Origin of the sequence: Aeromonas sp. MR16 (genome assembly GCF_022549315.1) — a bacterium.
Taxonomy (GTDB): domain Bacteria; phylum Pseudomonadota; class Gammaproteobacteria; order Enterobacterales; family Aeromonadaceae; genus Aeromonas; species Aeromonas aquatica.
This window is the reverse complement of the sequence record NZ_JAKZFK010000015.1, coordinates 1-57,671: the sequence shown is the minus strand read 5'-3', so window position 1 is coordinate 57,671 and position 57,671 is coordinate 1. Positions and strand designations below refer to the sequence as shown.

At 62.0% G+C, this 57,671-nt stretch carries 46 protein-coding genes, 1 tRNA gene and 1 pseudogene (1 of these 48 running past the window's edge); 21 read left to right on the top strand and 27 right to left on the bottom strand.

The window, feature by feature from the left end:
- A protein-coding gene (gene asnA, locus MM194_RS12630; RefSeq protein ID WP_241343737.1) for an aspartate--ammonia ligase crosses the window boundary here: on the top strand, positions 1–763 show its 3' portion. It extends 230 nt beyond the left edge of the window; 763 of the gene's 993 nt are visible here — the last part of the coding sequence; the start codon falls outside the window, past its left edge; it ends in the stop codon at positions 761–763.
- Positions 764–971: 208 nt separating this feature from the next.
- Here the strand turns inward: asnA and MM194_RS12625 are convergent, their stop codons facing one another.
- The 4 genes from MM194_RS12625 to rluD all read right to left on the bottom strand — a co-directional run bounded on the left by MM194_RS12625 (position 972) and on the right by rluD (position 6,438).
- Entirely contained in the window at positions 972–1,796 is an 825-nt protein-coding gene (locus MM194_RS12625) for an MBL fold metallo-hydrolase (RefSeq protein WP_241343736.1), read from the bottom strand.
- A gap of 60 nt (positions 1,797–1,856) precedes the next feature.
- Complete coding sequence (clpB, locus tag MM194_RS12620) at positions 1,857–4,433, bottom strand: ATP-dependent chaperone ClpB (protein ID WP_241343735.1); 2,577 nt, start codon at positions 4,431–4,433, stop codon at positions 1,857–1,859.
- A gap of 197 nt (positions 4,434–4,630) precedes the next feature.
- A complete protein-coding gene (pgeF, locus tag MM194_RS12615) occupies positions 4,631–5,368 on the bottom strand; it encodes a peptidoglycan editing factor PgeF (RefSeq protein ID WP_241343734.1) in 738 nt (245 codons plus the stop codon).
- Between the two features lie 89 nt (positions 5,369–5,457).
- Positions 5,458–6,438: a 23S rRNA pseudouridine(1911/1915/1917) synthase RluD gene (gene rluD / locus MM194_RS12610; RefSeq protein ID WP_033131237.1), complete on the bottom strand. Its 981-nt coding sequence runs from the start codon at positions 6,436–6,438 to the stop codon at positions 5,458–5,460.
- Between the two features lie 116 nt (positions 6,439–6,554).
- Here rluD and MM194_RS12605 point away from each other — a divergent pair, with 116 nt between their 5' ends.
- Positions 6,555–7,310, top strand: a complete 756-nt coding sequence (locus MM194_RS12605) for an outer membrane protein assembly factor BamD (protein ID WP_033131264.1) — start codon at positions 6,555–6,557, stop codon at positions 7,308–7,310.
- Between the two features lie 250 nt (positions 7,311–7,560).
- Here the strand turns inward: MM194_RS12605 and MM194_RS12600 are convergent, their stop codons facing one another.
- The 6 genes from MM194_RS12600 to yqhD form a co-directional block, all read right to left on the bottom strand.
- On the bottom strand, positions 7,561–8,889 hold the full coding sequence (locus tag MM194_RS12600) for a CoA-disulfide reductase (RefSeq protein WP_241343733.1): 1,329 nt from the start codon (positions 8,887–8,889) through the stop codon (positions 7,561–7,563).
- Positions 8,890–8,971: 82 nt separating this feature from the next.
- Positions 8,972–10,372: an L-cystine transporter gene (locus tag MM194_RS12595; RefSeq protein WP_033131235.1), complete on the bottom strand. Its 1,401-nt coding sequence runs from the start codon at positions 10,370–10,372 to the stop codon at positions 8,972–8,974.
- A 155-nt stretch (positions 10,373–10,527) separates the two neighbouring features.
- Positions 10,528–11,820 (bottom strand): L-serine ammonia-lyase, iron-sulfur-dependent, subunit alpha, encoded by a 1,293-nt coding sequence (locus tag MM194_RS12590; protein WP_033131234.1) that lies wholly within the window; start codon positions 11,818–11,820, stop codon positions 10,528–10,530.
- Between the two features lie 344 nt (positions 11,821–12,164).
- Positions 12,165–13,649, bottom strand: coding sequence for a Re/Si-specific NAD(P)(+) transhydrogenase subunit beta (pntB, locus tag MM194_RS12585; protein WP_241343732.1), 1,485 nt, complete (start codon positions 13,647–13,649; stop codon positions 12,165–12,167).
- A gap of 11 nt (positions 13,650–13,660) precedes the next feature.
- Positions 13,661–15,187: a Re/Si-specific NAD(P)(+) transhydrogenase subunit alpha gene (locus tag MM194_RS12580; protein ID WP_241343731.1), complete on the bottom strand. Its 1,527-nt coding sequence runs from the start codon at positions 15,185–15,187 to the stop codon at positions 13,661–13,663.
- Positions 15,188–15,693: 506 nt separating this feature from the next.
- On the bottom strand, positions 15,694–16,857 hold the full coding sequence (gene yqhD / locus MM194_RS12575; protein ID WP_241343730.1) for an alcohol dehydrogenase: 1,164 nt from the start codon (positions 16,855–16,857) through the stop codon (positions 15,694–15,696).
- Between the two features lie 144 nt (positions 16,858–17,001).
- Here yqhD and MM194_RS12570 point away from each other — a divergent pair, with 144 nt between their 5' ends.
- The 3 genes from MM194_RS12570 to MM194_RS12560 are packed head-to-tail and all read left to right on the top strand — an operon-like array spanning position 17,002 to position 18,888.
- Positions 17,002–17,904: an AraC family transcriptional regulator gene (locus MM194_RS12570; RefSeq protein ID WP_033132138.1), complete on the top strand. Its 903-nt coding sequence runs from the start codon at positions 17,002–17,004 to the stop codon at positions 17,902–17,904.
- 16 nt (positions 17,905–17,920) lie between these two features.
- Entirely contained in the window at positions 17,921–18,448 is a 528-nt protein-coding gene (locus MM194_RS12565) for a lipocalin family protein (RefSeq protein ID WP_033132139.1), read from the top strand.
- Positions 18,445–18,888, top strand: a complete 444-nt coding sequence (locus MM194_RS12560) for a GNAT family N-acetyltransferase (protein ID WP_033132140.1) — start codon at positions 18,445–18,447, stop codon at positions 18,886–18,888. Before MM194_RS12565 ends, MM194_RS12560 begins: the two co-directional genes overlap by 4 nt.
- Before the next feature lie 127 nt (positions 18,889–19,015).
- Here MM194_RS12560 and MM194_RS12555 read toward each other — a convergent pair whose 3' ends face one another.
- Positions 19,016–20,905, bottom strand: coding sequence for a methyl-accepting chemotaxis protein (locus tag MM194_RS12555; protein WP_241343729.1), 1,890 nt, complete (start codon positions 20,903–20,905; stop codon positions 19,016–19,018).
- A 255-nt stretch (positions 20,906–21,160) separates the two neighbouring features.
- On the opposite strand from MM194_RS12555, the gene MM194_RS12550 reads away from it, so the two are divergent.
- Positions 21,161–21,685 carry a class IV adenylate cyclase gene (locus MM194_RS12550; protein WP_241343728.1) on the top strand — a complete coding sequence of 175 codons (525 nt, stop codon included), beginning with the start codon at positions 21,161–21,163 and terminating at the stop codon, positions 21,683–21,685.
- A 48-nt stretch (positions 21,686–21,733) separates the two neighbouring features.
- Here the strand turns inward: MM194_RS12550 and MM194_RS12545 are convergent, their stop codons facing one another.
- Together MM194_RS12545 and MM194_RS12540 are read right to left on the bottom strand one after the other, a co-directional pair.
- Positions 21,734–23,104 (bottom strand): phosphatidylserine decarboxylase family protein, encoded by a 1,371-nt coding sequence (locus tag MM194_RS12545; RefSeq protein WP_241343727.1) that lies wholly within the window; start codon positions 23,102–23,104, stop codon positions 21,734–21,736.
- 219 nt (positions 23,105–23,323) lie between these two features.
- Positions 23,324–23,400, bottom strand: a tRNA-Trp gene (locus tag MM194_RS12540).
- Positions 23,401–23,601: 201 nt separating this feature from the next.
- Between MM194_RS12540 and MM194_RS12535 the strand changes: the two genes are divergently transcribed.
- From MM194_RS12535 to MM194_RS12520, 4 genes are all read left to right on the top strand, one after another.
- Positions 23,602–24,144: a hypothetical protein gene (locus MM194_RS12535; RefSeq protein WP_241343726.1), complete on the top strand. Its 543-nt coding sequence runs from the start codon at positions 23,602–23,604 to the stop codon at positions 24,142–24,144.
- 274 nt (positions 24,145–24,418) lie between these two features.
- Complete coding sequence (gene pyrB, locus MM194_RS12530) at positions 24,419–25,339, top strand: aspartate carbamoyltransferase (protein ID WP_241343725.1); 921 nt, start codon at positions 24,419–24,421, stop codon at positions 25,337–25,339.
- A 16-nt stretch (positions 25,340–25,355) separates the two neighbouring features.
- Positions 25,356–25,820, top strand: a complete 465-nt coding sequence (pyrI, locus tag MM194_RS12525) for an aspartate carbamoyltransferase regulatory subunit (RefSeq protein ID WP_241343724.1) — start codon at positions 25,356–25,358, stop codon at positions 25,818–25,820.
- A 201-nt stretch (positions 25,821–26,021) separates the two neighbouring features.
- Positions 26,022–26,513: an ArgR family transcriptional regulator gene (locus MM194_RS12520; protein WP_033128966.1), complete on the top strand. Its 492-nt coding sequence runs from the start codon at positions 26,022–26,024 to the stop codon at positions 26,511–26,513.
- A gap of 168 nt (positions 26,514–26,681) precedes the next feature.
- On the opposite strand, the gene MM194_RS12515 is transcribed toward MM194_RS12520, so the two are convergent.
- The 4 genes from MM194_RS12515 to arcA form a co-directional block, all read right to left on the bottom strand.
- Positions 26,682–28,088, bottom strand: a complete 1,407-nt coding sequence (locus MM194_RS12515) for a YfcC family protein (protein WP_241343723.1) — start codon at positions 28,086–28,088, stop codon at positions 26,682–26,684.
- Positions 28,089–28,207: 119 nt separating this feature from the next.
- On the bottom strand, positions 28,208–29,212 hold the full coding sequence (argF, locus tag MM194_RS12510) for an ornithine carbamoyltransferase (RefSeq protein WP_241343722.1): 1,005 nt from the start codon (positions 29,210–29,212) through the stop codon (positions 28,208–28,210).
- A gap of 71 nt (positions 29,213–29,283) precedes the next feature.
- The gene (gene arcC / locus MM194_RS12505) at positions 29,284–30,210 is read right to left on the bottom strand and encodes a carbamate kinase (RefSeq protein ID WP_033128969.1); all 927 of its coding nucleotides are present in this window, start codon (positions 30,208–30,210) and stop codon (positions 29,284–29,286) included.
- Positions 30,211–30,272: 62 nt separating this feature from the next.
- Positions 30,273–31,493, bottom strand: a complete 1,221-nt coding sequence (gene arcA / locus MM194_RS12500) for an arginine deiminase (RefSeq protein ID WP_033128970.1) — start codon at positions 31,491–31,493, stop codon at positions 30,273–30,275.
- A gap of 747 nt (positions 31,494–32,240) precedes the next feature.
- Between arcA and MM194_RS12495 the strand changes: the two genes are divergently transcribed.
- A complete protein-coding gene (locus tag MM194_RS12495; RefSeq protein WP_193354243.1) occupies positions 32,241–32,417 on the top strand; it encodes a hypothetical protein in 177 nt (58 codons plus the stop codon).
- Between the two features lie 864 nt (positions 32,418–33,281).
- Here the strand turns inward: MM194_RS12495 and MM194_RS12490 are convergent.
- The 6 genes from MM194_RS12490 to MM194_RS12465 all read right to left on the bottom strand — a co-directional run bounded on the left by MM194_RS12490 (position 33,282) and on the right by MM194_RS12465 (position 43,593).
- Positions 33,282–35,015 (bottom strand): methyl-accepting chemotaxis protein, encoded by a 1,734-nt coding sequence (locus MM194_RS12490; RefSeq protein WP_033128971.1) that lies wholly within the window; start codon positions 35,013–35,015, stop codon positions 33,282–33,284.
- 58 nt (positions 35,016–35,073) lie between these two features.
- A complete protein-coding gene (mglC, locus tag MM194_RS12485; protein ID WP_033128972.1) occupies positions 35,074–36,084 on the bottom strand; it encodes a galactose/methyl galactoside ABC transporter permease MglC in 1,011 nt (336 codons plus the stop codon).
- 15 nt (positions 36,085–36,099) lie between these two features.
- The gene (gene mglA / locus MM194_RS12480) at positions 36,100–37,620 is read right to left on the bottom strand and encodes a galactose/methyl galactoside ABC transporter ATP-binding protein MglA (protein ID WP_033128973.1); all 1,521 of its coding nucleotides are present in this window, start codon (positions 37,618–37,620) and stop codon (positions 36,100–36,102) included.
- 54 nt (positions 37,621–37,674) lie between these two features.
- A complete protein-coding gene (gene mglB / locus MM194_RS12475; protein ID WP_033128974.1) occupies positions 37,675–38,661 on the bottom strand; it encodes a galactose/glucose ABC transporter substrate-binding protein MglB in 987 nt (328 codons plus the stop codon).
- Between the two features lie 224 nt (positions 38,662–38,885).
- A complete protein-coding gene (locus tag MM194_RS12470; protein WP_241343721.1) occupies positions 38,886–41,927 on the bottom strand; it encodes a beta-galactosidase in 3,042 nt (1,013 codons plus the stop codon).
- Between the two features lie 661 nt (positions 41,928–42,588).
- Entirely contained in the window at positions 42,589–43,593 is a 1,005-nt protein-coding gene (locus MM194_RS12465) for a substrate-binding domain-containing protein (RefSeq protein WP_033128976.1), read from the bottom strand.
- 215 nt (positions 43,594–43,808) lie between these two features.
- On the opposite strand from MM194_RS12465, the gene galE reads away from it, so the two are divergent.
- The 6 genes from galE to bacA all read left to right on the top strand — a co-directional run bounded on the left by galE (position 43,809) and on the right by bacA (position 50,438).
- Entirely contained in the window at positions 43,809–44,822 is a 1,014-nt protein-coding gene (galE, locus tag MM194_RS12460; RefSeq protein WP_241343720.1) for a UDP-glucose 4-epimerase GalE, read from the top strand.
- Positions 44,823–45,053: 231 nt separating this feature from the next.
- Entirely contained in the window at positions 45,054–46,112 is a 1,059-nt protein-coding gene (locus MM194_RS12455; RefSeq protein ID WP_241343719.1) for a UDP-glucose--hexose-1-phosphate uridylyltransferase, read from the top strand.
- Positions 46,109–47,257 (top strand): galactokinase, encoded by a 1,149-nt coding sequence (gene galK, locus MM194_RS12450; RefSeq protein WP_033128979.1) that lies wholly within the window; start codon positions 46,109–46,111, stop codon positions 47,255–47,257. Before MM194_RS12455 ends, galK begins: the two co-directional genes overlap by 4 nt.
- Before the next feature lie 11 nt (positions 47,258–47,268).
- Entirely contained in the window at positions 47,269–48,240 is a 972-nt protein-coding gene (galM, locus tag MM194_RS12445; protein ID WP_033129047.1) for a galactose-1-epimerase, read from the top strand.
- A gap of 96 nt (positions 48,241–48,336) precedes the next feature.
- A complete protein-coding gene (locus MM194_RS12440; RefSeq protein WP_241343754.1) occupies positions 48,337–49,332 on the top strand; it encodes an aldo/keto reductase in 996 nt (331 codons plus the stop codon).
- A 290-nt stretch (positions 49,333–49,622) separates the two neighbouring features.
- Positions 49,623–50,438 carry an undecaprenyl-diphosphate phosphatase gene (gene bacA, locus MM194_RS12435; protein ID WP_033128980.1) on the top strand — a complete coding sequence of 272 codons (816 nt, stop codon included), beginning with the start codon at positions 49,623–49,625 and terminating at the stop codon, positions 50,436–50,438.
- Between the two features lie 64 nt (positions 50,439–50,502).
- On the opposite strand, the gene MM194_RS12430 is transcribed toward bacA, so the two are convergent.
- The 3 genes from MM194_RS12430 to MM194_RS12420 form a co-directional block, all read right to left on the bottom strand.
- Positions 50,503–51,159: a ChrR family anti-sigma-E factor gene (locus MM194_RS12430; protein ID WP_241343718.1), complete on the bottom strand. Its 657-nt coding sequence runs from the start codon at positions 51,157–51,159 to the stop codon at positions 50,503–50,505.
- A complete protein-coding gene (locus tag MM194_RS12425; RefSeq protein ID WP_033128982.1) occupies positions 51,152–51,721 on the bottom strand; it encodes a sigma-70 family RNA polymerase sigma factor in 570 nt (189 codons plus the stop codon). Before MM194_RS12425 ends, MM194_RS12430 begins: the two co-directional genes overlap by 8 nt.
- Positions 51,722–51,844: 123 nt before the next feature.
- Complete coding sequence (locus MM194_RS12420; RefSeq protein WP_033128983.1) at positions 51,845–52,411, bottom strand: LON peptidase substrate-binding domain-containing protein; 567 nt, start codon at positions 52,409–52,411, stop codon at positions 51,845–51,847.
- A 315-nt stretch (positions 52,412–52,726) separates the two neighbouring features.
- Between MM194_RS12420 and argS the strand changes: the two genes are divergently transcribed.
- The 4 genes from argS (at position 52,727) to hslU (ending at position 57,420) form a co-directional block, all read left to right on the top strand.
- The gene (gene argS, locus MM194_RS12415) at positions 52,727–54,472 is read left to right on the top strand and encodes an arginine--tRNA ligase (protein WP_033128984.1); all 1,746 of its coding nucleotides are present in this window, start codon (positions 52,727–52,729) and stop codon (positions 54,470–54,472) included.
- A 3-nt stretch (positions 54,473–54,475) separates the two neighbouring features.
- On the top strand, positions 54,476–55,291 hold the full coding sequence (locus MM194_RS12410; protein WP_033128985.1) for an SPOR domain-containing protein: 816 nt from the start codon (positions 54,476–54,478) through the stop codon (positions 55,289–55,291).
- Positions 55,292–55,480: 189 nt separating this feature from the next.
- Positions 55,481–56,029: an ATP-dependent protease subunit HslV gene (gene hslV / locus MM194_RS12405; protein WP_033128986.1), complete on the top strand. Its 549-nt coding sequence runs from the start codon at positions 55,481–55,483 to the stop codon at positions 56,027–56,029.
- A 62-nt stretch (positions 56,030–56,091) separates the two neighbouring features.
- Entirely contained in the window at positions 56,092–57,420 is a 1,329-nt protein-coding gene (gene hslU, locus MM194_RS12400) for an HslU--HslV peptidase ATPase subunit (protein WP_241343717.1), read from the top strand.
- Between the two features lie 53 nt (positions 57,421–57,473).
- Here the strand turns inward: hslU and MM194_RS12395 are convergent.
- Positions 57,474–57,671, bottom strand: a pseudogene (locus tag MM194_RS12395) (IS1595 family transposase); the annotation flags it as partial.

Here is a 57,671-nt window from a genome sequence, read left to right as displayed (position 1 = left end):
GCGCCAGACCCTGGGCCGCTTCGGCTTCGGGCCCGGCGAGGGCATCTACACCCACATGAAGGCCCTGCGCCCGGACGAAGACCGCCTGACCCCCATCCACTCCGTCTACGTGGACCAGTGGGACTGGGAGAAGGTGATGCCGAGCGAGCGCCGGGATCTGGCCTACCTGCAAGACACGGTGCGCGGCATCTGGACCGCCATCAAGGCCACCGAGCGCGCTGTCTGTGCAGAGCACGAGCTGACGCCCTTCCTGCCGGCGGAGATCCAGTTCCTGCACAGCGAAGCGCTGCTGAGCCGTTACCCGGATCTGGATGCCAAGGGCCGTGAGCGCGCCATCGCCAAGGAGCTGGGGGCCGTGTTCCTCATCGGTATCGGCGGCGACCTGTCCCACGGTGAGCGCCACGACGTGCGTGCCCCCGACTATGACGACTGGAGCAGCCAGAGCGAATTGGGGCTGGCCGGTTTGAACGGCGACATCTTGGTATGGAACCCGGTGCTGCAGGATTGCTTCGAACTCTCCTCCATGGGGATCCGGGTGGACGCCGAGGCCCTGCGTCGCCAGCTCGCCACCACGGGAGATGAAGATCGTCTGCAGTACGACTGGCACCAGGCGCTGCTGGCAGGCGAGATGCCCCAGACCATCGGCGGCGGCATCGGCCAATCCCGCCTCGCCATGCTGCTGCTGCAAAAGGAGCACATTGGTCAGGTGCAGGTCGGCGTCTGGCCGGCAGAGATGAAGGCTGCCATTCCGGGCATGCTGTAAGCAGATTGATGGCATCCGGCAACCCATGCCGGATGCCATCAAGTGTGTGGCGGTGCGGACTGAAAGAGCGCGGTCCGGACAGGCTGTAAGGAGAGGGTCATCCTGGATGCCCCGCTGCGAAACCGGGGCTTGCCCCTGCGACCCGCTCAACCCACGCAAGGTCGCATTGAATACATTCCTCTCGGCAATCCTCGGATTGCCGCTTTTTTTATGGCCGGAACACATGTTCAAAGCCCGCCCCGATCTGGGTCTGCCCCGGCAGCCCGGCCTTTCGCTTGCCGGTGCAGTGACAAGCAAACAGCTTGTCCACTGCCTCTTCCTGCAGATAGACACCCAGCGCAACTGCCCGTTGCGGGCCGGAAAACTTCAGGTGCAAGCCACCTATGACGGCATGCACCCGCTCGTCGCCACACACCTCCTTGGCCCACTGGACGATGTTTTCGACCCCGGAGTGGCCGCAGCCGATGAAGACAATAAGACCCTGCTCGCTCTTGTAGGCCAGCGCCGAGTCGTCGCTGATAAGATCCTTCTCCACTCGACCACCTCGCAATATGTAGCCAAGCAGGGAAGGAGCCGCCTTGTCGCGCCGCGCGATGCTCCCGAGAAACACCAGACGCTTGGACAGCCATATAGGCTCGGCCGAACAGTGAGGGATCAGCCCTCTCGTCGCCAGTTGTCGCGGATCCAGGTCGCCCGAGAGGCGGTAGAGGTTGTAGCGTCGGGGCAGCAACGGCAGGAAATAGCCCCGCTCATTGAACACATCCGGACAGGCGATCAACGGGATGGGATCGGGATATAGGGGCAGGGAGCCGATGCCGCCCACATGGTCGTAATGACCGTGGGACAGCACCACATGGGTGAGGGAGCCGAGATCGACCCCCATCACCTCGGCATTGTGGCGCAGCGCCCGGCCCCGGCCGCTGTCGAACAGCACCCTGAGGCCATCGCACTCCAACAACAACGACAGTCCCTTTTCAGGCAGGCAGCCGGGTAGATGAACATCATCATCCACCAAGACGGAAAACGTCAGCATCTCAATCACCCTGAAAACAAAACGCAGGCACAAGGCCTGCGTTTTTCATCGATGACACCATCATGGCTGGCTCATGGTGAGCCCGTTGCTGTCGGCACCCAGCAGCAACTTCTTGCCCGGGATGACCCGACCGCTGAGCAGCGCCTGGGCCAGCGGGTTCTCCACCTTCTGCTGGATCGCCCGCTTGAGGGGTCGCGCCCCGTAGACGGGATCGAAACCGGCGTGGACCAGCTTGGTCAGCAGCTCCTCGCTCACCTCCACCTCGAAGCCCTGAGACTCCAGACGGCCCATCAGGCTCTTGAGCTGGATCCGGGCGATGGACTTGATGTGATCCTCGTCCAGCGGGTGGAACACCACAGTCTCGTCGATCCGGTTGATGAACTCCGGGCGGAAGCTGCGGGTCAGCAGCTCCATCAGCAGGGCCTTCATCTCCTCATAGTCCTTCTCGGCGTAGTGCTCCTGGATCAGATCCGAGCCGAGGTTGGAGGTCATGATCACCACGGTATTGCGGAAATCGACGGTGCGGCCCTGACCATCGGTCAGACGACCGTCGTCCAGCACCTGCAACAATATGTTGAACACATCCGGGTGCGCCTTCTCCACCTCGTCCAGCAGGATCACCGAGTAGGGGCGACGGCGTACCGCCTCGGTGAGATAACCCCCCTCCTCGTAGCCCACGTATCCCGGAGGTGCCCCCACCAGCCGCGCCACGCTGTGCTTCTCCATGAACTCGGACATGTCGATGCGCACCATGGCATCCTGGGTATCGAACAGGAACTCCGCCAGCGCCTTGCACAGCTCTGTCTTGCCCACCCCGGTCGGGCCGAGGAACAGGAAGGAGCCGATGGGGCGATTCGGATCGGACAGTCCGGCCCGGGAGCGACGGATGGCGTTGGAGACGGCGTCCACCGCCTCTTCCTGGCCGATCACCCGGCTGTGCAGTTGCTCTTCCATCCGCAGCAGCTTGTCCCGCTCCCCTTCCAGCATCCGCGCCACCGGAATCCCGGTCCAGCGCGCCAGGACGTCTGCGATCTCCACGTCGGTGACTCGGTTGCGCAGCAGGCTGGTCTCCTGCATCTCGGCCTGGGTGGCGAGATCCAGCTGTTTCTCCAGCTCTGGGATGCGGCCATATTGCAGCTCGGACATGCGGCCGAGATCCCCGGCCCGGCGGGCCACCTCGAGATCCTGACGGGCCTGCTCCAGCGCAGCCTTGATGTGCTGGGTACCGGCAAGGGCGGCCTTCTCGGCCTTCCACACCTCTTCCAGCTCGTTGTATTCCCGCTCCTTCTCGGTCAGCTCCTGATTGAGCAGATCGAGGCGCTTACGGCTGGCGTCATCGTCCTCTTTGAGCAGCGCCTGCTGCTCGAGTTTCAGCTGTATGATGCGCCGCTCCAGCCGATCCAGAGATTCGGGTTTGGAGTCGATCTGCAGCCGTATGCTGGCCGCCGCCTCGTCGATGAGATCGATGGCCTTGTCCGGCAGCTGGCGATCCGCGATATAGCGGTGGGACAGCTGGGCCGCCGCGACTATGGCGGGGTCTGTGATCTGCACATGGTGGTGCAGCTCGTAGCGTTCTTTAAGGCCGCGCAGTATGGCGATGGTGTCCTCCACCGAGGGCTCCTCCACCAGCACCTTCTGGAAGCGGCGCTCGAGGGCGGCGTCTTTCTCCACGTACTGGCGATATTCGTCGAGGGTGGTGGCACCGACGCAGTGCAGCTCACCGCGCGCCAGGGCCGGTTTGAGCATGTTGCCCGCGTCCATGGCCCCCTCGCCCTTGCCGGCACCGACCATGGTGTGCAGCTCGTCCACGAAGAGGATGACGTTGCCCTCCTCCTTGGCGAGATCGCTCAGCACCGCCTTGAGCCGCTCCTCGAACTCGCCGCGATACTTGGCACCGGCCACCAGGGCCCCCATGTCGAGGGACAACACCCGCTTGTTCTTGAGCCCTTCCGGCACTTCGCCGTTGATGATGCGCTGGGCCAGTCCCTCGACGATGGCAGTCTTGCCCACGCCGGGGGCACCGATCAGCACGGGGTTGTTCTTGGTACGGCGTTGCAGCACCTGGATGGTGCGGCGGATCTCTTCATCCCGCCCGATGACGGGGTCGAGCTTGCCGAGTTCGGCCCGCTCGGTGAGATCGATGGTGTATTTCTCCAGCGCCTGGCGGTTCTCCTCGGCGTTGGCGTCATCCACCTTCTTGCCGCCACGCACCTTGTCGATGGCGGCGTCGAGTTTTTCCTTGGTCAGGCCATGGCGGCGCAGCAGCTCGCCGAGGTTGCCCTTCTCATCGAGAGCCGCCAGCACGAACAGCTCGGACGAGATGAACTGATCCTTGCGCTGCTGGGCCAGCTTGTCGCAGACGTTGAGCAGCCGGCCGAGGCCGTTGGAGAGCTGTACATCCCCCTCCACGCCGCTCACCTTGGGCAAGCGATCGAGCTCCTCGCCGAGGCGCGAGCGCAGGGCGTTGATGTCCATCCCGCACAGGGTCAGCAACGGACGAATGGAGCCGCCGTCCTGATTGAGCAGGGCGGTCATCAGATGGACGGGTTCGATAAACTGGTGATCACGGCCCAGTGCCAACGACTGGGCATCGGAAATTGCGACCTGGAACTTGCTGGTCAGGCGATCTAAACGCATCGCACTCCCCCCTTGAAACGAGGCCGCCGAAGCGGCAACAACAGAACTGTCTGACAAGGAAGATGAGGTCTGGGGCCTGAATTTCAAGGGGAAGGGCTGTTTATTTTTCCCTCAACAGCGGTGCCAAAATAGCGCCTCCCTGCATAACAGGTCGGCGCAGGCGAAAGCCCTCGCGGTATCGGCGAGTGCCTCGCGGCTTATTCCACCAACCAAATCAGGGAGGCCATGCGGCCGGTCTGGCCGTCACGGCGATAGGAGTAAAACCGCTCGCCATCGCTATGGGTGCAGTGCTCGCCGCCATAGACGGCGCTCACCCCGGCGCGGGCCAGCCGCAGCCGGGCCAGCCGGTAGATGTCCGCCAGCCATTTGCCCTCGTTGGGGGAAGGCTTGAAGGCGGCAGCGGCCTCGGCCTGCTCGGCCATGAAGGCGTCGCGCACCTCACCCCCGACTTCGAAGGCCTCTGGGCCTATGGCAGGGCCGAGCCAGGCGAGCATGTCGGCAGGGTCGCCCCCCATGGCGGCAAGGCTGGCCTCCAGCACCCCGGCCTGCAGTCCGCGCCAACCGGCGTGGGCGGCGGCCACCCGGGTGCCTGCCCTGTCACAGAACAACACCGGCAGGCAGTCGGCGGTCATCACTATGCAGGCTAGCCCGGCCTCCTGGGCGCAGGCGGCATCCGCCTCCGGCACCCCGTCGTATTCGTTGCTGACCGGGTGGACGGCGGTGCCGTGCACCTGATTGAGCCAGTTGAGCCGACCCGGGATCCCGGCCGCCTGTTGCAACAGGGCGCGGTTCGCCTTGACCCTGCTCGCCTCATCGCCCACGTGGGCACCCAGATTCAGACCACGAAAGACCCCCTCGCTGACGCCCCCGTCCCGGGTGGTCGACAGCGCCCGCACACGAGCCGATGCGGGCCAGTCGGGTTCGATCCAGTTCATCTGCGACTCCTTCATATCACTGATAAAAAAACGGGGCGCCTCATCAGAGGGCGCCCCGTTTGGCATGCTATCTGGGAGGGCAAGCCTCATCAACCCCAGACCAGATCGTCCGGGTTGGCAAGCGTATCCGCGCGCAGCACTTCCATCAGATCCAGCATGTCCTGCGGGGTGGATGAGTGCCACTCCATGACTTCCCCAGTGATGGGGTGGGCCAGCTTCAACATGGTCGCGTGCAGCGCCTGGCGATTGAATTCGCGCAGGGCCTGGGTCAGCTCCGGGGTCGCATTGCGCAGCAGCCGCAGACGACCACCGTAGGCGGGATCCCCTACCAGCGGGTGCTTGATGTGGGACATGTGTACCCGGATCTGGTGGGTACGACCGGTCTCGAGGCGCAGCCGCAACCGGGTGTGGCCACGGAACTTCTCGTGTACCCGGTAGTGGGTCACGGACGGACGACCGTTGGGCACCACAGCCATGTGAGTACGCTGGGTCGGATGACGGCCGATGGGGGCGTCAACCGTGCCGCCGGCGGTCATGTGACCGATGGCGATGGCCTCGTACTCACGGGTGATCTGGCGCGCCTGCAGCGCCTCCACCAGATGGGTCTGGGCCGGTACCGTCTTGGCCACCACCATCAAACCCGTGGTGTCCTTATCCAGACGGTGCACTATGCCGGCACGGGGCACCTCGGCAATGCCGGGGTAGCGGTGCAGCAGCGCGTTGAGGATGGTGCCGTCCGGTGTGCCGGCGCCCGGGTGAACCACCAGGCCGGCCGGCTTGTCGATCACCAGAATGTGTTCATCTTCATAGACGATGTTGAGTTCGATGTTCTGGGCATCCCAGCGGGTGTCATCTTCCAACTCGACATCGACATGTACCTGTTGTCCAGCCAGCACTTTTTCGCGCGGGGTATTGGCAACCTGACCGTCCAGGGTCACTCTGTCCTGTAAAATCCACTCCTTGATGCGGGTTCTGGAGTAGTCTGGAAACAATTCGGCCAGGGCCTGGTCGAGCCGTTGCCCGAATTGGTGATCCTGAAATTCGCCTGTCAGTTCAATATGCTGGCTCATGTATGGTCTCTTGAGCGGGGGTATCAATTCGAAATAATCCGGGTATTCTAGCTTTTCTTTTAGCCAAGCATAACGGATACTTTGCCAATTTCGTGGAAATGGACCGGATGTTGTTGATGGGAAAGAAGTCTCACCTGCTGATGTCGCTCGCCTTGATCGCTACCCTGATCACTGGTTGTTCCAGCACCAAACCCAAGGTTCCCGACGAACCGCCGGAAGTTCTGTACCAACAAGCCCGTCTCAAACTGGATACTGGTAACTACCTGAACGCCATCGAATTGCTGGAAGCGCTGGACTCGCGTTACCCCTTCGGTGCCTACTCGAGTCAGGTTCAACTCGATCTGATTTACGCCTACTACAAGCAGGATGATACCGCTCAGGCCATCGCCAATATCGACCGGTTCATTCGCCTCAATCCGGCCCACAAGAACATAGATTACGTGTTCTACATGCGTGGCCTGACCAACATGGCGGCAGATTACAACTTCTTCCAGGACTTCCTGGGGATCAACAGAGACGACAAGGACCCTTCCTACGCTCGTCAGGCGTTCCAGGACTTCAAGACCCTGTTGCAGAACTATCCCAACAGCGTCTATGCCGCCGATGCCCGTGCCCGCATGGTAGGTCTGAAGACCCGTCTCGCCCGCTACGATCTGAGCGTTGCCGAGTACTACGTCAAGCGTGATGCGCTGATCGCCGCTGCCAACCGCGCCAAGCTGGTGGTCGAGACCTATCCCGACACGCCCGAGACCGAGAAGGCACTGGAGATCATGGTGAACGCCTACGATACCCTGAAGATGCCGACCCTGGCCCGCCACGCCCGCGAAGTGCTGGCCAAGAACTACCCGGACAATCGCCTCGGCCGCGGCTGAGTGTAGCATCCGTTCGATGAAAAACCGGAGCCAATGGCTCCGGTTTTTTTATGGAAAGATCCCGTCAAGCTCCTGAACGTTCATCCCATTTAACGGCACGATCCCCAACTTTTGACCCATTCTCCATCCGGAATGAGACGGCGCAGAGATCTGTGCCGTCGTGGCGCTCAGGCTACTTGGCGACGTTACCCGCCACGTTGAGCACGTCCCAGGTGCGGGTGGAGAGAGACGGGGCACTATCAGGATTCCCTTATTTTGCGACGTTGCCCACTACATTCAGCACGTCCCAGGTGCGGGAGAAGGGCGGTGCGTAGGCGAAGTCCAGCATGCCGAGCTGATCCGTGGTGACCCCCATGGTGATGGCAACCGCCAGGGCATCGATGCGGTGTACCGCCCCCTTGCGCCCCAGGATCTGGCCGCCGAGCAGCCGCTTGCTGCCCGCCTCATACACCAGCTTGACGTGGATGTCGGACTGGCCGGGACAGTAGTTGGTGTGACACTTGTCCTTGATGACGACGGTGCGATAGTCGATGCCCAGCGCCTGCGCCTCCCGCTCACTGAGGCCGGTACGGCCCGCCTCCAGCCCCAGCACTTTGAGGGCCGCCGAGCCCAGGGTGCCCGGGAATTCCAGTTCAGCCCCGGCCAGGTTTTCCCCCACCATGCGCCCCAGCTTGTTGGCGATGGTGGCGAGCGGCACATAGACCTGCTGCAGCTTCACGCTGTGCCAGACGCTGGCACAATCCCCGGCGGCCCAGACGTTCGGCAAGGAGCTGCGGCCCTGACGGTCCACCTCGATGGCGCCGTTGGCCAGCCGCGCTATGCCGGTGTCGGCCAGAAACTCGGTATTGGGTTTGACGCCGGTGCAGACCACCACGATGTCGGCCTCGTACTCGCCTTGGTCGGTGCGCACGCCGCTCACCCGCCCCTCCCCCAGCAGTGCCTCGACCCGCTCGCCGAGGTGCAGGCTGACCCCTCGCTCCCGCAGTTCGGTCTCGATATGTTGGGTGATCTCGCCATCGAAGGCATCGGGGATGACCCGCTCGGCCAGCTCGATGAGACGCACTTCCTTGCCCTGATGCACCAGGGCCTCCACCACCTCCAGTCCGATGAAGCCGGAGCCGATGACCACCGCCTTTCGCTTGCTGCCATCCTGCACCGCGGCCTTGAGCGCCAGCCCGTCGGCCATGCGGCGCAGGCCGAACACCCCTTCCTGCCGCAGGCCGGGAATGGGGGGCATGGTCTCGCGGGCACCGGTGGCGATCATCAGCCGATCGTAGCGATCGGTAAAGGTATCGCCATCGTGCTCAACAGTGAGGGTCTGGGCTCCGGCATCCAGGCTCAGCACCCTGTGGCCGGTCTTGACCTCGATGCCCTTGGTGGCGAACTGCTCGACGCTGAACTCGGCCATGAAGCCCGGCTCCTGAAAGTCGTCGCCGACGAAATAGGGCAGACCACAGGCACCGAAGGAGATCACCTCCGAGGCCTCATACACCACTATCTCGGCGTCCTTCGCCAGACGACGGGCCTTGGCAGCCGCACTCATGCCGGCGGCTTCGCCACCGATGATCACAATACGCATTGTTTGACTCCTGTAACGACAGGGGAGGCAGCGCCTCCCCTTTACTATTTCAATGAGTTGAAGATGGGGTTCCGCGCACGGATCAGACCACGGCTTCCTCACCGTCCAGACTGACCTCGGCATCGCCGTTGAACACCGTCATGTCGGTCTGGCCCATCAACCGGCTGGTGACAGTGCCGGCGGTGATGGAGCCGGAGACGTTGAGGGCGGTGCGGCCCATGTCGATGAGGGGCTCGATGGAGATGAGCAGCCCCGCCAGCGCCACCGGGAAGTCCAGTGCCGACAGCACGATCAGCGCCGCGAAGGTGGCACCGCCACCGACCCCGGCCACCCCGAAGGAGCTGACGGTGATAAGGGCGATGAGCGTCATGATGAAGCCGGGATCCATGGGATTGACCCCCACGGTCGGGGCTATCATCACCGCCAGCATGGCCGGGTAGATGCCGGCGCAGCCGTTCTGGCCAATGGTGGCACCGAAGGAGGCGGCGAAGTTGGCGATGCCGTCAGGGATGCCGAGCGCCTTGGTCTGGGTCTGCACGTTCATCGGGATCGAGCCCGCGCTGGTGCGCGAGGTGAAGGCAAAGGCCAGCACCGGCATGATCTTCTTCAGGAAGCGCCAGGGGTTGAGACCTACCAGGCTCACCAGCAGCAGGTGCACGGCAAACATGATGGCGATGGCGCCGTAGGAGGCCAGCACGAAGTTCAGCAGGTTGAGGATGTCCGCATAGTTGGAACCGGAGACCACCTTGGCCATCAGCGCCAGCACGCCGTAGGGGGTGAGTCGCAGCACCAGGGTCACCATCCGCATCACTATGACGTGGGCGACCTGCATGAAGTTCGCGAAGCTCGTGAAGATCTCCGGTTTCTTGCGGGCGATGCCGGTGGCCGACAGGCCGATGAAGATGGAGAAGATCACCACGGCGATGGTGGAGGTCTTGCGCGCCCCCGTCATGTCGAGGAAGGGGTTGGCCGGGATGAACTCCAGCACCATCTTGGCAAAGGACATGCTCTCGACGCTGTGCAGGCTGTGATCCAGATCCGCACCACGGGCGATTTCGGCGGCGCCGACGGTGAGCCCCTCGGCGGTCAGGCCGAACAGGTTGGACATCAGTATGCCCGCCCCGGCCGCGATCATGGTGGTGAAGATCAACACCCCTATGGTCATGGCGCTGATCTTGCCGAGCGCCGTGCCGCCATTGAGCTTGAGGATGGCCCCTATGATGGAGACCATGATCAGCGGAATGATGATCATCTGCAGCAGCTTCACATAGCCGCTGCCGACGATGTCCAGGTAGTCGTTGGTCTTGACCAGCACCTCGGCGCCGGCGCCGTAGATCAGCTGCAGGGCCGCCCCGAACAGGATACCCAGCCCCAGCCCCGAGAAGACCCGACGGGTGAAGCTGACGTGTTTTTGCTGCAGCCGATAGAGAAACAGCAACAACATGGCCAGGATAGCCAGATTACCGATAACGCTAAGTGTCATGACGATATTCCCCAAAATAACCGGGACGGGCCCGCGATAATGGGACGAGTGACGGGTAAGCACACTCTTCCCTGAAAGGTGCCGCTCTGTGGCGGTCTGCCCCCCGGTTCAGCCGAGGCGACAAAAAACAGGGGTGGCCAGCGCCACCCCTTGCATCACTCGGCCTTGCCCTGTTGCTTGGCCCGCATGATGTTGATGATTTCGATATCGGTGTCCAGCATCCCCCGCTTGGAGAGGCGGCCCAGGTTGGCGATGGTCTGGTCTACGTCGTCGGAGACGATGCCCTCGCTCTGGGGCACGTGCAGGTTGTTGATCGCCATCAGCGACGACTTGACCGCCGCCGAAGTGGAGGTCGACACCTTCATGGAGCAGGCGCTGCCCGCCCCGTCGCAGATGATACCGGAAACATCGCCGATCATGTTGTTGATGCAGTGACTGATCTGCTCAAACTGGCCCCCCAGCAGCCAGGTGATGGCGGCACCCGAACCCATGGCGGCGGTGCTGGCGGCGCACAGGGCCGACAGCTTGTTCTGGTACATCTTGATGTAGATGGCGACCAGATGGCTCATCACCAGCGCCCGGGTCAGCTGCTCCTCGTCGGCCTTGAGGAAGCGGGCGGCGGCGACCACCGGCATGGTGGCGGCGATGCCCTGATTGCCGGAGCCGGAGTTGGACATGGCGGGCAGCATGGCACCGTCCATGCGAGCATCGGACGCGGCCGACGACAGGCGCATGGCCAGGGTCATCAGGTCGTCGGACAGCAACTTGCGCTCCACCTGCTCGGTCAGGATCTTGCCGATGCGCAGGCCATAGCCCTGCAGGCCTTCATCCGCCAGCGCCTGGTTCATGCTGGCCGCCTCCTGGATGAACGCGATCTCCGTCAGCGGCACCTCCAGGGCGAAGGCCACTATCTCGCGCAGGCTCATGGCGGGCTTGTCGGATTTGGCGGGCTGGATCTGCACGCCGGGGGCGCTGGCCTGCTCCATCAGCACCTCGCCGTCCTTCTCCAGTAGCACGATGCGGGTGTGATCGGTGCAGATCACCACCCGGGCGCTGTGGCCATCCGCCTCCGCCAGCACCTCGGCGTAGAGCACGTCCGGCACGTCCTTCACATCCACCTTGATGAGCGGCAGCAGCGCCTTGGCAGCCTCCACCTGGGCCTGGTTGAGGTGCTTGAGCACCTCCAGTCCGCCCTCCGGGTTGCCCCCCGTGATGCCGACGGCGGCCGCCACCGGCAGCCCTATCATGCCGGTGCCGGGCACGCCGACTCCCATGCCGTTCTTGAACAGGTTGCCGCTGACCCAGACGCTCACGCGGGTCGGATCCTGTCCCAGCAGCTTGCGGCAGTTGGCCGCCGCCAGGGCGACCGACATCGGCTCGGTGCAGCCAAGGGCCGGCACCACTTCACGCTTGAGCAGGGTTATGAAATCGGTCCATTGTGCTTTCATCTGTGGGTTCTCATGTTCACTGTACCGCGGCATACATCTGCCAGTATCGGATCGAATTTGACGGTGATCTGGGACGCCGGGGCACCCCTTTCATTTTCATGTAACTTTAGTTGATCATAAGAACTAATTAATCAAATAAAATTGAACCTGTTCACCTTTTGTCGTCATTATGCCTTCCAGCAGGGGCAACGTCACCGGATTGCGATCCCGATCACGGCCAGACGCCGGGGGCCGGGCCCGCCAACGGGGATCTATGCCTTTCCCATCAATGCCTTGGCTTGATTCCTGAAAAACAGGCAATAAAAAAGGAGGCCGAAGCCTCCTCTTGTCAGATCCTCTGCCGCTTACAGCGCCTTGAGGATCGCCTCGACGCTGGCCTTGGCATCGCCAAACAGCATCTGGGTGTTCTCCTTGAAGAACAGCGGGTTCTGCACACCGGCGTAGCCAGTGTTCATAGAGCGCTTGAAGCCGATGACGTTCTGCGCCTTCCACACTTCCAGCACCGGCATGCCGGCGATGGGGCTGCCCGGATCTTCCATGGCGGCCGGGTTGACGGTGTCGTTGGCACCGATCACCAGCACCACGTCGGTGTCGTTGAAGTCCTCGTTGATCTCGTCCATTTCCAGCACGATATCGTAGGGGACCTTGGCTTCCGCCAGCAGCACGTTCATGTGACCAGGCAGACGACCGGCCACCGGGTGGATGCCGAAGCGCACCTTGACGCCGCGCTCGCGCAGCTTGTGGGTGATCTCGGCCACCGGATACTGCGCCTGTGCCACCGCCATGCCGTAGCCCGGGGTGATGATGACGGAGTGGGCATTTTTCAGCATGTCAGCCACGTCTTCGGCGTTGGTCTCGCGGTACTCGCCCATCTCCTGGTCAGCCGTGGAGGCCACACCGTCGGAGCCGAAACCACCGGCGATCACCGAGATGAAGGAGCGGTTCATCGCCTTGCACATGATGTAAGACAGGATCGCACCGGAGGAGCCCACCAGGGCACCGACCACGATCAGCAGGTCGTTGGAGAGCATGAAGCCCGCCGCCGCCGCCGCCCAACCGGAGTAGGAGTTCAGCATGGAGACCACCACCGGCATGTCCGCGCCGCCGATGGAGGCAACCAGATGCCAGCCGAACGCGAAGGCGATCAGGGTCATCAGCAACAGTGCGAAGGTGGAGCCACCGGCGTTGACGAAGTGGATCATCAGCGCAAGGGAGACCACCACGGCCAGCAGGTTCAGCTTGTGGCGATGGGGCAGTTGCAGCGGCTTGGAAGAAATCAGGCCACGCAGCTTGCCGAACGCGACGATGGAGCCGGTGAAGGTCACGGCACCGATGAAGACGCCGAGGAACACTTCCACCAGGTGGATGTTCAGCATGGCACCGGTCAGGTGCTCGACCTGGACCACGCTGGCCGCCTGCTCGAACGCCGCCCTGGCCGCGGCCAGGGTCGCATCCAGGTTGGAACCGACGGAGACCACGACTTCGGCCGGGGCGGACGGGTGCAGATCGATGAAGCTGTTGAAGCCCACCAGCACCGCCGCCATGCCCACGAAGCTGTGCAGCACGGCCACCAGCTCGGGCATCTCTGTCATCTCGACCTTGAGTGCCAGCCGCACGCCGATGGCGCCGCCGATGACCATGGCCAGGATGATCCAGTGCACACCACTGGTTTCCGGATTGAACACGGTCGCGAGCAGCGCGATGGCCATCCCCGCGATACCGAACAGGTTGCCATGTTTGGCCGTTTCTTGCTTCGACAGTCCCGCGAGACTGAGGATGAAGAGCACGGCGGCAACGATATAGGATGCTGTTACCAGTCCTTGAGACACGTTAAACCCCCTTAATCCTTACGGAACATCTTCAGCATGCGCTGAGTGACGGTGAAGCCACCGAAGATGTTGATACTGGCAATCAGCACGGCGATAAAGGCCAACACGGTGACCAGGGTCGACCCTTGCCCTATCTGCAGCAGCGCACCGACCACGATAATGCCGGAGATGGCATTGGTGACCGACATCAGCGGCGTGTGCAGGGAGTGAGACACGTTCCACACCACGTAGTAACCGACCACACAAGACAGAATGAAGACGGTGAAGTGGGACAGGAACTCGGCAGGTGCAACCGCCGCCACCCAACCGAAGGCGGCGATGCCGAGGGCACCGAACACGAACTTCTTGTTGGAGGGCTTGGCATCGATCTTCTTCACGGCGGCAGGCTTGGCAGCCGGCTTCTGCGGCGCGGCGGAGACGGCGATGGGGGGTGGCGGGAAGGTCACGTCACCGGCCTGGATCACCGTCATATTGCGCTGGACTACGTCCTCGAAGTCGATGGCGACCTGGCCGTCCTTCTCCTTGCACATCAGCTTCATCAGGTTGACCAGGTTGGTACCGTAGAGCTGGGAGGATTGGGCGGGCAGGCGGCCAGGCAGGTCGGTGTAACCGATCACCTTGACGCCGTTGGGAGTCACGAACAGCTCGGTCGGCACAGTGTATTCACAGTTGCCGCCGGTGGCCGCCGCCAGATCCACGATCACCGAACCCGGCTTCATGCTGTCGACCATCTCCTTGGTGATGAGCTTGGGAGCGGGACGGCCCGGGATCAGGGCGGTGGTGATGATGATGTCCACTTCCTTGGCCTGCTGGGCAAACAGCTCCATCTCGGCCGCGATGAACTCATCGGACATGACCTTGGCATAACCATCGCTGGAGGCGCCATCTTCATTGCCGAAGTCCAGCTTGAGGAATTCCCCCCCCATGGACTCGATCTGCTCGGCGACTTCCAGACGGGTGTCGAAGGCACGCACTATAGCGCCGAGGGAACCGGCGGTCCCGATGGCGGCCAGACCGGCCACACCGGCACCGATCACCAGTACCTTGGCAGGGGGAACCTTGCCGGCGGCGGTGATCTGACCGGTGAAGAAGCGACCGAACTGGTGGGCGGCTTCGACCACGGCGCGATAGCCACCGATGTTCGCCATGGAGGAGAGGGCGTCGAGAGACTGGGCACGGGAGATCCGCGGCACCATGTCCATCGCCATCACATTGATGTTGCGCTCGGACAGTTTCTTGACCAGCTCGGGATTCTGGGCGGGCCAGATGAAGCTCACCAGAGTAGCACCATCCTTAATTTGTGCGATCTCGGCATCGGTCGGCGCATTGACCTTGAAGATAAGGTCGGCTTGCCAGACGCTCGGCACCACGTTGGCACCGGCGGCCTCGAAGGCGGCATCATCAAAGCTGGCCAACAAGCCGGCACCGGCCTCGATGGCGACCTCGAAGCCGAGCTTTCTCAGCTGCTCGACGGTGGCCGGGGTCGCTGCGACCCGGGTCTCACCGGCGAGACTCTCTCTCGGTATTCCAATCTGCATGACTATTCCCTGATGGTTAATAAACAATCATTACCCAGTCTCTCATGTCTGAGCCGACAAGGCATGACCAAAGTGCAGGTCACGGGCCCTTTGTTATGAAAATCAGCAGGCTTTACCTCAACCTCCTGTCATGGCCAGGCCCCCGCTTTTCAGGCGTGAAGGTGATTAGTATCAAATTTTGGAGTTTTATTACAACCACGCCCCCCGCACCACGAGTACAGAATTCAGCCCATCTTGGCCCATGGTTTAAAAAAACAAACTAAATTAACGACTTATACCAGCAAAACACGCTGAAAAAAGTGATCCAACCAGTCAAAAAAAATGTTTTGCCGGCCCTCTATCTTAGCGTTTTTTGTTCTTACGAAATCTGCCGTTGGCACATCGGATGAGATGAAAAGGGGAAAAGTAACTGTTTTTTAACGAACGGGGGGCCAGGTCCCCACCCAGCGGCAGGTCAGGCCCCCCTCATTCACACCCGGCTGGCGCCGGGCGTCGTCTCTCGCGCCTTACCAGGCCGCCTCATAAATATGCTTGCTCTGCACCAGGTCGATGTCGCCGTGCTCACCCAGGGCAGTCATGCCGTGCTCCGCCAGCTTGGCCAGCAGGATGTCTATCCGGGGATCGGCCATGCCGTAGTCCCGCAGCCGGGTCTTGATGCCCATCCGCTCGAAGAAGTCGCGGGTGGCGGCGATGGCGCCGTCGATGCGATCGTCCTCGCTGCCGCTGCGCAAGTCCCACACCCGCTCGGCGTATTGCAGCAGCTTGGCGCGCTTCTGCTCACGCTTGGCTTGCAGCAGCGCCGGCAGCACCACCGCCAGGGTCTGGGCATGGTCGAGACCGTGCAGGGCGGTGAGCTCGTGGCCCAGCATGTGGGTCGCCCAGTCTTGCGGCACACCGGCACCGATCAGGCCGTTCAGCGCCAGGGTGGCGCTCCACATGATGTTGGCGCGCACGTCGTAATTCTCCGGCTCCACCAGCGCCTTGGGGCCCTCTTCGGCCAGAGTCAGCAGCAGGCCCTCGGCAAAGCGATCCTGCACCTTGGCGTTGACCGGGTAGGTGAGGTACTGCTCCAGGGTGTGGATGAAGGCATCCACCACCCCGTTCGCCACCTGACGAGCCGGCAGGGTATAAGTGAGCACGGGATCCAGCACGGCGAAGCGCGGCATCACGAAGGGGGAGAAGAAGTGCTGCTTGTCGCCGCTGCTCTTGCGGGTGATGACGGCGCCCATGTTCATCTCGGAGCCGGTGGCCGGCAGGGTCAGCACGGCGCCCAGCGGAATGGCGGAGGCCACCTCGCCACCGACGGTTTCGAGGATGTGCCAGGGGTCTTTGGCCAGATCGTAGTGGGCGGCGGCGGCAATGAACTTGGTGCCATCCAGCACGGAGCCACCGCCGACGGCGAGCAGGAAGTCGACCTTCTCGGCGCGGGCCAGCTCGACCGCCCCCATCAGGGTCTCGTAGGTGGGGTTCGGCTCGATGCCGCCGAATTCGAACAGGCTCATGCCCGCCAGCTCGCTGCGGATCTGGGCCAGCAGGCCGCTGCGCACCACGCTGCCACCACCATAGGTGATCAGGATGCGGGCGTCGCTGGGAAGCTGTTCACGCAGCTGGGCCACCTGGCCCTTGCCAAACAGCACCTTGGTCGGGGTATGGAGAGTAAAGTTGTTCATCGACATTGCCTTCTTCTGATAGTCCGGCGGCCTGGCCGCAAAATGTTGATTGCATTTTTCTACAGACAACCTCTACCATCAAGGCAATATTCTGCAGATTGCTTGCCTATTTCTACAAATTATTGAATTTCACCCGGAGCGCACATGTCAAACCGCTACGCCGATCTCGCCGCCAGACTGACCCGCCACGTGCGCGAGCCCGGCATCACCCCCTCCCCGGTGGAGCAGGTGAGCCTCATCTACACCACAGAGCCCCACGGCCGCCTGCCGGTACTCTATCAGCCGCGGATGATAGTGATATTGCAGGGCCACAAGGTGGGCTACCTGGCGGATCGGGTGTTTCGCTACGATCCCAGCCACTACCTGCTGATGACGCTGCCGCTGCCGTGCGAGTGCGAGTGCTTCGCCTCCCCCGAGCAGCCCCTCATCGGCTTCACCCTCGAGATCAACGTCGCCACCCTGCAGGAGCTGCTGCTGGAGCTGGGGGACAGCCTGCCTGCCCCGCCGCCCCAGAAGAGCGGGGTACACTCCGTGCCCCTCTCGGAGGAGATGTTCTGCGCCGCCGAGCGGCTCATCGATCTGATGGACAAGCCCCAGCACGCCCGGGTACTGGGGCCGCAGACGGTGCGGGAGATGCTGTTCTATGCCCTGCACGAGGGGGGTGGCCCCGCGCTGCAGGCGCTGGCCAACCGCCACAACCACATGGGGCAGATTGCCCGGGTGCTGCGCCTCATCGAGCAGCGCTACGCCGATACCCTGACCATGGAAGAGCTGGCGCGGGAGGTGAACATGAGCGTCTCCGCCTTCCATCACCACTTCAAGGCGGTCACCGCCACCTCGCCGCTGCAGTACATCAAGTCGTTTCGGCTGCACAAGGCACGTATGATGATGCTGCACGATGGCATCAAGGCCGGCACGGCGGCGGCGCGGGTCGGCTACGAGAGCGGCTCCCAGTTCAGCCGGGAGTACAAGCGCTTCTTCGGCAGCACCCCCACCGATCAGGCCTCCCGCTTCCGGGATGGTCAGCTCAGCATCATGGAAGGCTAAAAGAGAGGATTCACCCATGCGTTCACTGCTTTGCCTGCTCACAGCCCTGCTGCTGACGGCCTGCACCGGCCTCGCCGACGGCATCCGCCCCGTCACCGGCTTCCAGCTCGACCGCTACCTCGGCACCTGGTACGAGGTAGCGCGTCTCGACCACAGCTTCGAGCGGGGGCTGGAGCGGGTGAGCGCCACCTACAGCCTGCGTGACGACGGCGGCGTCAAGGTGCTCAACCACGGCCTTCAACGCGATGGCCGCTGGCGCGAGGCCGAAGGCAAGGCCTACTTCGTGGGCAAGCCGGACGAGGCGCGGCTCAAGGTGAGCTTCTTTGGCCCCTTCTACGGCGGCTACAACGTCATCGATCTGGACCCCGACTACCAGCTCTCCCTGGTGACCAGCTACAACCACGACTATCTGTGGATCCTCTCCCGCTCCCCCCAGCCGCCCAAGGCCAAGGTGGATGCGCTGATCGCCAAGGCCCGGGGGCTGGGCTTTGCCACCGACCAGCTTATCTGGGTCAGCCAGGCTCCGGCCGGGAACACACCTTGAAGATCTTCCAGGCCACCCCGCCGGACATTCCCCGGGTCGCCCCCCTGTTCGTGCAATATCGGCAGTTTTATCACCTGCCTGCCGAGCCCGAGGCGGCCGAGGCCTTCCTGCAAGAGCGCTGCACCGGCGGGGAGTCCGTGCTCTTCGTGGCCCAGAGCGAGACGGGAGAGGTGCTGGGATTTGCCCACCTCTACCCCCTGTTCTGCTCCCTCGCCCTCAGGCGCAGCTGGCTGCTGCATGACCTGTTTGTGGCACCGAGTGCGCGCCAGCAAGGGGTCGCCCAGGCCTTGCTCGAACGGGCCGATCGGCTCGGATACGACACGGGCGCCGCCTTCCTGATGCTGAGCACCGCCACCGACAATCAGCGGGCCCAGGCCCTCTACGAGCGCCACGGCTATCGCCGGGATCTCGAGTTCTACAGCTATATCAAGCCGCTCTGAGGCCCTTTCACCTCCCGCAGGGGCCAGTGGCGGGGCATTATTCATACGGCGCATGGGCTTGCCCTATGCATTCATGGGATAAATAAAGGCGGCCTGAGCCGCCTTTTTCACGCCTGATCCCCTCGGGCTAGAGCCGGAAGCGCCCGATCTCCTGCTCCAGTCGCTCGGTCAGCGCCTTGAGCGCCACGGCCTGACTCGCCTCCTCCCGCGCCTGCTCCGCCAGCGTCTGGGAGACGTGGCGGATGTTCTCGGTGTTGCGGCTGATCTCGCCGGTGACCGAGGTCTGCTCCTCCGCCGCCGCCGCTATCTGGGTCGCCATGTCGCTGATGGCACCGATGGCCTCGTTGATCTGGCCGAGGCTCAGGTTCGCCGCCTGGGCATCCTCCACGCTGGTGCCCGCCAGCTGGCGGCTGCTCTCCATGCCGTTGACGGCGCGTCTGGTGGTCTGCTGCAGGGTCTCGATCATCTGCTGGATCTCGGCGGTAGAGTCGTGGGTGCGGCGCGACAGCACCCGCACCTCGTCCGCCACCACCGCGAAGCCGCGCCCCTGCTCCCCGGCCCGGGCCGCCTCGATGGCGGCGTTGAGCGCCAACAGGTTGGTCTGCTCGGCGATGCCGCTGATGGTGGCCAGGATGCCGCTGATCTTCTGGGCATGGGTGTCCAGCTCGTGGATGGTCTGGCTGGCATCGGCCACCTCATCGGCGAGACCCGTGATGCTGCGCTGACTCTGGCCGACCTGGGACTGACCGGCGACAGCCAGCCTGACCGCCTCCCCCGAGGTGGTGGCGGCAAACTCGGCGTTGCCGGCGATCTCCTGGGTGGCAGAGGCCATCTCGGTCACCGCGGTCGCCACCATGACGATCTCGTCCTGCTGCTGGCGCACTCTCTGGCTGCGGGCCTCAGCACCCTGCGCCTGGACCCGGGACTGGGCCGCCAGCTCGCCGGTCACGTCCCGCAGGCGGCTGACGATGCCGTGCAGCCTGGCCACGAACTGATTGAAACTCTGGGCCAGCTGGCCCACCTCGTCCCGGCTGCGGGTGGCGATCTGCACCGTGAGATCCCCCTCGCCGTGGGCGATATTGGCCAGCGCCTTCGACACCCGGCCAAGATCGGCGAACAGGTAGTTGAAGGTGGCGATGAGCAGGGCGCTGAACAGCAACAGCAGCACCAGGGTCAGCCCCACCAGCTGCCACAGCAGGCTGGCGAAGGGCGCCTCCAGCACGTCCTTGTACATCACCATGGCCAGCAACCAGTCGGTATCGGGCACCTGCTGCACCGACAGCAGCACCTCACGTCCCTCTATGGTGGCGGCATGCAGTTCCCCATCCCGACTCCAGCCGTCCAGGCTCGCACCCGAGAGGCCGGGATCCAGCTCGGCAACCTGCTTGAGGGCCAGCTCCTTCTGCGGGTGGCCGACGATGAGGCCGGAGCGGTCGAGCAGCATGGCGTAGCCCTCCCCCTGCACCTTCATGGCCAGCACCTCGTCGATGAGGGCGTCCAGGGAGAGATCCGCACCGGCGGTGCCGATCACCTGGCCCTGGTGCATCACCGGCTCCGCCAGGGTCACCACCAGTTGCTGCATGGTCACGCTGACGTAGGGGGCGGTGACGATCAGCTTGCCCGCCTTGACGGCATTCTGATACCAGGGACGCTGGCGCGGATCGTAGTTGGCGGTGTTGAGGGAGGGATCGTGACGGGTCATCACCCCCTCGGTTGAGCCAAAATAGGTGAGGCCGAAGCCGCCCGAGGTGCGGGTCTGCAACAGGTGTGGCACCAGGGTCGCCTCGGGATTGTCGGCGATGACGGCGGCCAGGGCATCGACCGCGTGTTTGCGATCCGCCATCCAGTTGCCGATGGCCACCGAGTTGGCGTGACCATAGTTGAGCGCCTCGCTCTGGATGGCCGCCAGGGTACGGGACTTGAGGGTGTGGAAGGCGACCACGCCGAGCAGGGCCGCCATCAGCAGCACTACCCCCAGGCTGGTCGCCAGCAGCTTGCCGCGCAACGAGAGTGTCATGACTACAGATCCTTGTGGTGACAGGAGGCTAGTTAGAGTCCCCATACTGACCAAGGCTATCGGCGCCATAGCCCCCTGACTTTAGTGAATCCGATTAATTTCATGTTCCCTGACAACAGGACGTGCTGCCAGTCACGAAAACGACGGAAACCTCGACTGCCACCACCATCGCAAGCCACCTCCACAGGCCGCATCCGTGATAGCTTGGGGACCGTCATCGTCATCGTCATCGTCATCGTCATCAAGGAGACTCCCATGCCCCGAAATATCGAGATCAAGGCCAGGATAGCGCGGGTCGATGCCCTGATCCCCAGGGTGGCCGCCATCGCCGATCAGGGTCCCGTCGAGATAGCCCAGGATGACACCTTCTTTCGCTGCGAGTCAGGCCGCCTCAAGCTGCGCACCCTGTCCCCCTCCGCCGGCCAGCTCATCTTCTACCGCCGTGCCGATCGGCAAGGCCCCAAGGAGAGCTTCTATCAGGTCACCCCGACGAGCGAGCCGGACAGCCTGCGGGAGACCCTCAGCCTGGCCTGTGGCCAGATAGGCCTGGTGCAGAAGACCCGCACCCTGTTTCTGGTCGGCAGAACCCGGGTTCACCTCGATCGGGTGCAGGGGCTGGGCTACTTCCTCGAGCTGGAGGTGGTGCTGGAGGATGAGGAACCGCTCGAGGCGGGGATACAGGAGGCCCATGACATCATGGCGCGCCTCGGGGTGGCGCCATCCCAGCTGATCGAAGGCGCCTATCTGGACCTGCTGGCCCAACAACAGAACGCGCGGTGAAACGAAGAGGCCGCCCTTGGGCGGCCTCTGTCTATGTCTGGCGGGTCTCTACTTCACCCTGGCCAGAGCGGTGTTGACCCGCAAGTTGGTGGCCTCCAGGCTCGGGGTCTGGCCATAGAAGTCGAACGCCAGCTCCACCCCCTTGCGGAACAGCAGGCAGTGGGTGGAGCCGCCGAAGTGGAACATGCCGAGCTGATCCCCCTTCTTAACCCTGTCCCCCGCCTTCACCGTGATGTCGCAGCTCGACACCTCCGCCATGCCCACCGGCACCACGCACATCAGGCCTATCTTGGGGTTGTCCGCCTCGATGAAGATCAGCGCCCGGGTCGCCACCGAGGTGAGGAAGGGTTGGGAGTTGTTGGGGGCGCTGGGATCGGCGCCGTCGGCGTCGAGGAAGCCCTCGTACTGGTTCTCCAGGTAGTAGGTGCCATTGACCACCCTGACCTTGCGGATGGTACCGCTCACCGGGCTGTGCCAGCGGTGGTAGCTCAGGGCGCTGAGGAAGGCCTGGTAGACGGTGCCCCCCTCAAACTGGGAGGCGGTCTCGTCAAAGTCGAGCATGTTGTCGAGGGAATAAGGCTGACCCTTGAGCCAGAAGCGATCGCTGCGGCTCACCCCTGTCTTGACCTGCAGTGGCGCCGACTCGCAGGCGTTGACGATGACGCCGTCGTTCCCCTGCGCCGACACCGGCCGCACGCCGGGGCGGAAAGTGCGGGTGAAGAAGGCATCCCAGCAGCCAAATCCATAGTGGGGATCCGCCGGATCGCACTGGAAGATGGTCTCGAAACTGGTCGGCGTCGGATTGCTCCCCTCCCCCAGCGCCGCGCGGGCCACCTGCACCATCTCGGCCTGGGCCAGCTTGCCGAGCCAGGGCACGATCAGGGTCTCTGCATCCAGCCGGCTGACCGGCTCGGTCAGCACATAGCGGGAGGCCGGGCTTTGCAGGAACAGCGCCCAATGGCCGAGGATCTTCTTGAATTGCTGGTTGATCAAGGCGTTGGCAAAGAACAGGTAGCCGGAGCGGGTCGCCATGGGCCAGTCGAGCAGGGCATTGATGGGGAAGCCGATCAGGCCGGAAGGGGCGTGGGTGGGGATATCCTGATAGGCCTCGGGGGCCGTGGTCATGATGCCGTTGAGCAGCATCAGGAACTCGTCGAAGCTCTTCACCTCGATCTGACCGAGCGGCGTCAGGTGCTCGTGACGCCAGGCCTCCTCGAACATGGCGTCGGCCTGGGCGTGCAGGGCCGGATCGGCGTTGACCAGATCCCGGAGCTGGGCGATGGGCGGCACCAGTGGCCGCGGCTGTTGGGCGACGTATTTCTGCAGCCGCGCGATCCAGCGCCGGATATGGGCTTGGTCCTGCGGCACCCAGCCACCGGGGCGGGACTTGTTCAATCGGGTTTCAACGGCCTTGTTCATGACTCATCTCCTCGCATTGTCTCCACGCCCAGAATCCACGGCTTGAGCATCCATGCTGACGAACCGCCATGCGCGCCCTAGGCAGCGCGTGGCACAGCTCATGTGGTGTAGCACAGCGACGCGGACGGCACGACTGCCAGAAACGACAGGGCAGAAAGCGGCAATAGCGGAAAGGCAGAAATGCGAAAGGCCAGCTCCATGAGCTGGCCTTTCTGAAAATGGCAGGGGCGGCAGGACTCGAACCCGCAACCATCGGTTTTGGAGACCGCTGTTCTACCAATTGGAACTACGCCCCTGCAACAAACGAGGCGAATTATACAAAGCCGGGATCAAAGGTAAAGGCTTTTTTCTCAGTTTCGATGCGATCGAACAAATGGCGAGCAACTCGCGCCAATTTGCCCATCCTGGCCGGGTAACTCGCTGTATTTACAGCCTTGCCCGGGTAGGAAAGGCGCCCGAATGGGGGTAGGGTGGATGTTGGCAAGAGGAGGATGCTCATGCTCAATTACCGCTTACTTCAACAACTTGCGCCGCTCAACTTCAGGGATGAGCGCAAAACCGAGTCTCTGCCCGATTATCTCGACCGGGTCGTCCCGCTGGTGCCTTTCATTCCCCAGAACGTACTGACCCAGTGGATTTACCGCCATTGGCGCGGTTTTGAGTCCAACTGGAGCTTTATCGATCTCGCCCGCCACCGCTTCGAGTGCGAATCCTGGAGCACGGAGCAGGTCGTGACCCACATCGGCTCCCGCCACATGGAGGTGATCGAGCGCTGGGGCGAGATGTTGCGCCACAATCGCTACGTGCGCCGCTCCTGGCTCGGCGAGGACATGCTGAGCCGGGGCACCTGGTCCGAGCCCATCATAGTGCTCGCCCCCGCCGTGGACGCCTGCTACCCGGACGGGCGGCCACTGCCACAACCCTATTGCCTGCTGGAAGGGCACCACAGACTCGGCTATCTGCGCAGCATGGCCCAGGATGGGCTGCCGTTGCAGGATCGGCACCCGCTGTGGGTTTGTCGGCCCATTCGCGACAGGTAAACGTTTTTTTGCCGAAAAAGTGCCTCTGAAATAAATTTTTGACAATTCAAAAAGCGACTCTATAATCTGTCCGGTTTTGAAAAAGGTCGGGACAAGACGATGCAGTTTTTGAACAAGAAAACAGCCTTGCAGACGGGTGGAGCGCACCAGAGCGGCCCCGTTGTTTCCGGTTCCCGACCCACAGATCCCCAGTTATTTTTAAAAAGAGCCCCTGTTTCAGGGGCTTTTTTTTGTGCCCGAAAAACCCTTATCAACGCCACAGGGAATGCAGACGATGACCAATCCACTCTATAACAAACACGTCATCTCCATCTCGGATCTGACCCGGTCCGACATGGAACTGGTGGTCGCCACCGCTCAGCGGTTGAAGGCCGAACCCGACACCCGCCTGCTGAAAGACAAGCTGGTCGCCAGCTGCTTCTTCGAGGCCTCCACCCGTACCCGCCTGTCGTTCGAGACCGCGGTGCAACGCCTTGGCGGCAACATCATCGGCTTCGCCGACGGCGGCAACACCAGCGCCAAGAAGGGCGAGACCCTGGCCGACTCCATCAAGATCATCGGCTCCTACGCGGATGCCGTGGTGATGCGCCACCCGAAAGAGGGCGCCGCCCGCCTCGCCTCCGAGTTCTCCCGGGTGCCTGTCATCAACGGCGGTGACGGCTCCAACCAGCATCCGACCCAGACCCTGCTCGACCTCTTCTCCATCCACGAGACCCAGGGCAAGCTGGACGGCCTCAACGTCGCCTTCGTCGGCGACCTCAAGTACGGCCGCACCGTGCACTCCCTGGCCCAGGCCCTGAGCCTGTTCAACTGCCGCTTCTTCTTCATCTCCCCGGAAGCCCTGGCGATGCCGGACTACCTGTGCGAGGAGCTGGAAGAGAAGGGCATCCAGTTCAGCGTGCACGAGACCATGGAAGAGGTGATGCCGGAGCTCGACATCCTCTACATGACCCGGGTTCAGAAAGAGCGCTTCGACGAGACAGAGTACAAGCACATGGCCGCCAAGTTCGTGCTGGAGCTGGCGACCCTGGGAGGGGCCAAGCCCAGCATGAAAATCCTGCATCCCCTGCCCCGCGTCGACGAGATCGAGGTGGCGGTCGACAAGACCCCCCACGCCTACTACTTCCAGCAGGCGGAGAACGGGGTCTATGCACGCCAGGCGCTGCTGGCACTGGTACTGAACGAAAACGTCTAAGGGAAAGGGGAACATCATGTCCGACAAGAACCAACTGCAAGTCGAAGCCATCCGTCACGGCTCCGTCATCGACCACGTCCCCGCCGGCCAGGGCATCAAGATCCTCAAGCTGTTCCAGCTGATCGAGACCCAGGAGCGCATCACCGTCGGCTTCAACCTGAAATCCGGCGCGCTGGGCAAGAAGGATCTCATCAAGATCGAGAACACCCGCCTGACCGAGCAGCAGGCCAACCAGCTGGCGCTGTTTGCCCCGACCGCGACCGTCAACATCATCGAAGACTTCGCCGTGGTGAAGAAGCACCAGCTGAAGCTGCCGGAGTTCATCGCCGGGGTGTTCCACTGCCCGAACTCCAACTGCATCTCCCACAACGAGCCGGTGGACAGCTACTTCCGGGTGCGCGAAGTGAAGGGCGCTGTGCGCATGAAGTGCAAATACTGCGAGAAGTCCTTCACCCAGGACATCGTCAGCGAACGTTACTGATATTCGATTGGGCCCGACAGGGCCCAATTTTGACCCCTGTCACATCACTTATTCCTCCTTTGGTTATAATTTGCCATCTCATAACGGCTATACATCGCTCATCACCTGCCTCACGCCTCACCATTAGAATTTTTTACTGTCAAAGACATGAGTGGCAGATTTAAGAGCGATAGCCATCGGTTATCATCAAAGGACATTTCCGTGGTCAAGACCCTCAGTCGCCCCGTTGAACAAGAATCGGACCTGGCCCAGCTCGATGCCTGCCGCCAGATCATCGGTCAGCACTGTTACAGCACCCAGGAAGAGATCCGCCGCGAGCTGACGGTGCGGGGTTTTGCCGACATCAGCCAGTCCACCATCTCCCGCCTGCTTCGCCGCCTCGGCGTGGCCAAGGCCCAGAATGCCAACGGCAAGAAGGTCTACACCCTGGTGGACGATCAGCTGGAGCCCGCCGGCAGCACCCGCTCCGTACACGACATGGTGCGCGGCGTGGTCCATAACCAGCAGATGGTGCTGGTGCACACCACCCCGGGCGCCGCGACCGTAGTGGCCCGCCTGCTGGATCGCAACGCCGATCCCGAGATCCTGGGAGCCGTGGCCGGCAACGACGTGGTGCTGGTCGCCCCCCGCCACATCAGCCGCACCCGTCAGGCCCACGCCGCCGTGGTGCGCACCCTGGCGCAGGCGCGCTGAGCTTTTCTCCCGCAATGCAAGAGGCGACCCCGGGGTCGCCTTTTTGTTGTCCTGCATTTCGTTGCCGCTCTTCACCCAACCTCCTCGTCTTCCGGCGACTCAACGCTCTCAGGGTTATCCAATAAAAACGGGAGCCAGTGGCTCCCGTTGCATCACAAGGGTAAGGGTTTAGGACAGCAGGGCCCCCAGGCTCAGGCAGACCACGATCAGCAGGGTCAGGATGCCGAGCAGCGGCGCCACCCACTTCAGCCAGCGCACATAGGGCACCTTGGCGATGGCCAGGCCACCCATGACCACGGCGGAGGTCGGGGTCACCAGGTTCACCAGGCCGGAGGCGGATTGGTAGGCGGTGACCACCAGCTCGCGACCCACGTTGGCGAAGTCGGCGAGCGGCGCCATGATCGGCATGGTCAGCACCGCCAGACCGGAGGAAGAGGGCACAAGGAAGGAGAGCACCACTTCCAGCACGAACATCACGTTGATGAACACCACGGTGGAGAGGCCGGTCACTATGCCTTCCGCACTGTTCAAGATGGTGTGGGTGATCATGCCGTTGTCCATCACCACCACTATACCGCGGGCGATACCTATGATCAGGGCCACACCGAGCAGGTCACGGGCACCGTCGATGAAGTTGGAGGTCAGCTCCTCCTCGCTCATGCGAGAAATCACACCGACTATGATGGCAGCAGCCAGGAAGACACCGGAGATCTGTGCCATCCACCAGCCGAGCACGGCCACACCGTAGATCATCACGGCGAAGGCGGCGACGAAGATACCCAGCACTATCTTGCGAGTCAGAGTGAACTCCAGCATCTGGTCACTCTTGTTGCCGAGGAAGTGGGCACGGTTCTCGTCCCACTTGTCGGCCACCAGAGACTTGCTGGGATCGTTGCGTACCATCTTGGCGTAGCGCATCACATAGGCTACGCACAGCAGCCAGCCGGCCACCAGCATGGCAACCCGCAGCCAGATGCCGTCGGTGAAGGAGATGCCGGCGGCGTTGGCGGCGATCACGGTGGCGAACGGGTTGATGGTGGAGCCCAGAGTACCGATACCGGCGCCGAGCAGCACGGTCGCGGCGGCGACCACGGGGTCGAAGCGGGCGGCCATCATCACCGGCACCAGCAGGGTGTAGAACGGCAGCGACTCTTCGGCCATGCCATAGATGGTGCCCCCTGCGGCGAACAGCGCCATCAGGATCGGGATCATCCACTCCTCGCGGCCACGCAGCCGATCGGTGACGCGCTCGATACCGGCATCGATGGCGCCGGTCTTGGTCACTATGCCAAGGAAGCCACCGATGATCAGGATGAAGAGGGAGACGTCGATGGCGCCTGCCTCATAGGTGTCGTGGTTGTAGAGACCATCGATGGGTGCCAGCAGCACGTCGACTATGCCTTGGGGATTGGCCTCTACCAGCTTGTAGGTGCCTGCCACCGGCACTTCTTTGCCGAGGGCTTCATTCATTACCATGTCGTATTTGCCGGCCGGCACTATCCAGCTCAGGGCGGCCACCAGGGCGATCAGCACAAACAATATCGTGTAGGCTGACGGGAACTTGAATTTGGTCATGGTCCAGCTTCCTTCTGTGGTGCGGTATCCATGTATCTGCGGGTCGTAGGGTTAGAGGTGTTATGCCGCCGTCACATGGTCGAAAAGCCGGGGGTCACCCCCCGGCACCACCGGCGACCTTAGTCGCCCAGCGTAGCAACCATCACTGCCTTGATGGTGTGCATCCGGTTTTCGGCCTCGTCGAAGACAATGCTGTGCTCGGATTCGAACACGTCCTCAGTCACTTCCAGACCCTTCATGCCATATTTCTCGGCCACTTCCTTGCCCATGGTGGTCTCATCGTTGTGGAACGCCGGCAGGCAGTGCATGAATTTCACATCCGGGTTCTTGGTGGCGTTGATGACGTCCATGTTGATCTGATAGGGAGTCATCAGTTTCACCCGTTGATCCCAGGCTTCTTTCGCTTCACCCATGGAAACCCAGACGTCGGTGTAGAGGAAGTCAGTCCCCAGCACACCCTCTTTCACATCTTCGGTCAGGGTGATGCGGGCGCCGGTCTCTTCGGCGATCAGGCGGCACTGGGCGACCAGCTCTTCTTCCGGCCAGAAGGCCTTGGGCGCAACCAGACGGATGTCCATGCCCATCTTGGCGGCACCGACCATCAGGGAGTTGCCCATGTTGTTGCGAGCATCACCCAGGTAGGCGAACTTGATTTGATCCAGACGCTTGCCCTTGCCGTGCTCCAGCATGGTCATGAAGTCGGCCAGGATCTGGGTCGGGTGGAACTCGTTGGTCAGGCCGTTCCAGACCGGGACACCGGCGTGGGCACCCAGCTCTTCGACGATCTCCTGGCCATAGCCACGGTATTCGATGCCGTCATACATGCGGCCCAGTACACGAGCGGTGTCCTTCATGGACTCCTTGTGACCGATCTGGGAACCGCTTGGGCCAAGGTAGGAAACCTGGGCGCCCTGGTCGAAGGCCGCCACTTCAAAGGCACAACGGGTGCGGGTGGAGGTCTTCTCGAAGATCAGGGCAATGTTCTTGCCGGTGAGGTGCTTGCGCTCATAGCCACCGTATTTGGCTTTCTTCAGGTCGATGGCAAGGTCGATCATGAATTGGATTTCGCGTGGGGTGAAGTCCAGCAGTTTCAGGAAGTTACGGTTACGCAGATTAAAGGCCATGATGAGTTCTCTCTATTAATTTGTTCAAACCAAATTGGGCAGTGTTGTTAACTACGCAGTTATTCAACGACTCAGACATTCACGGTATGGGTGGCAACGATATTGGTGCCGGCTTCGCCTCTGAGGATGGCCAGACCATCTTCCAGGGAACCGATCCCGACCATGCCGCCGGTTGCCTTGACGAATTCGCAGGAGGCTTCGACCTTGGGCCCCATGGAGCCGGCATCGAACTTGACGCCAGCCAGTTCGGCCGGGCTGGTGACCCGCAGCGGGTGCTGGGTCGGCTTGCCCCAATCCAGGTAGACGGCATCGGCATCGGTCAGGATCAACAGGGCATCGGCCTTGATCTGTCTGGCCAGGTAGGCGGCGGACATGTCCTTGTCGATGACGGCTTCGATGCCGGTCAGGCACTGGCCATCCCAAGTCACAGGAATGCCACCACCACCGGTACAGATGATGAGGTGTCCCTGGGCGATCAGGGTTTCGATGGCATCGCCTTCGACGATGCGCTGGGGCAGCGGGGACGGCACCACGCGGCGGAAGAACTTGCCATCAGCCTTGACCACCCAGTGCTTCTCTTCGGCCAGGATGCGGGCTTCCGCTTCCTCATAGACGGGGCCGATAAACTTGGTCGGATTGGCGAAGGCCGGATCCTTGGGGTCGACCTGCACCTGGGTCAGCAGCGCTGTGACGTTGCGGCTCGGCATCAGGTTTTTCAGCTCCTGGATCAGCATGTAGCCGATCATGCCCTGGGACTCCGCGCCCAGCACATCCAGGGGATAGGGGGAAACCTTGGTGTAGGCGCTGTTTTGCAGGGCCAGCAGGCCGACTTGCGGGCCGTTGCCGTGCACCAGCACCACGTTGTACTCCTCGGCGATCCGGGCGATGGTCTTGGCGGCAGTGGCGATGTTCTTGCGCTGGATGTCGGCTTCGAGGGGTTCGCCACGACGGAGCAGGGCATTGCCACCCAGGGCGACGACGACAGTTGGTTTTTTCATGAGTGTTACTCTCGAGTCTTGGTGTGTGTGGCGCCAGCCTCTGCCGGCGCCACGCCGTCTTGTCAGATGCCGTCACGTTCCATCGGGCAGCTCATGCAGCGGGCGCCGCCGCGACCACGTCCCAGCTCTTCACCCGGGATGGGCAGCACTGTGATGCCGGCCTTGTCGTACTTCTCGTTGGTGTAGGTGTTGCGCTCGTAACCCACTACCACGCCGGGGCGTACTGTCAGCACGTTGTTGGCGTCGTTCCACTGCTCGCGCTCGGCCTCGAAGCTGTCACCACCTGTGGTGATGAGCTTGAGCTGATCCACACCCAGCGCCTTCTCGATGGCGGTCACGAAGTAACCCTCTTCCTTGATGTTCATGCCGCTGGCACCACCCGGGGTCAGGCTCCAGCAGTTCACATCCTTGCGGATGACTTCCGGATAGACGGAGAAGGTGTCTATGTCCATGTGGGTCATGACGGTGTCGAGGTGCATGCAGCTGCGATGTTTCGGCAGTTGCATGGCGATGACCTGCTTGGCCTGGCCGTGTTTGAACAGGCTGCGCGCCAGGTGCTCGACCCCTTGGGGGGTGGTGCGCTCGGACATGCCGATGAGCACGGCACCGCGACCGATGACCAGCACATCACCGCCTTCGATGGTGGAGTTGTCGTAGTCACGATCCTCGTCACCGAAGTACTTGATGAAGTCCTGACCGGCGAACTGCGGGTGCCAGCGGTAGATGGCCTTCACATGGTTGGTCTCGCGGCGACGGGCGGCCTTGGCCATGGGGTTGATGGAGACGCCACCGTAGACCCAGCAGGAGGTGTCACGAGTAAAGAGGTGGTTGGGCAGCGGCTCGATGATGAAGTCGGTCGGAGCGTGCATGCCGACCACCATGTTGACGCCACTGTAGGGCATCTCGGAGTAGGTCAGACCGCCGGAGAGGATGCGGGCCAGCTCGCGGTGCGGCATATCCGCCAGGAAACAGCGCACATCATTGGCAAGAGAAGAGCCGAGGCGATAATCGGAGACCTGATGTTGCAGCAGCCAGGCTTTGGCTTCCGGCACATCCAGGGTTTCGGCCAGCAGGTTGGTCAGCAGGAAGACTTCGACATTCTGATCGCGCAGCACTTGAGCGAATTTGTCATGCTCCTGACCGGCGCGTTCAACCGACAAGACGTCATCGAACAGCAGGTCCTGGCAGTTGGAAGGCGTCAGACGCTTCAGGCTGAGGTTGGGGCGGTGCAACATGACACGGCGCAATTGGCCAACTTCAGAACCTACATAAAATTTGCTCATGATTATATTCCGTCTAGCAGTGGTCCCTGCGAGTGATTGAATAGATTCCTTCTATTCATGCTCGTGGCTAAGGCGGGATATTCTTTATGTAGGGTACTCAGCTTGTGTTCTATCCTGCCCTTGCCTTTCGTGACAGAGGTTAGGCCTGCGAATCACCTAAAACTTAGACATTGATCACATTCACTCAGAACTGAATAAAACCAGGAGTTAATTTTTGATGGAGCTTACATAAATGATATTTCCTCATTAAACACCACAGCATGAACATTCATAAAACCACCTTTTTATTTCAATTTGAGACCGATTTCATTCACAAAAAATATCTACAAAGGGATAATCACAATATTGAATTACCAATAAAATCATAAAGATAAAAAACAAGATCAGTTGAATTGAATTTTATATGCAGATGTATGAATTTATCCCCGATAGAGTCTCCTCAACTCGCCACATAAATAGTCATAATGAGTGCCCGGCCTGAATAATCTGTTTTTTGTCCCAGATCATGGCACCCGGGCCAGGCCGCACCAACAGGCCCTCGGATGACAGGGCTCATCTCATGTCTCTTATATGGATATGCATTCTGAACGCATCCTGTCGGTGATTTTTTCAGCAAGGTCATCCCGCCCTGTTTTTAAACTTTTTTCATTAGTTGAATTTATTTCACTCCCTTGCGTAGCGCGGCGGCTCGGCTTAACTCAAAACGTGATCCATGTCACACCGAGTCCTATCACCAAGGAGATAACCATGAAGGTAAAATCGCTGTTTCTGCTCGTCGCCCTGGTTTTGCCCGCCACTCCCACGTTGGTCAGTGCCCAGGGAGCCCCCGCCATGCCGCTGGTGGTGTGCCATGTTGGCCAGGCCTCCCAGATGCAGGTTCCCGAATATGTGTGCCAATGGCAGGGTGGCAGCCAGCACTACTAATGGTGAAGCTCAAGGGAGGCAGCTCCTCTTGGCTTGCCTCTCTCCTCATTATCAAACAGCTAGCCCGGCATCCTGGCGCTCAACCCGAACCACCTCGGTGAGCAGGCAATAAATCGCAGGCGATGATCTGGCGCTCTCCCCCTCTGATGACGCAGCCAGTCGGTTGCCCCCCCACCAACGATGGCGGGTATTTCGCTAGCCCACCTCCAACCGTATGGAACAGGTCCTTATGGCGGCCTCAGGGATGATGGTGCGCACTCATACGCCACCCCTGATCCGGTGAACGTCGCCAGCCCTTGTTAACTTTCTGAACCTCAGTTAAACGGCGTGTAAGACATTCGCCATTCATGGCGTAAGCCAAGCACCTGTAAATCTCTCGCCATAGTCGGAAGACAAGATCGAAAAACCTGCGCAATTAAAATACAAGATAATGATTTATAACAATAAAATGTCATTATCATTTCTCGGGAAACCAGTTATATAAAAACGTTTTTCCAGGTGCCATTGTCGTCCCCGCCGAAATCCTTATAGTTACTCCTGCACGGACGCAGTAGAAGTCGGTCAGGAAGACAGGCTGCCAGGGTTGGGCAAATGGACTCACCACAGGATGTGGTAAAGGACACCTCCCAGGACGGAGAAAGTGCGACGGGAATGGATGACTCGTCAGGCCAAGATGGCTAAAGGACACCCCAAAGGATTGGGAAGGGGAAACCTAAAGGAAGAGGTATAGTCAGGGATTGCAGGGAGCAACTTCGTTCAAGGACATGAGCGATAAGACTATCGGGGGCGACGCAAGTCGCCCCCATCTTTTTTGGCCGCGTGTTACGTCGGCCACTCTGTCAGACACAACGATATCAGCCGCCACTACTCCAGCCGGAAGTGCCCCACTATCTCCCTCAGCCTTTCATAGGTGTGCTGCATCGAGGTTGAGCTGTCTGCCGTCCGCTCCCCATTGCCCTTGAGCTGGGTGATCACCTCGGCAATCGCGCTCATGTTGCGGTTGATCTCCTCGGCGACGGCGCTCTGCTCCTCGGCCGCCGTGGCGATGTGGCTGATGAGGTCGTTGATCTCCACCACCTCCCCCGCCATCAGATCCAGGGACGCATTCACCTTGTTGGTATTCTCCGCCGCGTCCTGGCAGCTCTGCCGGGTGTTGCCCATGGCGACCACCACGGTCTGGGTGCCCCGCTGCAACCGGATCAGCATGGTCTGGATCTCGGCGGTGCTCTGCTGGGTGCGTCCTGCCAGAGAGCGCACCTCATCGGCTACCACGGCAAAGCCTCTCCCCTGTTCCCCAGCTCGGGCGGCCTCGATCGCCGCGTTCAGTGCCAGCAGATTGGTCTGCTCGGCGATGCTGCCGATGACCCCGAGAATGGAGCCTATCTGCTGCACGTCCTGCTGCATGGCGGCGATGGAGTTTGCCGTGGTCTCCACCTCGGCCACCAGTGCGGTCACGCTGGCCATGGCCTGATCGACCACTAGCCGCGACTGGCTGGCCAACTGCTGACTCTGGCCGGTCAGCTCGGCCGTGCTGGCCGCACTCTCCGATACCGATACGGCGGTGCGGCTCATCTCGTTGATGGCGGTGACCACCTGCTCCGTCTCACGCACATGCTCTGCCAGCAACCCCTGCGCCGAACCGGTTTGCCTGGCCAGACCCGAGATCCCCTCATTGAGCTGCCCGCTGGCCTCCCTCACCTCCCCCATCATCTCCTGCAGCCGCTCGATGAAACGGTTGATGCCGGTCGAGATCTGGCCGAGATCGTCCTTGCTGGTCACCGTCAGGCGGCGGGTCAGATCGCCGCTGCCCTGTGACAGCTCCTGCACCAGATCCCGCAAGGAGAGAATGGGTCTATAGGCCAGGTTGAGCGCCACCATGGAGATCAGCAGCACCAGCGCCGCCACCCCGAGCAGGGCCAGGGTGATCTTGCCGTTGAGCGCCTGGGTCATGGCCTGGATATGGTCGAGATCCACGTAACCGGTCAGGGTCCACTGGCTGCCCCGGATATCCAGCTGGTTGGGGCGAGTCTCGCTCTCTCCCTTGGGCTTGCTGCTATAAAGCACCTTGCCCTGGCTGTCGCTCAGGGAGAAGTAGCGCCCCTCTCCACTCACCCTCTCAAGCAACTGCTTGAATTCGCTCATGTCGAGATAGTAAAGGTAGGCGGAATCGGCCCCCCGCGGCACCAGGATAGAGATGACTGGCTTGCCATCCTGCTGCTCCAGCGAGCTGACGGTGATCTGGTTGTTGGCGGCCGGGATCAGTTTGCGCAGTGCCTCGACCCTGGCCGCATCGTCGATGACCCCGTTCACGTCGAACGCCATGTCGCCGATCAGCTTGACGATGTTCTGAAAGCCGGTCTCTTGCAGCGCCTTCTTGACGCTGGTCACCCCGAGGTTGAGGTTGGCGGCCAGCAGCACTTTCTGATTGATGTCCCCAGCCAGCTTCTCTTTGACCAGGGTGATCTGCTCGTTGATGTTCTGGGTGGCCTGGGTGCGGATGTAACCGCTGATGAAGTGATTCACGCTGAGCCAGGCGGTGCCGATGGTGACCAGGATGGCGAGCAGCAAGAGGACGTTGATCTTGACTTTGAATGGCATGGATTGGGTCCCTCCAAATAGAGAGGGCCGGAATGTTTCCGGCCCTCTCTGGTAACGCTTACTTCTTCTTGGCGTACTTCATGGAGTCCAGTGCGACCGCCAAAATGATGATGCCGCCCTTGATGATGAACTGCCAGTAAGGGCTAACGCCGATGTAGGTCAGACCGTAGTTGATCAGGGTGAAGATGAGCACCCCCGTGATGACACCGGCCACCGTGCCCACACCACCGGCGAAGGAGACGCCGCCGACCACGCAGGCCGCGATGGCATCGAGCTCATACATGAAGCCGAGGTTGTTGGTGGCACTGCCGACCCGGCCTGCCTCCAGCATGCCGCCGAAGGCGTAGAAGACACCGGCCAGGGCGTAGATGATCACCAGGTTGACGGCGACGTTGACGCCGGACACTTTGGCCGCCTCGGGGTTGCCACCGATAGCGAAGATGTTCTTGCCAAAGCGGGTCTTGTTCCACAGCACCCAGACAAACACGCTGGCGATGGCCGCATAGAAGGTCAGATAGGATAGTTTAAAGCCCCCTATCCGGATAAATCCCTGCGCGAAGCTGGAGAAACGGGGATCGAAGCCGGCCACCGGAGAGGCACCCACGGAGTCGAAGTACAGCGAGTTGATGCCGTAAACGATGATCATGGTCCCCAGGGTGGTGATAAAGGGAGTCACGTTCAGGTAGGCCACGATCAGACCATTGACCAGACCGATCAGGGCACCCACGGCACACACCAGCAGGATCACCACCGGAATGGGCACTTCACCCAAGCTGGGGAACACCTTGTTGACGTTGGTCAGGGCCTGCAGCATGGTGGCGGCGATCAGCGCCGCCAGACCGACCTGACGACCGGCCGAGAGATCCGTACCCTGGGTGATGATGATGCCCGCCACCCCGAGGGCGATGATGACCCGCACCGAGGACTGGGTCAGGATGTTGCTGAAGTTGGTGAGGCTGAGGAAGGAGGGCTCCTTGATCACGATGATCATGAGCAACACCAGCAACACCACGTAGATGCCGTTCTCTTTGAGCGCCTGCATCAGATTGAAATTTTTAGCCGACTCCATAAATGTCTTCCTGTCTTATAGGTACAGAGATGCCAGGCGCAGGATCTCGCTCTGGTCAGTTTCTTTGGTGTTGACGATCCCCGCGACCCGGCCATTGCTCATGACCAGGATGCGATCCGTGATCCCGAGCAGCTCAGGCATCTCGGAGGAGATGATGATGATGCCCTTGTCTTTCTTCGCCAGCTCCAGAATGAGCTGATAGATCTCGAACTTGGCGCCTACGTCGATGCCGCGGGTGGGTTCGTCCAGCATCAGTATCTCCGGCTGGGTCAGCAGCCAGCGGCCTATGATGACCTTCTGCTGGTTGCCACCGGACAGGGAGCCGATCTGTGTCTGCTGGGTCGGGGTCTTGACCCGCATGGAGTCGATGACCCACTGGGTATCGCTCTTCATCTTGTTGTTGCTGAGCAGCCCCATGGAGCTCTTGTAGCTGTCCATGTTGGCGATCAGGGAGTTGAAGGCGATGTCGAGACGGGAGTAGATGCCGGTGGAACGGCGCTCCTCGGTCACCAGTGCGAAGCCGTTCTGGATCGCCTCGTGGGCGTTGCGATTGGCCACCACCTTGCCATGCAGCTTGATGACGCCCTCGTTATGATCGCGGATACCGAACAGGGTCTCGACGATGTCGGTACGCTTGGCCCCCACCAACCCGGCGATGCCGAGGATCTCCCCCTTGTGCAGGTCGAAGGTCACATCCTTGATGGAGGGCTGATTCTTGGCCGTCAGATGCTCGACTTCGAGGATGACTTCTTTGGGCTGGTTGGTTTTCTCCGGGAAGCGCTGGGTCAACTCGCGACCGACCATCATGCCGATGATCTGATCCATGGTCATGCCCTTGAGCGGCTGGGTTGCCACCCATTGCCCATCCCGCAATATGGTGATCTCGTCGCACAGCTGGAAGATCTCTTCCATCTTGTGGGAGATGTAGACGATGCCGCAGCCCTTTTCCTTGAGCTTGTTGATGATCTTGAAGAGGTGATTGACCTCTTTCTCGGTCAGTGACGAGGTGGGCTCATCCATGATGACGATCTTGGCGTCATAGGAGAATGCCTTGGCGATCTCGATCATCTGCATCTGGGAGACGGAGAGGGTCGCGACCTTGACCCTGGGATCGATGTCGATGTCCAGTTCGTCGAAAATTTGTTTGGTGTCGTGGTACATCTTGCCGTGGTCGACGAACAGACCCTTGGTGGGGTAGCGACCGAGCCACATGTTGTCCATCACGGTGCGTTGCAATACCAGGTTCAACTCCTGGTGCACCATGGAAACGCCGTTTTCCAGGGCTTCTTTGGAGGAGGTGAAGTTGATCTCCTCGCCCTTGAAGAAGATCTTGCCCTGATCCTTTTCATAGATGCCGAACAAGCATTTGAGCAGCGTGGACTTCCCTGCGCCATTCTCGCCCATCAACGCATGCACAGAATGAGGACGGACCCGTAAATTGACATTATCGAGTGCCTTGACGCCGGGAAAGCTCTTACTGACGTCAATCATCTCCAACAGCCATTCTGATTGTTGCCGTGTTGTCATATCAGCCATCACATCTGGTTGAAACAGAGGGCAAGGGGGTCTCCCTTGCCCAGGAGGAGGGAATTATTCGAATTGAGACAGGTTGTCTTTATCCACACCCACGTAGGCAACGCGGACGACCTTGTTATCGATCTTCCAGTTGGTGCCTTCACCGGCCGGCTTGCCTTCAGCCAGGTTCTTGGTCAGCTCGAAGGTCGCCTTGGCCTGGTTGGCCGCATCGTTCAGCACTGTACCCGCCATGGCACCGCTCTTGACCATGGCCAGGGCTTCCGGCAGGGCATCGACGCCGAACACCGGGATGGCGGTCTTGCCTTGAGCCTTGAGGGATTCAACAGCGCCCATTGCCATGCCGTCGTTGTTGGCGATGACCACTTCGATCTTGTTGGCGTTCGGGCCGGAGATCCAGGCATCCATCTTGTCCTTCGCCATGGCGGTATCCCACATACCGGTATCCATGTGCAGCTGCTGGGTCTTCAGGCCGCCGTCGTTCAGGGTCTTGATGACGTAGGTGGTACGGGCTTCCGCATCCGGGTGGCCAGGCTCGCCCTTCAGCAGCACGAACTGGATGACGCCATCCTTGTTCAGATCCCACTCAGGGTGTGCCTTCCAGTGCTTGGCAATCAGTTGACCCTGGATGATGCCTGACTCCTTGGAGTCGGTCCCCACGTAGTAGGCCTTGTCATAGCTGGCCAGATCCGCTGCGCTCGGTTCCTTGTTGTAGAACACCACGGGGATCTCGTCGGCACGGGCCTTCTCGATCACGACAGGGGCCGCCGCCGGGTCAACCAGGTTGATCGCCAGCGCCTTCACGCCCTTGGCCAGCAACACATCGACCTGATCGTTCTGCTTGGACTGGTCGTTCTGGGAGTCATTCATCAGCAGCTCGACCCCGGGGTTGGCCACCGCTTCCTTCTCGATGGCCTTGCGCACGACGGCCATGAAGTTGTCGTCATATTTGTAGACGGTGACGCCGATACGGGTGTCGGCTTGGGCTTGGGCTCCCGCCATCAGTCCCATCAGCAGGGTGGCGACTGTCGTGAGTTTTTTCATTGTTATGCTCCGATCTCTGATATCTGTTTTTGTAGGGAATGCTGTACACCGTTTGAACTGGCGCCAGCCTAATGTAATCAGTTTGTTGTCCGGTGATCTGTGATCCTGACGACAAAATGAAAACGTTTACACTCTGTTACATAGAGACAAATTCGTTATAAATTAATTAGTTGAGTCATTTTAGCGTCTAACGGGTCTTTTTTCGATTCAGGGCCGAGTCAGATTCAGCGTAGAACACAGTTCCAATGGTAGCTCCCCGGCCGCAACCAATATTCGGATCGCACGCTCTGGCTCCAGGAATCATCGCCCCCCACCCCCATGTGGAAGCCATCGAGGCAGAGGTGCAGCCCCCCCTCTGCCCGCAAATCGGTCTGATGGCGCGCTTGGGCGAGCTGTAGCTGGCTGTAGCGACTGACGCTGAAGTGGAACTGGCCCTCGACGGCAATCTCGCCAAGCTGTAGCTGGCGGGTGTCGCAGCGCAGCCCGTTGTCAGTCGGGAACACGTAGCCGGTGTGCAGGGCATCGAGCGGCAACTGCCAGCGATCGATGTCGGCGGCGAGCAGGCGATCCGGGTAGTTCTCGTGGGGACCGCGCCCCAGCCAGCTCACATCGCTTGTTTCCTCCACCAGCCAGAGCCGGGCACCGAGGCGGGGCAGGGAGGGCATGTCGGCGGCGACCTCCACCCGGATATCGAGTCTCATGCCACCATGGATATCGAAACTGTGTTGCCAGCGCGTCAGCAACTTGAGTTCCTCGCCGACGAAGTAGCCATGGCGGACCAGGATCACGCCTTGGTCAGGGCTCACTTCCAGCCCGAGGCAACGATGCTGCAGGTCGTTGAGTCCAGCCTCCTGCCAGCGGGCGATCCAGGCGTTGGGGTCGGCGTGATCCGCCTCGCTGGTGCCTATGTCATTGTCGAGCGGCGCCCGATAGAAGTGATCGGCGATGGCCTCCCTCAACTGCTCGCGACCCTGCTTGCACCAACTGCGGATGCGACCGCTGGTTTTGTCCAGTTGCCACTCACTGCCTGAGGCGGTAATCAGCCAATGATCTGACTGCTCACTCAAGGTGGCGCAGCCAAAGGCCGCTGGTAATGCCATCGGCGTTGGCAGAATAAGCTGTTGGCGTGCCACCTCATGCCCCGCCTCGACCCAGGCCGTGGCATCCGGTTGCACCACGGCGAGATCCAGCCAGGCCTGTGAGCCGGCAGTGAAGCCCGGCAGCCGCTCGAGCAGGGTCAGCGTCACACTGCCCTGAGGGGCCAGCGTGAGCGGGCACTCACCCTCTTGCAGGGTGATGCCGTCCTCACAGAGTCGCCAGCGCAGCGACTCGTTATCCGTGACCCGGAACAGATACTCGCTGCGAATCTCGACCCGCAGCGGCTGCCGGCTTTGCAAGCTCAGCACGAAGGGCTGCTGGGCCCGCTTGGCCTCGAACAGGGAAGGGTGAGGTGTCCTGTCCGGGAACAGCAGGCCATTGCAGCAGAACTGGCGATCGTTGGGACTGTCCCCGAAGTCGCCGCCGTAGGCCCAATAATGGCGCCCGTCATCTGTGTGCTTGTCGAGCCCTTGATCGACCCAATCCCAGACAAAGCCGCCCTGCAGCCGGGGGTGATCGCGAAATGCCTGCCAGTAGTGGGCATAGCCCCCCAGGCTGTTACCCATGGCGTGGGCGTATTCGCACAGGATCAGCGGCCGGGTCTCGTCCGGCAGGCCTATCCACTTGGCCAGCGCCCACTTGGGCACCGCCGGGAAGGGCTGATCCTGGTGGGTGCGGGCATACATGGGGCAGATGATGTCGGTGGCCGGGGTATCGGCGCCGCCACCCTCATACTGGACCGGGCGGCTCGGATCGGCCCGCTTGACCCACTGGTACATGGCGTCGTGGGCCGGGCCATAGCCGGACTCGTTGCCGAGGGACCAGATGATGATGCTGGGATGGTTGAAGTCCCGTGCCACCATGCGGGTGACCCGCTCCAGGAAGGCGCAGCTCCAGGCGGGATCCCGCGCCAGCCGCCCCATGGGGCTCATGCCGTGGGTCTCCAGGTTCGCCTCGTCCACCACATAGAGGCCGAGCCGATCGCACAGTCGATAGAAATCGGGATGATTGGGGTAGTGAGAGCAGCGCACCGCGTTGAAGTTGTTCCGCTTCATCAGCAGCAGATCCTGCTCCATGGCGGCGGGGGTCACCACGTGGCCCAGGGCGGGATCGTGTTCGTGACGATTGGCGCCACGGATCAGCAGGGGCTGGCCGTTGACCCGCAGCAGACCGCCACGGATCTCCACCGCCCGAAAGCCCACATCATAGGCCTCGCTCTCGATGGGCGTACCCTGTTCATCCAGCAGGGTCAGGGTCAACCGATAGAGATAGGGGGTCTCGGCGCTCCACTTGTGGGGCGCAGGCACCTCCAGCCACAGCTCTCCCCTGTCCCCGTCAGCGCCCTTCTCGTCGATGGGACCGGTGCCGAGGGGCTGACGCAGGCTGGTTACCGGCTGCTCGCCAAAATAGAGGTTCGCCTCCACCGCCAGCCCGGCGCCCTCGTTGACCTGCAGCTCCACCTTGAGGCGGGCATCCCGATAGCAGGCGTCCAGCACCGGCGTCAGCCGGATATCTTGCAGCTGGCGCGCCGGTTTATGGAGCAGACTGACGGAGCGGAAGATGCCGCTCATGCGCCACATGTCCTGATCCTCCAGATAGGAGCCATCGGACCAGCGCAGCACCAGCGCCGCCAGCCGGTTGGTACCGGCGTGCAGGAAGGGGGTCAGATCGAACTCGGCGGGCAGCCGGCTGTCCTGGGAGTAACCGACCCAGCGACCGTTGCAGAACAGATAGAAGGCACTGTCCACCCCGTCGAAGATGATGCGGGTCTGGCCGCTGGCCAGCCAGTCGGCGGGCAGCTCGAGCTCGCGGGAGTAGCAGCCGGTGGGATTGAGTGCCGGCACCCTGGGAGGATCACAGGGGAAGGGGTACTTGATGTTGGTGTAGATGGGGCGATCGAAACCCTGCAGCTGCCAGTTGCCAGGCACCCGGATGCTGGTCGCCCCGGGTAAATCCTGCTCGAGCCAGGCATCGGGCACCTGCTCGGGCGCCTCGAAGAAAGAGAACTGCCAGTCACCGTCGAGCAACATCCGTGACGATGAGGCGAGCCCCGCCCGCGCGGCGGCTTCACTGCGCCAACTGGACAGAGGGGTATGAGCGGCCAACCGATTGACGGACGTGATCGCCTGGGTCTGCCAGTCCTGGCGGGCCAAGATCTCCCTGAGCATCCTCTTCTCTCCCTGCATGAGTATTGAAAACCTATGCAGTGTAGGAGAGTTTCACGCCGGAAACGGCGATCCCGCTCACACAGGTGTAAACGATTACACTGCAATTGTTAAGTAAAACGGGGTAAAAATGATTAAAGATGAGTAAAAATGAGCAGCCGTCGTCATCAACAGCCCGATGGCGACGATGGAGTGGGGAATCGAGGGCTGATCGAGTGGTGACTTGTCGGCAGGTGGACGAGTCGCTGCGCCTTGGTGGCGTCGCTCACAGGTGATGAAGCAGGATCGGGGGCTGATCGCGCGACAGAGTGACGATTGAGGGGAAGACCTGGCGGGTAGCTAACACCTCAACCACGTCATTGCAGCAGCAAAGTGCCCGTAACAAGGGGTGGACTGGCGTGGCAGAGTGACGACTGAGGGGAAGACCTGGCGAGTAGCTGACACCTCAACCACGTCATTGCAGCAGCAAAGTGCCCGTAACAAGGGGTGGACTGGCGTGGCAGAGTGACGACTGAGGGGAAGACCTGGCGAGTAGCTGACACCTCAACCACGTCATTGCAGCGGCAAAGTGACCACAACAAGGGTGTATTGGCGCGGGAGCCCTGGCGGCTATACGCCGCTTCGGCCCCCCATCGTCATCGAGGCGGCAAAACAGAAACCGGGATCAGGGTCTGACTGGCGCCACCGAGTGGCGATTGATCAGGGTCGGCGTGTAGACGCGGCTCTGCACCGCCTCACTCTCCCCTGCGGCGAGTTGCAGCGCCAGCTTGGCGGCCTGGGCGGCCATCAGCTCGATGGGGTAGCGCATGGTGGAGAGCTTGGGTCTCAGGTATCTGGCGTAGATGATGTCATCGAAACCGACCACCGAGACCTCTTCCGGCACCTTGAGGCCATTGTCCGCCAGCACCGAGATGGCACCGGCCGCCATGGCGTCGTTGTAGGCCACCACGGCCGTGATGGGCAACCCCTTGGCCAGCAGGTTGAGCATGGCGCGCTCGCCCCCCTCTTCATTGGGTATACCGCTCTCGACCAGCTCGGGATCCGCACTCAGGCCCGCCTCGAACAGGGCGTCCTGATAGCCCTGGTGGCGCAGCAGGGCATCCTCGATGGCGTGATCCGAGCTGACGAAGGCGATGTGGCGATGACCCAGCTCCAGCAGATGGCGGGTGGCGGTAGCCGCCCCCTGCCGGTTGTTGAGGGAGATGCAGCGCCCCTTCAGGGACGGAATGTCGCGGTTGATCAGCACCATGCCCGGGGCCCGCAGGGCGTAATCGATCAACTCCTCATCACTCAGCGCCTTGCTGTGCACCACCAGCGCCTCGCAGCGTTTACCGATCAGCAGATCGATGGCTTCCCGCTCTTGCTGCGCCCTGTGAAAACCATTACCCATCAACAGATGCAGCCCCTGCTCCACCGCCACCGCAGCCACCCCTTTGACCAGGGCGCCGAAGAAGGGATCGGCCACGTCGCCGACCACCACCCCCATGGTGTCACAGGTCTGGCTGACCAGCGCCCTGGCGTTCGCATTGGGGGTATAGCCCAGCTCGGCCATGGCTTTTTGCACGACCTCGCGAGAGGCGGCGCTGGCCTTGGGTGAGTTGTTCATCACCCGTGAAACCGTTGCCACCGATACATTGGCCAAACGGGCGACATCCTTGATGGTGCTCATGCTGTTTTCACTTCTTTCACGGTTCAAGACCGAGCCATTATACCGGGCAATGCCAGTGATGACAGGGGAAATACCGATAGCGCTTCATTTTCACTCACCTACAAAGTGTAATCGTTTACACAATTATGTTACGCTGCTCACAGTTTAAGGTGGAACGCCTCGGCTAGACTCCTGTTCAGGCTTTCCTTGTGTGGGGAACGAGTGTGGAGAAGAAGATGAAAGTACTGGTCACCGGCGGTTGCGGCTATATCGGCAGCCATACCTGCCTTGCCCTGCAGGCGGCGGGCATGGAACCCGTGGTAGTGGATAATCTGTGCAACAGCAAGCGCGGCGTGCTAGCCAGGATCGCGGCCATCAGCGGACAAGAACCCTTTTTCTATCAGGGAGATATTCGTGATGAGGCCCTGCTGGATCGGATCTTCGCCGAGCAGGAGATCACCGCGGTCATCCACTTCGCTGCCCTCAAGGCGGTCGGCGAGTCGACCCGCATTCCGCTCGACTACTACCAGAACAACCTCGGTGGCAGCCTCACCCTGTTGCAGGCGATGAAACGTGCCGGCGTCCACAACCTGGTGTTCAGCTCGTCAGCCACCGTCTATGGGGATCCGGCCAGCACGCCCATCCGCGAGGATTTCCCCCGCAGTGCCACCAACCCTTACGGCCAGTCCAAGCTGATCATCGAGCAGGTCCTCGAGGATCTGCAGGCCGCCGAACCCCACTGGAGCATGACGTTGCTGCGCTACTTCAACCCGGTCGGCGCCCATGAATCCGGCACCCTGGGGGAGGATCCGCAAGGCATTCCGAACAATCTCATGCCATTTTTAACCCAGGTCGCCATCGGCCGTCGTGACTGCCTCTCCGTCTTTGGAAACGATTACAACACCCCGGACGGCACAGGGGTGCGCGACTACATCCATGTGATGGATCTCGCCGAGGGCCACGTCAAGGCACTGCAGCATTGCACCCACAGGGGCGGCGTGCACGCCTATAACCTGGGCACCGGCCAGGGCCAGAGCGTGTTGCAGATGGTGGCAGCCTTCGAGGCGGCCAGCGGCCACCCCCTGCCCTACCGCATCGAGCCGAGGCGCCCAGGCGACATCGCCGAGTGCTGGGCCGACCCGACCAAGGCGGAGCGCGAGCTGGGCTGGCATGCCCGCCGGGATCTCGCGGCCATGTGCGCCGACAGCTGGCGCTGGCAGTCCACCAATCCACAGGGCTATGAAGCCTGATGTCCGCTCTTTTCGTTCTTGCCCCCTTCTCCCCTCGCGGGAGAAGCGTTGGGGATGAGGGGGCGAACAAAGAGATCCTTATGCTAACCATGAGGGGAAAATTCCCCTCACCCCGCCCTCTCCCAAGGGGAGAGGGACCAGATCCAGAAGGCCAGGCGGCTCACCCCATTACGGGAGCGGTTTTCTGATGTCGCCTTTACCCCATTTTTCATTCAGTTTTGAGGAGTGACGATGTTCAACCCGGTTGATCACCCCCACCGCCGTTTCAATCCGCTGACCGGCCAGTATGTGCTGGTCTCCCCCCACAGGGCCAAGCGCCCCTGGCAGGGGCAGATCGAGAAGATAAGTCAGGCACCGAGCCAGTCCCACGATCCGGACTGCTTCCTCTGCGCGGGCAATCACAGGGTCACCGGCGACCAGAACCCCGACTATCAGGACACCTTCGTCTTCACCAACGACTTCGCTGCCCTGATGCAGGACACCCCGGCCGCCGGCGACGAGCAGGATCCCCTGCTCAAACTGGAGGCCGCCCGTGGCACCAGCCGGGTCATCTGCTTCTCGCCGGATCACGGCAAGACCCTGCCCGAGCTGCCACTGGCCGCCATTGAGGCGGTGATCCGCACCTGGATGAGCCAGGTGGCCGAGTTGTCCCAGCAGTGGGAATGGGTGCAGGTCTTTGAAAACAAAGGCGCCGTCATGGGCTGCTCCAACCCGCACCCCCACGGTCAGCTGTGGGGCAGCGACTTCCTGCCCAACGAGATCGCCCGTGAAGAAACCCACCAGCGCGACTGGCTGGCCGAACACGGCCGCCCGCTGCTGCTCGACTACGTGGAGCGGGAGCTGAAGGATCGCTCCCGCATCGTGGTGGAGACAGAGCACTGGCTGGCGGTGGTGCCCTTCTGGGCCGCCTGGCCATTCGAGACCCTGCTGTTGCCCAAGGCCCATGTGCCCTCCCTGCTGAGCCTCAGCCCCGAGCAACAAGAGGATCTGGCGCGGGCGCTCAAGGAACTCACCAGCCGTTACGACAACCTGTTCGAATGCAGCTTCCCCTACTCCATGGGCTGGCACTTCGCGCCGCCGAACTCGGATTGCCCCGAGGCCTGGCAACTGCACGCCCACTTCTACCCGCCGCTATTGCGCTCCGCCACCGTGCGCAAGTTCATGGTGGGCTTCGAGATGCTGGCGGAAACCCAGCGGGACCTGACCCCTGAGCAAGCCGCTGAACGGCTGCGCGCGCTCTCTCCCATTCACTACAACCAGACCAATCAAGCCAATGAGGTAACCCCATGACCCCCAGCCAACGCGTCAGCGCCGTTTTTGCCGAGCAGTTTAAGCAGCAACCCGACCTGCTGGTGCGCGCCCCCGGCCGCGTCAACCTCATCGGCGAGCACACCGACTACAACGACGGCTTCGTGCTGCCCTGCGCCATCGACTACGAGACCTGCGTCGCCATCGGCCTGCGCAACGACAATCTGGTACAGGTGGTGGCTGCCGACTACGACAACCAGCGCGACCAGTTCGATCTCGATCAGCCCATCAGCCATCACCCGGACCAGCGCTGGAGCGACTACATCCGCGGCGTGGTGAAGCACCTGCAGGAGCGCGGCCATGTCCTGCGCGGCCTCAACCTGGTGGTCTCCGGCAACGTGCCGCAGGGCACGGGCCTCTCCTCCTCCGCCTCGCTGGAGGTGGCCATCGGCCAGGCCTTCAAGGAGGCGCTGGGGCTTCACATCAGCCAGGCCGAGATCGCCCTCAATGGCCAGCAGGCGGAGAACCAGTTCGTCGGCTGCAACTGCGGCATCATGGATCAGATGATCTCCGCCAGCGGCAAGACGGATCACGCCCTGCTGCTGGACTGCCGCTCCCTGGAGACTCGCCTCATCCCCATGCCCGCCGATCTGGCGGTGCTGATCGTCAACTCCAACGTGCGCCGCGGCCTGGTGGACAGCGAATACAACACCCGCCGCCAGCAGTGTGAGACCGCCGCCCGCCACTATGGGGTCAAGGCGCTGCGGGATCTGGATCTCGCCGCACTGGAGGCCGGCAAGGCCGGGCTGGACGAGGCCTGCTATCGCCGTGCCCGCCACGTGGTGGGGGAAAACGCCCGCACCCTGGCCGCCGCCGATGCCTTGGCCAGCGGTGATCTGGTGCGCCTCGGCGAGCTGATGGCCGAGTCCCACGCCGCCATGCAGGGCGACTTCGAGATCACGGTGCCCGCCATCGACGGCCTGGTGGAGATCATCAAGGCCAGGATCGGCACCCAGGGTGGCGTGCGGATGACGGGGGGCGGCTTCGGCGGCTGCGTGGTCGCCCTGCTGCGTCCGGAGCAGGTGGATGAAGTGATAGCTCTGGTCGAGGCCGAATACCCGGCCAAGTTTGGCCTCACCGCCGACTGCTATGTGTGCAGCGCCAAAGCCGGGGCAGGCAGGCTATGACCCATCAAGCCATGATGCCATTCGAGCTGGAAAACGAAGAGGGGCTGCGCCTGCGCGGCCTCGATTTCGGCGCCATTCTCAGCTCTCTGACGCTGTCGGTGGCGGGGGAGCGGCGCGAGGTGCTGCTCGGCTGCGCCGATGACGCCTATCCAACCCAGCAGGTGTGGCTGGGGGCGGTGGCGGGGCGCTTTGCCAACCGGATCGGCGGCGCCGAGCTGGTGCGAGACGGCGAGCGCTGGTCCCTGGACGCCAATCAGGCGCCCCATTGCCTGCACGGCGGGCGGGATGGCTTTCATCGCCGTCAGTGGCAGATAAAGGAGCTGGAGCCGGATCGGGTCAGACTGGCTTTGCTGTCACCGGCGGGGGATCAGGGCTTTCCCGGCAACCTGAGGGTGACGCTGGAGTATCGACTGGAACAGTGCGATCTGGTGGTGGAGTTCAAGGCCACCACGGATGCGCCGACGCCGGTCAGCCTCACCAGCCACGCCTACTTCAATCTGGATGGCGGCGGTGATGTGCGCAGCCACCACATTCGGCTCAACGCCGATCGCTTCCTGCCCACCGATGAGCGCGGCCTGCCGCTCGCCGTTGAACCGGTGGAGGGCCCCTTCGATCTGCGCGCCGAGCGCCTCATCGGTCAGCAGTGGCTGAGCCATCCCCAGCAACAGCAAGCCAAGGGCTACGATCACGCCTTTCTGCTGAACGGCCCCGAGCAGGAGTGCGCGGCGCGGGTGCTGTCAGGGGATGGGCAACTGGCACTCGAGGTCTACACCAACCAGCCTTCGCTCCAGTTCTACACCGGCAACTGGCTGGCCAATACCCCGGATCGAGCGGGCGGCCGTCATCAGGACCACGCCGGCTTCTGTCTGGAGGCGCAGCAGCTGCCGGACAGCCCGAACCGCCCCGAGCTGGGGGATCCCTGGCTGCTGCCGGGCCAGCGGTATCACCACCAGACCCGTTATCGCTTTATCCCCGCAGGCTAACGCCTGTACAGGCCCCTTCCTCCGCTTGCTTGAGCAAGAGTGGAAGAAGGGGCCGAACCTGCGACTTATCGAGCCAACTCAGGAGTCTTGATGAACATGGATGACAGCTATCTCGCCGCGACCGACCGCTACCAGCGCCAGCCTTATCGTCAGGCCGGCCATCACGGCCTGCGGCTGCCCAGCATAGGGCTGGGACTCTGGCACAACTTCGGCGAGGGCAGCGATCCCGCCAGGGTGAAGGCCATGGTGCACCAGGCGTTCGATCTGGGCATCACCCACTTCGATCTCGCCAACAACTACGGGCCGCCCCCCGGCTCTGCCGAGACCACCTTCGGCACCGTGCTCAAGGGCAGCCTGGCCCCCTATAGGGACGAGCTCATCATCGCCAGCAAGGCGGGCTATGTGATGTGGGACGGCCCCTATGGGGACGGCGGCAGCGCCAAGTACCTGTTCGCCAGCCTGCACCAGAGCCTGCGCCGGCTCGGCCTCGACTATGTGGACATCTTCTATCACCACAGGCCGGACTCCCGCACCCCGCTGGAGGAGACCTGTCAGGCGCTGGCGCTGATGGTGCGCCAAGGCAAGGCGCTCTACGTCGGCCTCTCCAACTATCCGGCCGAACTGGCCGCCAGGGCGGCAACCCGGCTGGCCGAGCTCGGTACCCCCTGTCTGGTCAATCAGCTCAAATACTCCCTGTTCCAGCGGGAGATAGAGGCGCAGACCCTGCCGGTCTGCCGCGAGCAGGGGGTGGGGGTAGTCGCCTTCTCCCCCCTGGCCGGCGGCCTGCTGAGCGATCGCTACCTGGCCGGGATCCCCACCGATTCCCGCGCCGCCAGCAACAGCCCCTTCCTCCAACCCGATCAGATCACCCCCCAGAAGCTGGCCACCATCCGGGCCCTGCATGCACTGGCACAGGAGCGCGGACAGGCGCTGTCCCAGCTCGCGCTGCAATGGGTGTTGCGTGACCCCGTGGTGAGCTGCGCCCTGATCGGTGCCAGCAGTCCGCAACAGATAGTGAGTGCGGTCGACGCCCTGAGTCTGCCGCCGCTGGACGGGGAGCTGCGGCAGAGGATCGAGGCCACGCTGGTCTGACGAAACCGGTCGCCTGCCTGAGCGAGATTCCGGACCGAATGCCTCGGTCTAGGGCGGCAGCAAAAGATGCTGGCTGTAGCACCCCACACAGCCGGCATGAGCGGCACCATCCACTTGCGCGATGGGTCACTCTGAAAATGATGGTGGTGAACGCCGAAAATCCTGCCATCACCCACCCCGGCGCGCCGCAATATTCTCTGGTTGCCCGCCCGCTTTTCCTCCATCATTGGCTACCCCGACTCCGCTCGGGGCTGCTTTTATCCGGACCCATCAACCAAGAGATCTGAATCATGACAGAGTCCTACGCCCTCTTTGTCGCCTTCGTGCTGGGCATAGTGGAAGGCCTGACCGAGTTTCTGCCCGTTTCCTCCACCGGCCACATGATCATCGTCGGCCATCTGCTCGGTTTCGAAGGCCCCAAGGCCGCCACCTTCGAGGTGGTCATTCAGATGGGCTCCATCCTGGCGGTGGTGGCGGTGTTCTGGCGCCGCCTGTTCGGCCTGATCGGCATCCATTTCGGCCAGAAGCCGGCACCCGGCCACGCCACCCTGTCGCTGATCCACATCATCCTCGGCATGTTGCCCGCCGTGATCATCGGCCTCGCCATTCACAGCTGGATCAAGGCGAACCTGTTTGGCCCCGAGACGGTGATGTATGCCCTGGTCGCCGGCGGTATCCTCTTGATCATTGCCGAGAAGTTCCGCCCTGCGGTGCGCTCCGAGACACTGGATGACATCAGCTACCAGCAGGCATTCGGCATAGGCCTGTTCCAGTGCCTCGCCCTCTGGCCCGGCTTCTCCCGCTCCGGCGCCACCATCAGCGGCGGTATGCTGATGGGCATCAGCCGCCAGGCGGCGGCCGAGTTCTCCTTCATCCTGGCGGTGCCCATGATGGTGGCGGCCAGCGGGCTCGACCTCTACAAGAGCCGCGACTTCCTCTCTATGGCCGATTTCCCCATGTTTGCGGTGGGCTTCGTCACCGCCTTCGTGGTGGCCATGATCGCCATCAAGACCTTCCTGGCACTGATCCGTCGCCTCGACTTCATCCCGTTCGCCATCTACCGCTTCGTGGTGGCCTTCGCCGTCTATCTGGTGTTCGTGGCCTGATCCACTGCGGTGACATGAATGAAAAAAGGGACCGATACGGTCCCTTTTTATTGCGTCAGCGTCCTCAATAGAGGCGATGACTGATGCCATTGAGCAGCCGCGACAGCCCCCTGGTGAACTGCACAGGCGCATCCTGCACCGTGTAGCAGAGACAGCCGTCCGGGGTATGCGGGCTGTGGGCGTGGTTGGCATCACACCAGATGAAGTCGCCGGCCTGATAGCGCGTCTCGCCATCCTGGATGCTGCCCGCCAGCAGCAGGGTCAGCTCATAACCGCGATGGGTGTGCTCCGGGATGCGCCCACCGGCCTCGATATGCAGCAGGCTGGCACGGGCCCCCTGCTCGGTCAGCGGCAGACTGTGCTGGCGAATGGCGCCAAAACGCCGCCAGTTGACCCTGTGGTAGCGGGCCAGGGCCCTGGGTAGCCGGTAGCCTCGATCGCCCACCTGCAATTCGGGGACAGGATCGACGGGGGCAGTCTCGAGGAGGACGGGTTGTTGCAGGATGTTCGCCAGCAGGGCGTCCAGCACCGTCGCCTCAACCTCTGCGGCGACTGGCTCGTGGAGATGATGCGCCGCCAGCTCCGCCTCGTAGCGGCGCAGTCTGACACCGCAATCGGCGCAGAGTTCACAGTGGGCGGAGACGCCGACCGTCAGCGGCAGTGGCAGTTCACCGGCGGCAAAAGCATGCAACATGACGTGGGTGGGGTGGGCTTTAATCATGATCTTGCTCCACTTGTTCCTTGAGCTTCTGTAAGGCGAGACGCAGGCGGGACTTGATGGTGCCGAGCGGTACGCCGAGCCGCGCGGCCAGCTCCTGCTGGGAGAACTCCTGCAGGTAGATGCCGCGCACCACCTGCTGCTGGGATTCCGGCAAGATGGCGAGGTAATGGGCCATCTGGCTCGTCAGCACGGCGCCTTCCCCCTCGCTCAGGTGATCCTCCTGCGCCCTGAACTCCAGCACCGGCCACAGCTCCTCGGCGCAGAGATCCTCCTTGCTGGCCCGGCGCCGACGCAGCATGTCGAAGCACTGGTTGCGCATGACGGTGTAGATCCAGGTGGTCGGTGCCCCCTTCTCGGGGTGGTAGAGCCGCGCCTTCTGCCACACCAGCAGCATGGTCTCCTGCACCAGCTCCAGGGCATTGGCTTCGCTGCCGAGATGGCGCAGGCCATAGCCGCGGATGCGGGGGGCGAAGTGGTGAAACAGGGCGCAGAAGGCCGTCCGGTCGGCCTGCTCGGCCACCCGCAGCAGCTGCGACTTGAGATCCCCGTCGGGACTGTCCATGGGCGCGGAGGTCCTGTGCCGAATAGATGGTTGGCTAGTATATGTCATCGCACCCTACCTTGATGGGAACAGTCCTCTTCAGTACGAGGGCCCGCCAAAAAGGATCTGCGGCGGCGATTAAATTCAGTGACTCGCCACCAGCAGGCCGCTCAGCAGGGAGAGCGCGGGCTGGTTGTCCCTGGCCGCCAGCAACCACTGCTTCTGCTCCACCGGGATAGGCAGCACCTCTAGCCAGCGCTGCGCCACCCAGCTGGCGTCGTCCCAGTCCGGTTGGGCGTAGAGGGCCGCGTATTCGGGGTAATCGTTGAACACATCCTGCAACGCCTTGGCGAGCGCATGCTGATCGGCCCTGAGCCGACCGGTTTGCCAGGGCGGCAGCAGCTCCACCTCTCCCACCCGCAGGCCATCGGGTTCCTGCCACAGATCGCAGATCCTGACCCTGTCCAGCCCCAGCACTGTGATGCCGAGCAGGCCGTCCGGCAGCAGATCGAAATCGATGATCCGCCCCCGGGTGGCGATGGGGTACATGTTGCGCATCGCCTCCGGCTGGCGGGGATCCAGCATGCAGAGCGCAAACGCCCGCTCCTGCGCCTCGGCGACCATGCGCTGATAGCGAGGCTCGAAGATGCGCAGCGGCATGATGCCACCGGGCAGCAGGTGAGCGGAGAGTGGAAATAACGCCAGTTTCATCGGGATCGCCCTCATGCCGATTTCTCCTGATGATACGACAGCCTCAGGAGGCGAGATCATTCCGATCGGACCGGAATAAATAACCCCTTAACAATCAGGGGAAAATAGCCTGGACAAGCCGCTTCGATATGCAGTAGAAATGGATAACCACCACTTATTCGGCTCATTATTCTGGAATGTGGTGAGAAACGCAGTGAAATATCCGCCGTACCAATACGGGCGGGCCATTCCTATAGTTTTCTCGGCCCGATGCGGGTAAAATTCACGCCCTTATCTAGTCAGTCATTTTTCGACGCGCAACCTCGGTGGTCAGTTATGAAAGAGCATATTCATCATCTACTTGAACAAACGGTAGCCAATCTGAAGTCAGCAGGCGTGTTGCCGGCCGACCTGGAAGCCCGGGTGCAAGTAGACCGATGCAAGGAGAAGGCTCACGGTGACCTGGCCACCAACCTGGCCATGCTGCTGGCCAAACCGGCCCGCAAGAATCCCCGCGAGCTGGCTGCCGCCATCATCGAGCACCTGCCCGCCTCTGACCTGATCGCCAAGGTCGAGATCGCTGGCCCCGGCTTCATCAACTTCTTCTTCGACCAGCGCTGGCTGGCCGGTCAGGTGGAAGCCATGGTGCAGAGCGCCAACGCCAACGTGAAACTGCCGACCCCGCAAACCGTGGTGGTGGATTACTCCGCCCCGAACGTGGCCAAGGAGATGGCGGTGCACCACATCCGCAGCACAGTCCTCGGTGACGTGGCGGCCCGTGCCCTGGAATTCCTCGGCCACAAGGTGGTGCGCGCCAACCACATCGGTGACTGGGGCACCCAGTTCGGCATGCTGATCGCCTATCTGGAGAAGATGGCCAACGAGCACGCCAGCGACATGGAGCTGCGCGACCTGGAAGCCTTCTACACCCAGGCCAAGCGTTACTACGACGAAGACGAAGCCTTTGCCGAGCGCGCCCGTAACTACGTGGTCAAGCTGCAGGGTGGCGATGAGTACTGCCGCACCATGTGGAAGAAGCTGGTCGACATGACCATGGAACAGAACCAGCGCAACTACGACCGCCTGAATGTCTCCCTGACCAGCAAGGACATCATGGGCGAGTCCATGTACAACGACATGCTGCCCCAGATCGTCGCCGATCTGAAGGCCCGCGGGCTGGCGGTCGAGAGCGACGGCGCCACCGTCGTCTACCTGGACGAGTACAAGAACAAGGATGGGGAGCCCATGGGCGTCATCATCCAGAAGAGCGATGGCGGTTTCCTCTACACCACCACCGACATCGCCTGTGCCAAGTACCGTTACGAAACCCTGGGCGCCGAGCGAGTCATGTACTTCATCGATTCCCGTCAGCACCAGCACCTGATGCAGGCCTGGACCATCACCCGCAAGGCGGGTTATGTGCCGGAGTCCGTGCCTCTCGAGCACCACGCCTTCGGCATGATGCTGGGCAAGGACGGCCGTCCCTACAAGACCCGCTCCGGTGGCACCGTCAAGCTGGTCGAGCTGCTGAACGAGGCAGAAGATCGCGCCGCCGCCCTGCTGGAGAGCCGCAACAGCGACCTGTCTGCCGAAGAGAAGGCCAAGGTGGTGCAAGCCATCGCCATGGGTGCGGTCAAGTACGCGGACCTGTCCAAGAACCGCACCACCGACTACATCTTCGACTGGGATCTGATGCTGTCGTTTGAAGGCAACACGGCCCCTTACCTGCAGTACGCCTACACCCGTATCCAGTCCATCTTCCGCAAGGCCGGCGTCGATGCCGACACCCTCGGCGGTAACCTGGTGCTGAACGAAGAGGCGGAAGAGGTGCTGGCCCAGAAGCTGATCCAGTTCTCCGACGCGGTCAACAGCGTGGCGGACAAGGGCATGCCGCACCTGCTCTGCACCTATCTGTACGAGCTGTCCGGCAACTTCATGACCTTCTACGAAGCCTGCCCGATCAACAAGGACGGCGTAGACGAAACCAGCCGTCAGAGCCGTCTGCTGCTGTGTGCCGCCACCGCCAAGGTCCTGAAACTGGGCTTGGGCGTGCTGGGCATCCACACCCTGGAGCGCATGTAATAGATGGCGACCCGGGATTACGTCGGCAACAGCCCGAGACGACGGGCCGGTGGTCGTAACACCAAGAAAGCGGCACCTCGCCGCTTTCCTGTTATCCCGGCACTGCTGGCCGGGGCCCTGGTCGTCGGCTTTGGCGCCTTCCTCTATCTGATCAACGGCAAGGGGGCGGATGCCCCCACCATCGAAGAACAGGTCAAGGCCAACAAGCCGAAGGCACAGAACGATGGCCTGCCGCAGGAGAAGTGGAGCTACATAGAGCGGCTGGAGAACAAGCAGGTGGACATCATGGAGCCGCCGCCCCAACCGGGCGTGCTGCCGCCCCAACCGGCTGACACCCTGACCCTGCAGCCGGAGAAACTGCCGCAGCCGATACCGACCGATATTCCCCAGCCGGGGACGCCCATCGGCCAGGTGAAGCCCTTCCAGCCGCAACCGGTGCAACCGACCAAGCCGGCCCCCGTGACCAGTGCCCAGGAGCAGGTGATCGACCGCAAGGCCGAGCTCGCGCGGATGGAGAAGGAGATGCGGGCCGAACAGGAGAAGGCCAAGGCGGCCGCGTCGCAACAGACTGCGGCGGCGGACAATGGTCGCTACATGATGCAGTGCGCCGCCCTGCGCTCCCAGGATTCCGCCGAATCGCTCAAGGCGCGCATCGCCTTCGGCGCCGGCCTCTCCTCCAGCCTGCAGGTGGTCAATGGCGCCAACGGCACCGTCTACAAGGTGATGGTCGGCCCCTTCAGCGGCAAGCCCGCCGTCGATGCGGCCAACCGCAAGCTGCAAGGCGCCGGCATCAGCGGCTGTATCCCCAAGAAGGGCTGATACTCGTTCGCACCAGACAGCAGGCAGGGCTCAACACCCTGCCTTCTTTTTGTCCTCCGTCTGGCCTGCAGGCCATATGACGCCCTCTTTTATCCGCGCCATCGGCAGGGTTGAAAAACTCCGGCCTGACCCCCATCTTTCTTGCCATGCACAGTCAGGCCGTTTTTCGGCTCAAGCGAGGTAAGTAAAGTGACTACCATAGTTTCTGTCCGCCGCAACGGCCAAGTCGTGATCGGGGGGGATGGCCAGGTATCCCTCGGCAACACCGTCATGAAGGGCAACGCCCGCAAGGTTCATCGTCTCTATAACGGCAAGGTGCTGGCGGGCTTCGCCGGCGGTACCGCCGATGCCTTCACCCTGCTCGAGCGTTTCGAGGCCAAGTTGCAGGCCCACCAGGGCAATCTGGAGCGCGCCGCCGTGGCGCTGGCGAAAGACTGGCGCACCGATCGCGCCCTGCGCCGCCTCGAGGCCCTGCTGGCGGTCGCCGATGAGCACAAGTCCTTCATCATCACCGGCAACGGTGACGTGGTGCAGCCGGAGCATGATCTCATCGCCATCGGCTCGGGCGGCAACTTCGCCCAGTCGGCGGCCACCGCCTTGCTGGAGAACACCGATCTGGATGCCAAGAGCATCGTCGAGAAGTCCCTCAAGATCGCCGGTGACATCTGCGTCTTCACCAACCAGCACCACACGGTTGAAGTGCTGGAGTACGCGCCCAAAGAGACCGAGCCGAAGTAAGGCCCCTCTTTGCCAATTTGCAAGGGGTGGGCCCTGCCCGCCCCGGATACAGGAATGCCATCATGTCCGAGATGACCCCGAGAGAAATCGTTCACGAGCTGGACCGCCACATCATCGGCCAGGCCGATGCCAAGCGTGCGGTGGCCGTCGCCCTGCGTAACCGCTGGCGCCGGATGCAGCTCAGCGAGGAGATGCGCCACGAGGTGACCCCGAAGAACATCCTGATGATAGGCCCGACCGGCGTCGGCAAGACCGAGATCGCCCGTCGCCTCGCCAAGCTGGCCAACGCCCCCTTCATCAAGGTGGAAGCGACCAAGTTCACCGAGGTCGGCTACGTGGGCAAGGAAGTGGACAGCATCATCCGCGATCTGACCGATGTCGCCATCAAGCTGGTGCGCGAGACCGAGATGGAGAAGATGAAATACCGCGCCGAGGAAGCCGCCGAGGAGCGCATCCTCGACGCCCTGCTGCCCAACCCGCGCAACAGCTGGGGGGAGGAGGAGAAGGCCGACAACTCCAACACCCGCCAGATCTTCCGCAAGAAACTGCGGGAAGGTCAGCTGGATGACAAGGAGATCGAGCTGGATCTGGCCGCCACCCCCATGGGCGTCGACATCATGACCCCGCCGGGCATGGAGGAGATGGCGAACCAGCTGCAGGGGCTGTTCCAGAACCTGGGCCAGCAGCAGAAGAAGAAGCGCAAGATCAAGGTCAAGGAGGCCATGAAGGCGCTGATCGAGGAGGAGGCCGCTCGCCTGCTCAACCCGGAGGAGCTGAAGCAGAAGGCGATCCACGCGGTCGAGAACAACGGCATCGTCTTCCTCGACGAGATCGACAAGATCTGCAAGCGCGGCGAGTCTTCCGGCCCCGACGTCTCCCGCGAGGGGGTACAGCGGGATCTGCTGCCGCTGGTCGAAGGTTGCACAGTTAACACCAAGCACGGCATGGTGAAGACGGATCATATCCTGTTTGTCGCCTCCGGCGCCTTCCAGGTCGCACGCCCGTCGGATCTCATCCCCGAGCTGCAGGGTCGTCTGCCGATCCGGGTCGAGCTGACCGCACTGACCACCGAAGACTTCGAACGCATCCTGACCGAACCGAACGCCTCTCTCACCGACCAGTATCAGGCGCTGATGGCGACCGAAGGGGTCAAGATCGAGTTCACCAAGGACGGCATCCGCCGCCTGGCCGAGGCCGCCTGGCAGGTCAACGAGCGCACCGAGAACATCGGCGCCCGCCGCCTGCACACCGTGATGGAGCGACTGATGGAAGACATCTCCTACGATGCCTCCGAGCAGTCCGGCGCGACCTTCGTGATCGACGTCGACTACGTCAACGCCCACCTCGGCAAGCTGATCGAGGACGAGGATCTGAGCCGCTTTATCCTGTAAGGCCAGCGCTATGACGCTCTAAAAACGCCTCCCGATGGAGGCGTTTTTTTAGGCTATGTCCCAATTACGTGTTGCATGGGGCGCCCCAGCGCCTCATGCAAGCAATGCGGGATATCCACTGCCAGCCCATAACGCTCCAACATCCTTCGCCAGCCCAGATAATTCCTCAAATAGCTCGTCGCCACCCCATGGAACCGCGCCATCCACTCCTTCAACCGCCTGTGATATCCGTTCACATGCTGGATGTGATA

Excerpts from the sequence above, each read along its gene's own strand:
- mglB (WP_033128974.1), bottom strand. The coding sequence starts at position 38,661 with ATGAAAAAACTCACGACAGTCGCCACCCTGCTGATGGGACTGATGGCG.
- MM194_RS12440 (WP_241343754.1), top strand. The coding sequence starts at position 48,337 with ATGGATGACAGCTATCTCGCCGCGACCGACCGCTACCAGCGCCAGCCT.
- MM194_RS12600 (WP_241343733.1), bottom strand. The coding sequence starts at position 8,889 with ATGCGTATTGTGATCATCGGTGGCGAAGCCGCCGGCATGAGTGCGGCT.
- hslU (WP_241343717.1), top strand. The coding sequence starts at position 56,092 with ATGTCCGAGATGACCCCGAGAGAAATCGTTCACGAGCTGGACCGCCAC.
- galK (WP_033128979.1), top strand. The coding sequence starts at position 46,109 with ATGACCCCCAGCCAACGCGTCAGCGCCGTTTTTGCCGAGCAGTTTAAG.
- MM194_RS12590 (WP_033131234.1), bottom strand. The coding sequence starts at position 11,820 with ATGAAAGCACAATGGACCGATTTCATAACCCTGCTCAAGCGTGAAGTG.
- pyrI (WP_241343724.1), top strand. The coding sequence starts at position 25,356 with ATGTCCGACAAGAACCAACTGCAAGTCGAAGCCATCCGTCACGGCTCC.
- MM194_RS12465 (WP_033128976.1), bottom strand. The coding sequence starts at position 43,593 with ATGAGCACCATCAAGGATGTCGCCCGTTTGGCCAATGTATCGGTGGCA.
- MM194_RS12550 (WP_241343728.1), top strand. The coding sequence starts at position 21,161 with ATGCCCCGAAATATCGAGATCAAGGCCAGGATAGCGCGGGTCGATGCC.
- MM194_RS12625 (WP_241343736.1), bottom strand. The coding sequence starts at position 1,796 with ATGCTGACGTTTTCCGTCTTGGTGGATGATGATGTTCATCTACCCGGC.
- mglC (WP_033128972.1), bottom strand. The coding sequence starts at position 36,084 with ATGGAGTCGGCTAAAAATTTCAATCTGATGCAGGCGCTCAAAGAGAAC.
- MM194_RS12410 (WP_033128985.1), top strand. The coding sequence starts at position 54,476 with ATGGCGACCCGGGATTACGTCGGCAACAGCCCGAGACGACGGGCCGGT.
- galE (WP_241343720.1), top strand. The coding sequence starts at position 43,809 with ATGAAAGTACTGGTCACCGGCGGTTGCGGCTATATCGGCAGCCATACC.
- galM (WP_033129047.1), top strand. The coding sequence starts at position 47,269 with ATGATGCCATTCGAGCTGGAAAACGAAGAGGGGCTGCGCCTGCGCGGC.
- MM194_RS12555 (WP_241343729.1), bottom strand. The coding sequence starts at position 20,905 with ATGACACTCTCGTTGCGCGGCAAGCTGCTGGCGACCAGCCTGGGGGTA.
- MM194_RS12570 (WP_033132138.1), top strand. The coding sequence starts at position 17,002 with ATGTCAAACCGCTACGCCGATCTCGCCGCCAGACTGACCCGCCACGTG.
- bacA (WP_033128980.1), top strand. The coding sequence starts at position 49,623 with ATGACAGAGTCCTACGCCCTCTTTGTCGCCTTCGTGCTGGGCATAGTG.
- pgeF (WP_241343734.1), bottom strand. The coding sequence starts at position 5,368 with ATGAACTGGATCGAACCCGACTGGCCCGCATCGGCTCGTGTGCGGGCG.
- MM194_RS12565 (WP_033132139.1), top strand. The coding sequence starts at position 17,921 with ATGCGTTCACTGCTTTGCCTGCTCACAGCCCTGCTGCTGACGGCCTGC.
- MM194_RS12595 (WP_033131235.1), bottom strand. The coding sequence starts at position 10,372 with ATGACACTTAGCGTTATCGGTAATCTGGCTATCCTGGCCATGTTGTTG.
- MM194_RS12545 (WP_241343727.1), bottom strand. The coding sequence starts at position 23,104 with ATGAACAAGGCCGTTGAAACCCGATTGAACAAGTCCCGCCCCGGTGGC.
- MM194_RS12535 (WP_241343726.1), top strand. The coding sequence starts at position 23,602 with ATGCTCAATTACCGCTTACTTCAACAACTTGCGCCGCTCAACTTCAGG.
- MM194_RS12515 (WP_241343723.1), bottom strand. The coding sequence starts at position 28,088 with ATGACCAAATTCAAGTTCCCGTCAGCCTACACGATATTGTTTGTGCTG.
- MM194_RS12455 (WP_241343719.1), top strand. The coding sequence starts at position 45,054 with ATGTTCAACCCGGTTGATCACCCCCACCGCCGTTTCAATCCGCTGACC.
- MM194_RS12420 (WP_033128983.1), bottom strand. The coding sequence starts at position 52,411 with ATGAAACTGGCGTTATTTCCACTCTCCGCTCACCTGCTGCCCGGTGGC.
- argF (WP_241343722.1), bottom strand. The coding sequence starts at position 29,212 with ATGGCCTTTAATCTGCGTAACCGTAACTTCCTGAAACTGCTGGACTTC.
- pyrB (WP_241343725.1), top strand. The coding sequence starts at position 24,419 with ATGACCAATCCACTCTATAACAAACACGTCATCTCCATCTCGGATCTG.
- MM194_RS12425 (WP_033128982.1), bottom strand. The coding sequence starts at position 51,721 with ATGGACAGTCCCGACGGGGATCTCAAGTCGCAGCTGCTGCGGGTGGCC.
- arcA (WP_033128970.1), bottom strand. The coding sequence starts at position 31,493 with ATGAGCAAATTTTATGTAGGTTCTGAAGTTGGCCAATTGCGCCGTGTC.
- MM194_RS12470 (WP_241343721.1), bottom strand. The coding sequence starts at position 41,927 with ATGCTCAGGGAGATCTTGGCCCGCCAGGACTGGCAGACCCAGGCGATC.
- MM194_RS12430 (WP_241343718.1), bottom strand. The coding sequence starts at position 51,159 with ATGATTAAAGCCCACCCCACCCACGTCATGTTGCATGCTTTTGCCGCC.
- argS (WP_033128984.1), top strand. The coding sequence starts at position 52,727 with ATGAAAGAGCATATTCATCATCTACTTGAACAAACGGTAGCCAATCTG.
- MM194_RS12490 (WP_033128971.1), bottom strand. The coding sequence starts at position 35,015 with ATGCCATTCAAAGTCAAGATCAACGTCCTCTTGCTGCTCGCCATCCTG.
- MM194_RS12605 (WP_033131264.1), top strand. The coding sequence starts at position 6,555 with ATGGGAAAGAAGTCTCACCTGCTGATGTCGCTCGCCTTGATCGCTACC.
- clpB (WP_241343735.1), bottom strand. The coding sequence starts at position 4,433 with ATGCGTTTAGATCGCCTGACCAGCAAGTTCCAGGTCGCAATTTCCGAT.
- rluD (WP_033131237.1), bottom strand. The coding sequence starts at position 6,438 with ATGAGCCAGCATATTGAACTGACAGGCGAATTTCAGGATCACCAATTC.
- arcC (WP_033128969.1), bottom strand. The coding sequence starts at position 30,210 with ATGAAAAAACCAACTGTCGTCGTCGCCCTGGGTGGCAATGCCCTGCTC.
- mglA (WP_033128973.1), bottom strand. The coding sequence starts at position 37,620 with ATGGCTGATATGACAACACGGCAACAATCAGAATGGCTGTTGGAGATG.
- yqhD (WP_241343730.1), bottom strand. The coding sequence starts at position 16,857 with ATGAACAACTTTACTCTCCATACCCCGACCAAGGTGCTGTTTGGCAAG.
- MM194_RS12580 (WP_241343731.1), bottom strand. The coding sequence starts at position 15,187 with ATGCAGATTGGAATACCGAGAGAGAGTCTCGCCGGTGAGACCCGGGTC.
- MM194_RS12495 (WP_193354243.1), top strand. The coding sequence starts at position 32,241 with ATGAAGGTAAAATCGCTGTTTCTGCTCGTCGCCCTGGTTTTGCCCGCC.